We start from the raw sequence: 55979 nt of genomic DNA on the forward strand, positions 1-55979 counted from the left end.
TGCAGAAAAGCGAGATGACCCCGCGCCAGCTGGACTACCTGAGCACCATCGAAAAGTCTGCCGACAACCTGCTGGGCATCATCAACGAAATTCTCGATTTCTCCAAGATCGAGGCCGGCAAGCTGGTGCTGGACAGCATCCCGTTCAACCTGCGCGACCTGATCCAGGACACCCTCACCATTCTGGCCCCGGCCGCCCATGCCAAGCAGCTGGAGCTGCTCAGCCTGGTCTACCGCGACACGCCTACGTCGCTGGTCGGTGACCCGCTGCGGCTCAAGCAGATCCTCACCAACCTGGTCAGCAACGCCATCAAGTTCACCCGCGAGGGCACCATTGTCGTGCGCGCCATGCTCGACGATGAGCATGAGGATCATGCCCAACTGCGCATCAGCGTGCAGGATACCGGCATCGGCCTGTCACCGCAGGACGTGCGTACACTGTTCCAGGCTTTCAGCCAGGCCGATAACTCGCTGGCCCGGCAGCCAGGTGGTACCGGCCTGGGCCTGGTGATTTCCAAGCGCCTGATCGAGCAGATGGGTGGCGAAATCGGCGTCGACAGCACCCCGGGCGAGGGCTCGCAGTTCTGGATCAGCCTGAACCTGCCCAAGGCGCACGACGATATCGAGGAACTACCGCTGCAAGCGCTGCTGGGCCGCCGTGCCGCCATCGTCGATAACCATGAACTGGCCCGGCAGGCCCTGGAGCACCAACTGCAAGACTGTGGCCTGAGTGTCAGCCTGTTCGCCACCTACGACCAGTTGCTGCAAGCCGTGCAGGCCGCCAGCCAGGCCGGGCAGCCATTCGAGCTGGCGGTGCTGGGCGCCAACCTGGGCAACCTGTCGCCAGAACAACTGGGCCGCTACCATCAACAGCTCGAACGTTACCATTGCCAGTGCGTGGTGCTGTGCCCGACCACCGAGCAGGCGCTGTACCACCCCTTCCTGCCCAATGGCCATGGCCAGTTGCTGTCCAAGCCTACCTGCACACGCAAATTGCGCCGGCTGCTGCTGGAGCTGGTCCAGCCCCGCCACCTGCAGGGCGAGGTGAACAGCCGCAACGGCCCGCGGCGGCCGAAAATACTGTGTGTCGACGACAACCCTGCGAATTTGCTGCTGGTGCAGACGCTGCTCGAGGACCTGGGTGCCGAAGTACTGGCGGTCGACAATGGCTATGCGGCACTGCAGGCCGTGCAGCAGGAACCCTTCGACCTGGTGCTGATGGATGTGCAGATGCCCGGCATGGACGGCCGCGCCTGTACCGAACAGATTCGCCGCTGGGAAAACACCCAAAGTGGCACCCCATTGCCGATCGTCGCCCTCACCGCCCATGCCATGGCCAACGAGAAACGCGCATTGCTGCACGGTGGCATGGATGACTACCTGACCAAGCCGATCAGTGAACGGCAACTGGCACAGGTGGTGATGAAATGGACCGGTCTCAGCCTGGGCACGCCGCAGCAGGCGCCGGCTGAACCCACCGGCAACGGCGATGAACTCAAGGTGCTCGACCCGCAAGAAGGCCTACGCCTGGCAGCCGGGAAAGCGGACCTTGCCGCCGATATGCTGAACATGCTGCTGGCCTCGCTGGAGGCCGACCGCGAAGCCATCCGCGCCGCGCGCCTGGCCAATGACCATGAGGGCCTGATCGAACAGGTACACCGCCTGAACGGGGCTTCACGCTATTGCGGCGTGCCGCAGTTGCGCGCGGCGTGCCAGCGCAGTGAAACCTTGCTCAAGCAGGAAAGCCCGCAGGCCCAGCAGGCACTGGATGAACTGGATGCGGCGATCAGCCGCCTGGCAGCCCAGGCGCGGTCGAGCGCTTGAGCTCACTGCCAAAAGCTACCCCGGACACGCCCGACAGAGGAACCCTGACCATGCGCGCGCTAGTGTTCAGCAGCCAGCATTACGACCAGGAAAGCTTCACCCGAGCCGCCAGCGGTAACCCCCTGGACCTGCATTTCCAGCCTGCCCGCCTGAGCCTCGACACCGCAGCGCTGGCCGACGGCTACGAGGTTGTCTGCGCCTTCATCAATGACGAACTGGACGCCCCGGTGCTGCAGCGCCTGGCCGACGGCGGCACGCGCCTGATCGCCCTGCGTTCGGCCGGCTACAACCACGTCGACCTGGCCGCTGCGCAACGCCTGGGCCTGGCCGTGGTGCGCGTACCCGCCTACTCACCGCACGCGGTGGCGGAGCACGCCGTGGCGCTGATCCTGGCGCTCAACCGGCGCCTGCACCGGGCCTACAACCGCACCCGTGAAGGGGACTTTACCCTGCATGGCCTGACCGGCTTCGACCTGCATGGCAAAACGGTCGGGGTCGTGGGTACCGGCCAGATCGGCGCAGCCTTCGCCCGCATCATGGCCGGTTTCGGCTGCCAGTTGCTGGCCTACGACCCCCACCCCAACCCGGAACTGCTGGCCCTCGGCGCGCGCTACCTGCCACTGCCCGAACTGCTACGCGAAGCGCGTATCATCAGCCTGCACTGCCCGTTGACCGAACACACCCGGCACCTGATCAACGCCCGGAGCCTGGCCGAAGTCCAGCATGGCGCCATGCTGATCAACACCGGCCGCGGCGCACTGGTCGACACCCCGGCACTGATCGACGCGCTGAAAAGCGGCCAGCTCGGCTACCTGGGGCTGGATGTCTATGAAGAGGAAGCCCAGCTGTTCTTCGAGGACCGCTCCGACCTGCCGCTGCAAGACGATGTGCTGGCGCGCCTGCTGACCTTTCCCAATGTCATCATCACCGCACATCAGGCGTTCCTGACCCGCGAGGCGCTGGCTGCGATCGCCACTACCACGCTGGACAACATCAACTGCTGGGCGGCAGGCAATCCACAGAATCTGGTCATGGGTTAATGCTAGGATACGCGGCATTTCTGGAGGACCCATGGTCGAGCACGATTTCCGCTATACCCTTTTCAACCCGCAACACACCCTGATCGAGTGCCGCGCCCTGGTGCCAGGCCGCTATCAGGTCACTGGCAACGGCGGTTCGATGCACAAAGGCGATACCCTGCTGGTGACCCTCAAAGGCAGCAAGGACCTGGCCATGCGCCTGACCGTGGAGAGCGTGCGCCACCTGATCAACCCGCGCGGCCAGTGGGTTGCCGTGGCCAGTGGCCCGGTGTTCAACGAGCTGGAAATCCTCAACTGGAAGGTTGAGTGCGACAACTGTGACGCCGCCCTGGACTTCGAGTTCGCCGTAGACGCCAAGCTGGGCAAGCAAGCCCGCCAGCCTGCTGCCAGCGCACGTATCGCCGAGCTGGGCTGGGCCAGCCGTGGCGACAAGCATGTGTGCCCGCGTTGCCAGGAGAGCGCCGAGTGAAGAATCTGCTGACCGGCGCGCTGATTGCCACCGGCCTGCTCGGCTGCGCTGCGCAACCTTCGAAGTTGCAGCAGGAGCGCAGCTATGTGCTGGAGTGGATTGGTGAGCGCCCGTTGATCGACTACAGCCACCTGACCCTGACCTTGGCCAGTGATGGCCGTGCCTATGGCAATGCCGGGTGCAACCACTGGTTTGCGCCCTACACGCTGGACGGCGAGCACCTGAGCTTCGGCAAGGTCGGCAAGACCCGCAAGCTGTGTGCGCCGGCGCTGATGGAGCAGGAAAAACGCTTCCTGCAGGCGCTGGAAACGGTGCAGCGCTGGGATGTGTCGCCCATCGAGCAACTGCGTTTCTGGCCGGCCGAGGGCAAGCCGCTGCGCTTCTGGCCTGAAGAAGGCTGAGCGCAGCTGCAAGCTTCAAGCTTCAAGCTTCAAGAAAAAGCAGATCCTAGCACCGGCCTGCTTTTCTTGTAGCTTGTAGCTTGTAGCTTGTAGCTTGTAGCTTGTAGCTTGTAGCTTGCAGCTTGCAGCTTGCAGCTTGTCACCCCTGCTTCAGGGCCTTGATCCTGGCCTGCAGCCCTTCGAGGGTCTGTTCGCCCAGCAACTGCTCACGCACCTTGCCCTTGTCATCGATGATGTAGGTTACCGGCAACGCCTCGCTGCGCGGCAGGTCATAGCGCTCGGCCGGGTCCTGGGCCAGTACGGTGAACCCGATGCCCAGGGTTTCGGCGGCCTGCTTCAGGTCCTGGCCCTGCAAACCATCGAAATTCACCCCCACCACCTTGATACCCTCGGCCGCCCACTGCTTGGCCGCGGTATTGAGTTCCGGGATTTCAGTGCGGCACGGGCCGCACCATTCCGCCCAGTAATTGAGCACCAGCCAGTGCCCGTCGATCTGTTCGGCCTTAACCGTATTGCCGTGCTGGTCTACGCCATAATCGGCACCGCAACCACCGAGCATCAGGCTCGCGGTGATGGCCAGTACTGCTGCCAGACGCCTTGCCATGGGTCAATCCTTCTCGAGTTTTAAAGCAAACTGGTCAGTCGCTGCGGTTAGAATAGCCGCCACAACCAGCTGGATGCGACCCCACATGACTGACCTCACGCTCTATCATAACCCGCGCTGCTCAAAATCCCGCGGCGCGCTGGAACTGCTCGAAGCCCGTGGCCTAACCCCGGTCATCGTGCGCTACCTCGAGACCCCGCCAGACGCCGCCACCCTCAAGACCTTGCTCGGCAAGCTGGGCCTGGCCCCACGGCAGCTGCTGCGCACGGGTGAGGATGAATACAAGGCATTGAACCTGGCCGACCCTGCACTGACCGATGCACAGCTGATCGAGGCCATGGTCCAGCACCCCAAGCTGATCGAGCGGCCGATCCTGGTTGCCGGTGACAAGGCGGTGATCGGTCGCCCACCAGAGAAAGTGCTGGAGATCCTGCCGTGAGCCAACCCTACATCCTGGTGCTTTACTACAGCCGCCATGGTGCCACCAGCGAAATGGCCAGGCACATCGCCCGCGGCATCGAGCTGGCCGGCATGGAAGCGCGCCTGCGCACGGTGCCGGCGATTTCCACTGAATGCGAAGCCGTGGCCCCGGACATTCCGGCCAGCGGCGCGCTGTACGCCACCCTCGACGACCTGCGCCACTGCGCCGGCCTGGTGCTGGGTAGCCCGACCCGCTTCGGCAACATGGCGGCACCGCTCAAGTACTTCCTCGATGGCACCAGCAGTCTGTGGCTGGGCGGTGAACTGGTAGGCAAGCCCGCCGGTGTGTTCACGTCTACCGCCAGCCTGCACGGTGGCCAGGAAACCACGCTGCTGTCGATGATGCTGCCGCTGATGCACCACGGCATGCTGGTAATGGGCCTGCCCTACAGCGAATCGGCACTGCTGGAAACACGCGGTGGTGGCACCCCTTATGGCGCCAGCCACCATGCCGGGGCAGACGGCAAGCGTGAACTCGACCCGCACGAGATCGCCCTGTGCCGCGCCCTTGGCCAACGCCTGGCGAGCACCGCCAAGGCCCTGGAGGCCGCGCGTGGCTAGGAAGCCCAAGGTGTTGCCGCCGCTGGCTTGGCTGGCACCGCGCTTGCGCCTGACGCGGGCGCTTAGCCTGGCGTTTTTCTTTGGCCTGATTGCCCTGCTGGTGGTGAACAACCTGTGGTTCGCCAACCTGCATGGGGCTCGGGTCGAGGTGATTCTGGCGATCGAACTGGTGCCGCTGCTATTGCTGCTGCCGGGCATGCTGCTGGGCAGCGCCCGGGCGCATGCCTGGACCTGCTTCGTGGTGAATATCTACTTCATCAAGGGCGTGCTGGCAGCCTTCGACCCGGCGCGGGCGGTGTTTGGCTGGGTTGAAGTGCTGGTCAGCCTGGGGCTGTTCATTGCCGGGCTGCTGTATGTGCGCTGGAAATTCCAGCATGAGCGGCGCATGGCGGGCGAAGGCAGTTGAGTCAAGGGGCTGCCTTGCAGCCCAATCGCCGGCAAGCCAGCACAGGTCTGCACATGGCTTGAGGCTGATGCGGTCGAGGTGGGAGCTGGCTTGCCGGCGATTGGGCCGCACAGCGGCCCAGACATGCTCAGTGGTTGACGGTATGCGCCAGCATCACCGACAACTGGCACAGCGGCCGCCCGCTTTCGGCGTGCCACTGGTTGAACACCTGCTGCACCAGCGCCAGGTCGCGCTGGCTGGTCGGCTGCTTGTCGATCACTTTTTGGGCAATCAGCGCCGCCGCCATGTCCTCGGTCGGGACAAAGGTGTCCTTGCCAACCATGCGCAAGAACCGTGGCGCCGACAAACCGCCGAGCTGGTTGCCATGCTTGGCTAGGTACTTCCACAGCCCGACAATGTCGGTCACCGGCCAGTCGGCAACGAACGCGCCAAAACTGCCATGCACCTTGGCGATGTCCAGCACCATCTGTGCATTGCGCGGCACGCTCTTGAGTTTGCCCAGGTGGCGGATGATGCGCTGATCCTGCATCAGCCGCTCCAGGTGTTCGGCGCCCATCAACACCACTTTTTCCGGGTCGAAGCCGAAAAACACCTGCTCGAAGGCCGGCCACTTGGCATCCACCAGGCTGTGCTTGAGGCCAGCGCGAAATACACGCAGGGCCAAGGTCGACAAGTAGCGGTCGTCGCTGATCTGGCGCAGTTGCGCCGGCGTGCGCGGCTGCGGCAGGAAGGCTTCCAACGCCTGGGCAGAGCCGAAGCGGTTCAGGCAGTACTCATGCAGCCACTGATAATCGCGCATAGGCCTAGATGTTCACCACGTCCAGGAAGCGCGGCGCCGCGTTTTCGTCGATCTTCAGGCTGGTGAAGTCGAACAGGTTGCGGTCGGCCAGCTGCGACGGCGCCACGTTCTGCAATGCACGGAAAATGCTCTCGGTACGGCCCGGGTGCTTGCGCTCCCACTCCACCAGCATGTCCTTGACCACCTGGCGCTGCAGGTTTTCCTGCGAGCCGCACAGGTTGCACGGGATGATCGGGAAGGCCTTCATGTCCGAGTAGGCCTGGATATCCTTCTCGCTGCAGTAGGCCAACGGGCGGATCACCACGTTGCGGCCATCGTCGGCACGCAGCTTCGGCGGCATGCCCTTGAGCGCGCCGTTGAAGAACATGTTGAGGAAGAAGGTTTCGACGATGTCGTCGCGGTGGTGCCCCAGCGCCATCTTGGTCGCACCGATTTCGTCGGCGAAGGTGTACAGCGTGCCACGGCGCAGGCGCGAGCACAGCGAGCAGGTGGTCTTGCCCTCGGGCACCAGCTCCTTGACCACCGAGTAGGTGTCCTTCTCGACGATGTGGTACTCGACCCCCAGCGCCTTCAGGTACGCCGGCAGCACGTGCTCGGGGAACCCTGGTTGCTTCTGGTCCATGTTCACCGCAACGATCTCGAAGGTGATCGGCGCCACCTTCTGCAGGTGCAACAGAACATCGAGCATGGTGTAGCTGTCCTTGCCGCCGGACAGGCAGACCATGACCTTGTCGCCATCCTCGATCATGTTGTAGTCGGTGATAGCTTCGCCGGCGAGACGACGCAGGCGTTTTTGCAGTTTGTTCTGGTTGACCGAGAGGGTGCCCATAGCGCTTGAATCCGCGAGGTGTGACAAAAGGCGGCTATTTTACGCACAAACGCGCCCGCGCTGTAGGCATTCCGACAAAGACTTCAATGTAATCAACAGGGCGGGCGACAGCGCAATTTGCTCTAAAAAGCGCGGTTTGTGCGGGTAACCGCTTCCTATACTGCGACATAAGGCCACATTACCGCTTGCTTCGGTGTTCGGCCTCGGGCCGCTTGCGCTCCATTTGGGGGCGTTTGGCAACATTGAGAGGAGTGACGGCATGATTCATCACGTTGTGGGGCTGTTTACCCATCCCGACCAGGAATGGCGGGAAATCCGTGGCGAAGAAGAATCCATCAGCCACATGTACCTGACGCACACCCTGATCCTTGCGGCGATTCCCGCAGTGTCCGCATTCATCGGCACCACCCAGGTCGGCTGGGTGATCGGCGACCGGCCGGCTGTGATGCTGACCATGGAGAGTGCCCTGTGGATGAGCATCATGTCCTACCTGGCGATGCTGGCCGGGGTAGCGGTAATGGGCGCGTTCATCCACTGGATGGCCCGCACGTACGATGCCAACCCATCCATGGCCCAGTGCATAGCGTTCGCCACCTATACGGCCACCCCATTGTTCATCGGCGGCCTGGCGGCGCTTTACCCACACTTGTGGCTGGGCATGCTGATCGGCACTGCGGCGGTCTGTTACACGGTGTACCTGCTGTACGTCGGCTTGCCGACCTTCATGAACATACCCGCTGACGAAGGCTTCCTGTTCTCCAGCTCGGTGCTGGCGGTGGGCCTGGTAGTGCTGGTGGCGATCATGGCCGCCACGGTGATCATCTGGGGACTGGGCGTGGGGCCGGTCTACACCAACTAGAACAGACTCGACCAACACCGGGGCATCAACCAGGGGCCGCCGCAAGGCGGCCCTTGGCTGAGCGCTGACCGGTGGCTCGGCACATGGCCCGAGGTTGCGGCATAATGATCGGGTCAGGAGAACCACCCCGCCATGCCCGAGCTGCTCAAGCAACGCGTCGAAACCTGTTACCAGCAAGCCGAAACCTTCTTCAAACGCCAGTTCCCGCGCCCGGAAATCAGCTTCAAGCTGCGCGGGCAAAAAGCCGGCGTCGCCCACCTGCACGAGAACCTGCTGCGTTTCAACCTGCAGTTGTACCGTGACAATCAGGAGGACTTTCTGCGCCAGACGGTCGCGCACGAAGTGGCGCACCTGGTGGCCCACCAATTGTTCGGTGACCGCATCCAGGCCCATGGCGAGGAATGGCAACTGATCATGCGCGGCGTATACGAACTGCCGCCAAACCGCTGCCATAACTACGAGGTGCAACGGCGCGTGGTGACCCGTTACATCTACCGCTGCCCTTGCCCGCAGAGCGACTTCCCGTTTACCGCCCAGCGGCACAAGCTGGTGCGCCAGGGCCGCCGTTACCTGTGCAAGCGTTGCCGGGAGATTCTGGTGTACAGCGGCGAGACCCGGGTTGAATAGGCCGGAACAGCCAATGGATAAATGCCTGTCAGTTAAGTAATTTGGGGCCGCTTTGCGACCCTTCGCGGGCACGCCCGCTCCTACAGGGAATCGCGCAACTCTTGCGTTCAGCGCCAGACGTGTGGGAGCGGGCGTGCCCGCGAAGGGCTGCAAAGCAGCCCCAGTAACGCTTAACTGACAGGCATTAACCCGAGGGTCGCCTTCTTCGTACCTACCTGCGCCTTATTTCTCGACGAAGGCACGCTCGATCAGGTAGTCGCCCGGCTCGCGCATGCGCGGGGAGATCTTCAGGCCGAAGCTGTCCAGCACTTCGCTGGTCTCGTCGAGCATGCTCGGGCTACCGCAGATCATCGCACGGTCGTCCTGCGGGTTGATCGGCGGCAGGCCGATGTCGCTGAACAGCTTGCCGCTGCGCATCAGGTCGGTCAGGCGGCCCTGGTTCTCGAACGGCTCGCGAGTCACGGTCGGGTAGTAGATCAGTTTTTCGCGCACCGCCTCACCGAAGAACTCGTTCTGTGGCAGGTGCTCGGTGATGAATTCGCGGTAGGCCACTTCGTTCACGTAACGCACGCCGTGCACCAGGATCACTTTTTCGAAGCGCTCGTAGGTTTCCGGGTCCTGGATGACGCTCATGAACGGCGCCAGGCCAGTGCCGGTGCTCAGCAGGTACAAGTGCTTGCCTGGGTTCAGGTCGTCCAGTACCAGCGTGCCGGTAGGCTTCTTGCTGATGATGATCTCGTCGCCTTCCTTCAAGTGCTGCAACTGCGAAGTCAGCGGGCCGTCCGGCACCTTGATGCTGAAGAACTCCAGGTGCTCTTCCCAGTTCGGCGAGGCGATGGAGTAGGCACGCATGAGCGGGCGGCCGCTTTCCTGCTGCAGGCCGATCATCACGAACTGACCGTTCTCGAAGCGCAGCCCCGGGTCGCGGGTGCACTTGAAGCTGAACAGGGTGTCGTTCCAGTGGTGCACACTGAGGACACGTTCGTGGTTCATGTTGCTCATCGATGGGGCTCCTGAAGAAAAACGCAGCGCGTGCAGCACGCACAGTTGCGCGATAGTTTAGGGGCAGCGACAATATCTGTTAACTGGATTATCAAGATATGTGTTATCGGTTATATCGATATGCGATTTACACTTCGTCAACTGCAAGTCTTCGTCGCGGTAGCCCAGCACCAGAGCGTCTCTCGAGCCGCTAGCCTGCTGGCCTTGTCGCAATCGGCCGCCAGCACCTCCATCACCGAACTGGAGCGGCAATCGAGCTGCCAACTGTTCGACCGCGCCGGCAAACGCCTGGCCCTCAACGCCCTCGGCCACCAGTTGTTGCCGCAGGCGGTCGCGCTGCTCGACCAGGCCAAGGAAATCGAAGACCTGCTCAATGGCAAGTCCGGTTTCGGCTCACTGGCGGTCGGCGCCACGCTCACCATTGGCAACTACCTGGCCACCCTGTTGATCGGCAGCTACATGCAGACCCACCCTGAGAGCCAGGTAAAGCTGCATGTCCAGAACACCGTGCATATCGTGCAGCTGGTCGCTCATTACGAAATTGATCTGGGTCTGATCGAAGGTGACTGCAACCACCCCGACCTGGAGGTCCAGCCTTGGGTGGAGGACGAACTGGTGGTGTTCTGCGCGCCCCAGCACCCGCTGGCCAAGCTGGGCCGTGCCGATATCGACAGCCTGTCGCAGGAAGCGTGGATCCTGCGCGAACAAGGCTCGGGGACACGCCTGACCTTCGACCAGGCCATGCGCCACCACCGCGCCAACCTCAACATCCGCCTGGAACTGGAGCACACCGAGGCGATCAAGCGTGCAGTGGAATCGGGGTTGGGTATCGGCTGCATTTCACGCCTGGCCCTGCGGGACGCCTTTCGCCGTGGCAGCCTGGTACCGGTGGAAACCCCGGAGCTGGACCTGATGCGCCAGTTCTACTTCATCTGGCACAAGCAGAAGTACCAGACCTCGGCCATGCGCGAATTTCTGGAGCTCTGCCGCAACTTCACCGCGGGCTTCACCCGCAGCGACGAAATCGTGTTGCCGCCGATCGCTTAAAGCAGGATCACTCCCCACACCAGCGCCACCATGCTCAGCGCCACCAGCTGTGCGGCGCTGCCCATGTCCTTGGCGTTTTTCGACAGCGGGTGGCGCTCCAGCGAAATGCGATCGATAGCAGCCTCGATCGCAGAGTTGAACAGCTCGACAATCAACCCCAGCAGGCACACGGCGATCATGATCGCCCGCTCTGCACGGCTGACCGGCAGCCAGAACGCCACCGGGATCAGCAGCACGTTGAGCAGCACCAGTTGGCGGAATGCCGCCTCGCCCTTGAAGGCCGCGCGCAGGCCGTCCAGCGAATAGCCAGCGGCGTTGAAGATACGTTTGAGGCCGGTCTGGCCCTTGAATGGCGATGTCATGTGAGTCATTTCACAACAGAAGGCCGGCAGGCTAGACCGGCTCAGGTCAAAAAAGCGTGAAGCCGCACGCGTCAGTGGCTGGCAACTGATTCAAGTTGTTGCAACAGCAGCGCAGCCTGGGTGCGGGTGCGCACCCCCAGTTTACGGAAAATCGCCGTGACGTGGGCCTTGATGGTGGCTTCCGAGACATTCAGCTCATAGGCAATCTGCTTGTTCAGCAGGCCTTCGCAAACCATGGTCAGTACCCGGAACTGCTGCGGCGTGAGGCTCGCCAGGCCTTCACTGGCGGCCTTGGCCTCGGCCGAAACATCGACCTTCTCGAACGCCTGCGGCGGCCACCAGACTTCGCCGTCGAGCACTTTGCGCACCGCATCCTGGATCACTTCCAGCGGGCTGGACTTGGGAATGAAGCCACTGGCGCCAAACTCGCGGGACTTGACCACCACGGCGGCCTCCTCCTGCGCCGAAACCATCACCACGGGAATTTGCGGGTATTGCCCGCGCAGCAGCACCAGCCCGGAAAAACCGTAGGCACCCGGCATGTTCAGGTCGAGGAGCACGAGGTCCCAGTCGGCTTTTTCGCTCAACCGCACCTCCAGCTCGGCAATGCTCGCAACCTCGACCAGGCGAACGTCGGGGCCAAGGCCGAGGGTAACGGCCTGGCGCAGGGCGCCGCGAAACAGCGGGTGGTCATCGGCAATCAGGATTTCGTAAGTGGCCATCGATCTAAGGATCCTGTTCTGTCCCGGACACTGGGGGTTGCCAAGTGCCCGACGGGGAATCGGCGCCAAGCATGCCGAGCACGGTCAAGGGTGGTCAAGCCAACCGCCTTGCCGCCTCGCCCACCCTGGCTGCCAGCCTCGTCATTATGAACCAAAGCCGGGTGGGTGCCCCTTGGACTATAGGAAGGTATGCAAACGCTGATGGGTCTCGTCCTGCTCGTCCAGCGGCAGGCGCCGCTTGCCACTGAGGTAATGCAGGCTGAATACATCCAGGTAGGCATCCAGCGCCTGCGACGCCAGGCTATCGCCGGCCAGCTCCAGGCACATGGCTGCAACTTCTGCGGTGCAGAAGTGATCATCGCGCTTGGAGCGGCGCAGGCGGTAGCGTGACATCTGTTCGGCCTGCAGGCTCAACACCGGGAACCGGTCCAGGTAGGGGCTTTTGCGGAACATCTTGCGCGCCTCGGTCCAGGTGGCATCCAGCAGGATGAACAGCGGACGCTTGCCCGGCTCACGCACCACCTCGCTGACCACCCGCTGCGGGGCGACGAACTCACCTGGGAAAACGATGTAGGGCTGCCAGTGCGGGTCGTCGAGCAGGGCCAGCAGGCGCTCGTCAACCGAGGTGCGCAGCCAGCCGAATGCCGAGGTATCTTCGATCAGGTCGGCAATCAGCCAGCCGGTATTGGTGGGTTTCAGCGGCTCGGTGTCGTGCATCAGCAGGCACATGCCGGCGTCGGCCTGCACACGGGGCTTCCAGGCGCACAGGCAATGGCTGGCAATGACCCGGCAATCCGGGCAACGCTCGGCCCGCGACCCTCGGGCAATGAAAGGCTTGTTGCTGCGGGCCAGGCGCTCGGCACGCAGGCGCGCTACCGCATGGCTCATGCCGGCAGGCCTGTGGAAAGATGGGAAATGGGCACAAGGATGGCTCTGGGAAAACAAGGGCGCCAGTTTACCAGAATCCTTATAATCGGGCTTTCCCGTACCCTTGGGCTACCGCCAGCCCAGGGTTGACGGAACGCCGTCGACCCGCGCATGTCAAAGCGCCAGTCATCGAACCAGGAGATACCCATGCTGCGCCTTATCGCCCCCGCCCTGAGCCTGATGCTCGCCCTGCCCCTGGCAGCCCAGGCGGCTTCCAAACAGGACTACGACCTGAACAAGATGCTGGAAAAGGTCGCCAAAGAGAGCAGCGTCGGCACCCCACGTGCCATCAATGAAGACATCCTCGACCAGGGTTACACCGTGGAAGGCAAGGCGCTGGTCAACCACCTCAGCGTGCGCCAGAGCCACGCCGAGCGCATGCAGGCCAACCCTGCACAGGTGCGCAGCCAATTGGGCGACAGCGTGTGCCGCAATAACGGCTTCCGCAACCTGATGTCCAAGGGCGCGGTGATGGTTTACCGGTTCACCGTCTACAAAACCAACCAGCCGATCATGGACCAGGCCTTCGACAATGCCAGCTGCGTAGCCGGCAACAAGAAGAAGTAAACGCCGCGCCCAGGCTACACCTGGTTTTCCTCCCGTGCGCGCCAGTGCCCCTCGGCAGCTTCGGCGCGCATCTCGGCCAATAGCGCCTGCACGTAGCGCGACTGGCATTCCAAGCCTGCGAGCCGGCGCTGGCACTCGGCCTCCAGGCTCAGGTGATGTACCTGGGCGGCACGTTCCAGTTGCTGGTAGAGCTGCAGGTCCACTTCGATGAGCAAGCGATGCATACCGCCACCTCCCGCATCGATACGTTTCGCTTTACCAGTTAACCAAACCCCTGCCCCCACTGGCCACGTGCCGACGGGTGGCGCTGGCAATCCCCCCGGCACGATCGGCCGCCACGGTCTAGATTGAGGTTTAGAGGTATTGGTGCAGAAGGAGACGTTGCATGCCTTACCAATCGAACGAATCGCTGTTCAGCCACTTCCAGGACAACCATATCGACCTGAGCCACATCGACGCCCAATTGCAACTGGTTGCACCCGACAGCCCGAACCTGCCGCTGTACCGTGACATGATGCTGACCATCCTGCGCATGGCCCACGATGACAGTGATCGCTGGAGCGCCAAGATCACCCTGCAGGCCTTGCGCGAACTGGACCAGTCGTTCCGCACCCTGCAGCGCTACAAGGGCCGCCGCAAGGTGACCGTGTTCGGCTCGGCGCGTACGCCGCTGGAACACCCGATGTATGCACTGGCCCGTGAACTGGGCGCTACCCTGGCGCGCTCGGACCTGATGGTCATCACCGGGGCGGGGGGCGGCATCATGGCCGCAGCCCACGAAGGTGCCGGCAGCGCCCACAGCCTGGGCTTCAACATCACCCTGCCTTTCGAACAACATGCCAACCCTACGGTGGACGGCACCGACAAGCTGCTGCCTTTCCACTTCTTCTTCATCCGCAAACTGTTCTTCGTCAAGGAGGCCGATGCCCTGGTGCTGTGCCCGGGCGGCTTCGGCACCCTCGATGAGGCGCTGGAAGTGCTGACCCTGATCCAGACCGGCAAAAGCCCGCTGGTCCCCGTGGTATTGCTGGACTCACCGGGCGGCAGCTTCTGGCGTGATTGCCTGGGCTTCATCAGCCGCCAACTGGAGGACAACCATTACATTCTGCCCAGCGACCTGAAGCTGGTGCGCCTGGTGCACAGTGCCGAGGAGGCGGTGGAGGAAATCAACCAGTTCTACCGCAACTATCACTCCAGCCGCTGGTTGAACAGCCAGTTCGTGATCCGCATGCATCACGCCCTGAGCGAGGCGGCGCTGTCTGACATCGAGGAAGGCTTTGCTGACCTGCGCCTGAGCGGCAAGTACCACCAGCAAGCAGACAGCAGCGCCGAACATGAGTTGGGGGACTACAGCCACCTGACCCGTTTGTCGTTCGCCTTCAATGGCCGAAACCAGGGGCGCCTGCGCGAACTGGTGGACTTTATCAACCTGCCGGAGAACTGGGCCAAGCCACAGCCCATGCATACCACGCAGCGGGCCAGGGAGGCGTTGAAGGCCAGCTGATCAGGCACTAGGGGCAGCGCGCTGGAGAGTACCGGCGTTGCCGATGTTCCCGGCTGAGGCCGCTGCTACGGGGATTGTTGCGAGGTCTGCGGCGCCTAGTAATCGTCGAGGTCTCGCCCGCTGAGCAAGCGGCCGATCATGTCCATGGTGAAGCCCCGATAGGCGAGAAAGCGGGTTTGCTGGGCGCGGCTGCGCGGGTCCTGCGGGCGTTGCCCGGCGAACTTGCGCTGCCATACATCCCGCATACGTTCGGCCCAATCCACGCCGCTTTCACGCAGCGCCTGCTCAATGTCGGCGCGCAGCAAACCACGCTGCCCCAGCTCTTCACGAATACGTGCTGGGCCATAGCCAGAACCGGAACGGTAACGTATGAAGCTCTCGAGGTAACGGGCTTCACTCAGCAGCCCCTCTTCAGTGAGCCGGTCGAGCTCTGGCTCGATCAGCTCATCGGAGGCACCGCGCTGACGCAACTTGCGCGTCAGCTCGACGCGACCATGCTCACGTCGCGCAAGCAGGTCCATGGCTGTCCGCCGAATGGCGACGGGGGTGTCGAGTACGGCGGACATGTTCAGCTATAAACCACGCGATCAATAACCGGCTTCAGCGTCGGCCATGTCGTCGGCACCCGCTTCGACAGCGGCAGCTTTACCGGCTGCGGCTACAGCGCCAGCGTTCAGCAGCTTCTCACGGATCTGCCTCTCGATCTCGGTACCGATAGCCGGGTTTTCCGCCAGGTACTTGGCCGCGTTGGCTTTACCTTGGCCGATCTTGTTGCCCTGGTAGGCATACCAGGCACCGGACTTCTCGACCAGGCCTTGGGCAACGCCCAAGTCGATGATCTCACCGTTACGGTAGATACCCTTGCCGTAGAGGATCTGGAACTCGGCCTGACGGAACGGAGGCGAGACCTTGTTCTTGACGATCTTGACGCGGGTTTCGCTGCCGACCACCTCGTCGCCTTCCTTGACAGCGCCGGTGCGGCGGATGTCCAGACGCACAGAGGCGTAGAACTTCAGGGCGTTACCACCGGTGGTGGTTTCCGGGCTACCGAACATGACGCCGATCTTCATGCGGATCTGGTTGATGAAGATGACCAGGCAGTTGGCGTTCTTGATGTTACCGGTGATCTTGCGCAGCGCCTGGGACATCAGGCGAGCCTGCAGGCCCACGTGCATGTCGCCCATTTCGCCTTCGATCTCGGCCTTGGGTACCAGCGCGGCCACCGAGTCGACGATGATCACGTCAACTGCGTTGGAACGCACCAGCATGTCGGTGATTTCCAGGGCCTGCTCACCCGTGTCCGGCTGCGAGACCAGCAGGTCGTCGACATTGACGCCCAGCTTGCCGGCATATTCAGGGTCGAGTGCGTGCTCGGCGTCGACGAAGGCGCAGGTGGCGCCATTCTTCTGGGCTTCGGCGATAACCGACAGGGTCAGCGTGGTCTTACCCGACGATTCCGGACCGTAGATTTCGACGATACGGCCCTTTGGCAGACCACCAATGCCCAAGGCAATGTCCAGGCCCAGAGAGCCGGTAGAGATGGCCGGGATAGCCTGGCGCTCGTGGTCGCCCATGCGCATTACCGCGCCTTTACCGAATTGACGTTCGATCTGACCCAGGGCCGCAGCCAAGGCGCGCTTCTTGTTGTCGTCCATTGAAATCCTCACGTGTTCGACGGGCCCTGACGGCCGCAATACCTGTATAAGTAGCCAGTATTATTCCACAGGCTAGCGCTGGCGCAAACCCCTGTCTTCGATTTCCTCGCCAACAAGCTGTAACAAGCCGTCTAACGCGGCGCTCACCGTCTGTCGGCGCACCGCCTCACGGTCGCCGTCGAACTGCCGCCGCTGGCTGGTCACCCGACTGCCGTCGCCCCAGGCCAGCCACACGGTACCCACGGGTTTGGCCGGCGAGCCGCCATCCGGCCCCGCCACCCCGCTTACCGCCACGGCAAAGCGCGCGCCGCTGGCCGCCTGGGCGCCGCGGACCATGGCCTCGACCACCTCCTGGCTTACCGCCCCCACCTGCCCGAACAGCGCCTCGGGCACCCCCAGCTGGCGGGTTTTCTGGGCATTGGAATACGTCACGTAACCGGCCTCGAACCAGGCGGAGCTACCGGGGATGCGTGTGATGGCTTGCGCGATGCCGCCGCCCGTGCAGGACTCGGCAGTGGTCACTTGGGCATCCAAACGGCGCAGATGTTCACCCAAACGGGCGGCAAGCAGGGTGATCGGGTCCATGTCGGGCTCCTCCAGGGCGGCCCTCTACCCTACCACCCTGCTGGCAACCTGGCTCAGGAAACCTGCAGCACCGCAGCGGCCTGCAGCGGCTGCCGGCCAGTGTTCCGTGCGTGCCTGCATCTCGCGAAAAAAGCCTGTACCATTGCCGGTTTACCGCCAACCAGATCACCCGCTGTAAGGCCCTGAATGTCTGATCTCTCCGCACACACCCCGATGATGCAACAGTACTGGAAGCTGAAGAATCAGCACCCGGACCAGTTGATGTTCTACCGCATGGGCGACTTCTACGAGATCTTCTACGAAGATGCGAAAAAAGCCGCCAAACTGCTGGACATCACGCTGACCGCGCGCGGCCAGTCGGCCGGCCAGTCCATCCCCATGTGCGGGATTCCGTTCCATTCGCTGGAAGGTTACCTGGCCAAGCTGGTCAAACTGGGCGAATCGGTGGTGATCTGCGAGCAGATCGGCGACCCGGCGACCAGCAAGGGCCCGGTCGAGCGCCAGGTGGTGCGCATCATCACCCCCGGTACGGTCAGCGATGAAGCCCTGCTCGACGAACGCCGCGACAACCTGATTGCCGCGCTGCTCGGTGACGAGCGCCTGTTCGGCCTGGCCGTACTGGACATCACCAGCGGTAACTTCAGCGTGCAGGAGATCAAGGGCTGGGAAAACCTGCTGGCCGAACTCGAGCGCCTGAACCCGGTCGAGCTGCTGATCCCCGACGACTGGCCACGCGACCTGCCCGCCGAGAAGCGCCCGGGCGCGCGGCGCCGTGCACCGTGGGACTTCGACCGCGACTCAGCGCGCAAGGCCTTGTGCCAGCAGTTCGCAACCAAGGACCTGAAAGGCTTCGGCTGCGACAAGCTGACCCTGGCCATCGGTGCCGCTGGCTGCCTGCTGACCTACGCCAAGGAAACCCAGCGCACGGCGCTGCCGCACCTGCGCAGCCTGCGCCATGAGCGCCTGGACGATACGGTCATCCTCGATGGCGCCAGCCGGCGCAACCTGGAACTGGACATCAATCTGGCCGGCGGGCGCGACAATACCCTGCAATCGGTGGTCGACCGCTGCCAGACGGCAATGGCCAGCCGCCTGCTGAGCCGCTGGCTGAACCGCCCGCTGCGCGACCTCAAGGTGCTCCAGGCACGCCAGGACTCGATTCGCTGCCTGCTCGACGGCTACCGTTTCGAAAAGCTGCAGCCACAGCTGAAAGAAATTGGCGACATCGAGCGCATCCTGGCGCGTATCGGCCTGCGTAACGCCCGCCCGCGTGACCTGGCCCGGCTGCGCGACGCCCTGGGCGCGCTGCCCGAGCTGCAGAACGCCATGACCGAGCTCGAAGCGCCGCACCTGGCACGCCTGGCTGCGATCACCGATACCTACCCCGAGCTGGCCAGCCTGCTGGAACGGGCGATCATCGACAACCCGCCGGCGGTCATCCGCGATGGGGGCGTGCTCAAGGCCGGTTACGACAACGAACTGGACGACCTGCTGGCCATCAGCGAAAACGCCGGGCAGTTCCTGATCGACCTCGAAGCCCGCGAAAAGGCGCGCACCGGCCTGGCCAACCTGAAGGTCGGCTACAACCGGGTGCACGGCTACTTCATCGAGCTGCCGACCAAGCAGGCCGAACAGGCCCCCGGCGACTACATTCGTCGCCAGACCCTCAAAGGTGCCGAACGCTTCATCACGCCGGAGCTGAAGGCCTTCGAGGACAAGGCATTGTCGGCCAAGAGCCGCGCCCTGGCCCGCGAGAAGATGCTCTACGACGCCCTGCTGGAAACCCTGATCAGCCACCTGGCGCCGCTGCAGGACAGCGCTGCCGCCCTGGCCGAACTGGACGTACTCAGCAACCTGGCCGAGCGCGCGCTGAACCTCGACCTGAACTGCCCACGCTTTGTCGACGAGCCCTGCCTGCGGATCGAGCAAGGCCGTCACCCGGTCGTCGAGCAGGTACTGACCACGCCGTTCGTGGCCAACGACCTGGGCCTGGACAACAACACGCGCATGCTGATCATCACCGGCCCGAACATGGGCGGTAAGTCCACCTACATGCGCCAGACCGCCCTGATCGTGCTGCTGGCCCACATCGGTAGTTTCGTACCGGCCGCCAGCTGCGAGCTGTCGCTGGTCGACCGCATCTTCACCCGTATCGGCTCCAGTGACGACCTGGCCGGCGGGCGCTCGACATTCATGGTCGAGATGAGCGAAACCGCCAACATCCTGCACAATGCCACTGACCGCAGCCTGGTGCTGATGGACGAAGTGGGCCGGGGCACCAGCACCTTCGACGGCCTGTCGCTGGCCTGGGCCGCCGCCGAGCGGCTGGCCGAACTGCGCGCTTATACGCTGTTCGCCACCCACTATTTCGAGCTCACCGTGCTGCCGGAAAGCGAGCCACTGGTGGCCAACGTGCACCTGAACGCCACCGAGCACAACGAACGCATCGTGTTCCTGCACCACGTACTGCCTGGGCCTGCCAGCCAGAGCTACGGCCTGGCGGTAGCACAGCTGGCGGGCGTGCCGGCGGTGGTGATCCAGCGTGCCCGCGAACACCTTGGCCGGCTGGAAACCAGCAGCCTGCCCCATGAGCAGCCCGTGGCCCAAAAGGCCAAGGACGCGCCGCAGGTGCCGCACCAGAGCGACCTGTTCGCCAGCCTGCCACACCCGGCCATCGAAAAGCTGGGCAAACTGCAGCTGGACGACATGACCCCGCGTCAAGCTATCGAAATGCTATATCAACTAAAGAACCTGTTATAACGGCGCCCATTACAAGCTGGTAGAATCCGCCGCGGTTTGCTGGTGCTGCAGGTTATTAGCCTGGCCTGCAGCCACATGCCCGTAAACCGCGCGGCCCCGAGAGGAAGGGCCGCCGCCGTCGCCTGAGGAGAGAATTAAAAATGACCTTCGTTGTCACCGACAACTGCATCAAATGCAAATACACCGACTGCGTGGAAGTCTGTCCGGTGGACTGCTTCTACGAAGGCCCGAACTTCCTGGTTATCCACCCGGACGAGTGCATCGACTGCGCCCTGTGCGAGCCGGAGTGCCCAGCGCAAGCGATTTTCTCGGAAGACGAAGTGCCCGCGGGCATGGAGAACTTCATCGAGCTGAACGCCGAGTTGGCGGAAATCTGGCCGAACATTACCGAGCGTAAGGATGCCCTGCCAGACGCCGAAGAGTGGGATGGCAAGACTGGCAAGATTGCCGACCTGGAGCGCTGAAATGCCAAAAGGCCCTGCGGGGCCTTTTTTTGTGCCGGCAAAAACTGCGGACAAAAAAAGGGGCGGTTTGACCCGCCCACATTTTTTCCGTAGTCCCTGCTTGTCCCACACATCATCCTGATGAAATCGCGTCTTGCGATGTCCTTGGCCTTCATCCTGAAAGCCTGTGCATGTCCCTGTGCACAGTTCGTATACTAGCGGGTTCAGCAGCGCGGGCAAGCGCCGGAGTTTGCCGGATATTGCCGGGGAAACATTTACTCACCTGAAGATAAACCTTGTTTTCCAACAGGTTATGAAAAACCAGCATCTGAAAACGACATTGATTTACTGCCGCTCGCTAGAATGGCTTACAGCACGAGTAAGCAAAGGCTTACAGCAGGTGTTAGCAGGGTAGCGCATTACATATTCGACAGGTTTTTTGCCGGGCAGTTCTGGGGGCTTTTGCCGTGCTTCAACCCACAAACAAAAACGCCCCGACGGTATCGGGGCGTTCGTGAGCGACTGCCTTGGCTACTGGAACAAAGACTCGCTGGACAAGCCGTTCTTCTCCAGGATCTCGCGCAGGCGCTTCAGGCCTTCTACCTGAATCTGCCGCACCCGTTCGCGGGTCAGGCCAATCTCCAGCCCAACATCCTCCAGGGTGCTGCTTTCGTGCCCACGCAGCCCGAAGCGGCGTACCACCACCTCCCGCTGCTTGTCGGTCAACTCGCCCAGCCACTGGTCGATGCTCTGCGACAGGTCGTCATCCTGCAGCAGTTCGCAAGGGTCGGTGGGACGGTCGTCGGTCAAGGTATCGAGCAGGGTCTTGTCTGAATCCGGGCCGAGCGAAACGTCCACCGACGACACCCGCTCGTTCAGGCCGAGCATGCGCTTGACCTCGGCAACGGGCTTTTCCAGCAAGGTGGCGATTTCTTCCGGCGAGGGTTCGTGGTCCAGCTTCTGCGTCAACTCGCGCGCAGCGCGCAGGTAGACGTTGAGCTCCTTGACCACGTGGATCGGCAGGCGGATGGTACGGGTCTGGTTCATGATCGCCCGTTCGATGGTCTGGCGAATCCACCAGGTCGCATAGGTCGAGAAACGGAAACCGCGCTCCGGGTCGAACTTCTCCACCGCACGGATCAGACCCAGGTTGCCTTCCTCGATCAGGTCGAGCAACGACAGGCCACGGTTGACGTAACGACGGGCAATTTTCACAACCAGGCGAAGGTTGCTTTCAATCATGCGCTTGCGGCCGGCAGGATCACCTTTTTGCGACAGACGCGCAAAATAGACTTCCTCTTCCGGCGACAGCAGTGGCGAGAAACCGATCTCGTTGAGGTAAAGCTGGGTGGCATCTAGCGCCCGGGTGTAGTCGATATACTTGTGTTGCTTGAGCGAAGAGCCCGACTTGGCCCTCGTCCGAACCGAAGATACAGCAGGTTCGTCTGACACCACATCCGTTTCCAAAACGATGCCCGTCTCCATCAGGAGGACGTCATCGTCGATGTCAAACTCCGGCACTTCTTTACTGAGAGCCATTGTTATAGTCCTTTGCTGAGTTCGAACTCAGACTCGAGCGGCACCTTTATCCCTGGCAGCGCTTGAGCCTGTCCCCTCTACATCACAGGAACAGGCCGGGTACAACGGTCAACGACGTGGCAGGAACTGGAGCGGATCGACGGGTTTGCCCTGGCGGCGAATCTCGAAATGCAGCTTCACCCGATCAGTGCCCGTGGACCCCATTTCAGCAATCGACTGCCCTGCCTTGACCTGCTGCCCCTCCCGAACCAACAGCCTGCGGTTGTGACCGTAGGCACTGACGTAGGTATCGCTGTGCTTGATGATGATCAGCTCGCCGTAGCCCCTTAATCCACTCCCGGCGTAAACCACTGCACCATCAGACGCAGCAAAAACAGGCTGTCCCAAATCACCGGCGATATCAATGCCTTTATTCAAACTACCGTTTGAAGCAAATTTTCCAATCAGCACCCCATTGGCGGGCCAGGTCCACCCCCCTACCGCGCGCTCTGCGGCAGGCACAGTGGCGACCACCGGCGCGCTGGTGGTGCCAGCCGGGGTAGCGGGTTTGCTGGAACTGGCGGGCGCTGTGACAGGCCGCCGCGTGACCGTGGTGCGGCTTGAAGAGGACGGACCGGACACCACTGTGGTGCTGCTGCCGGAGCCGCTGCTGAAACGAATCGCCTGGCCCGGGCGGATGGTGTAGGGCGGCGCGATACCATTACGGGCCGCCAGCTCCTTGTAATCCCAGCCATAACGGAAGGCGATGGAGAACAGGGTATCGCCAGGCTTGACGACGTATTGCCCGGAGGTCACCGTCGGGCGCTTGGGCGCACTGCTGTTGCGGTCGACCACGCGCGCGCTGTTGCTGCCGGTGCTCGAGCAACCCACCAGTAGCGTGCCCATGGCCAATGCAATCACCAGAAGCTTGAAGCCCGAACCGTCCTTGCGCTGCCGAATGACTGTGTGACCCACCCGCGCTCCCCTCATGGTGCCGAAAAACGATATGAAGACAAGAAATGCAATATTGTTGCAATTATAACCAAGCGAGCCGGGATTGGCAGGCCGCCGCCAGGCTGTTGCGCAGCGTTACTGCAAGCGATGCGTTTACGCCACGCCCCGCCTGATAGACAGGGCGGCGCCGCGAGAATTCGCCGCCCACGCAAAAATACCCCGGCCGCGCACCGGTGCTGCTCAGGCCAGCGGCCCGTTCAGCAACGGGACAAAACGCACCGCACCGAGTACGCGACGCGAGAAGCCATGCTCTTCGCGGACGATCAGCATCAATTGCTGCGCTTCGCCCGCAGGCCCTACCGGTATGACCAGCCGGCCACCGGGAGCCAGTTGGTCAAGCAGCGCCTGGGGCACTTCCGGTGCCACGGCGGTGACGATGATGCCGTTGTACGGTGCCAGCGCCGGCCAGCCCTCACAACCGTCGCCCCAGCGGAACACCACGTTGCGCAGGTTCAGCTCCAGCAGGCGTTCCTTGGCACGGTCTTGCAGCACCTTGATGCGCTCCACCGAGAATACCCGCTCGACCAACTGCGCCAGCACCGCCGTCTGGTAGCCGGACCCGGTGCCGATCTCCAGCACCTTGTCCAGCGGCCCGGCTTCAAGCAGCAACTCGCTCATGTGGGCAACCATGAATGGCTGCGAGATGGTCTGGTTGTGGCCGATTGGCAGTGCGGTGTCTTCGTAGGCGCGGTGCGCCAGCGCTTCGTCGACGAACAGGTGGCGCGGGGTGCGGCGGATCACGTCGAGCACCTGGGTGTTCGAGACGCCCTCTTCGCACAGGCGCTGGATCAGCCGCTCCCGGGTCCGTTGGGAGGTCATGCCGATGCCCCGCCGCAGCATATCGTCCTCGCGCATCAGAGCAGGCCCTCCAGCCAACCATCGAGCTGCTCGAAGGCATCACTGAAGGTGCGGTCGAGTTGCAGCGGGGTGATCGACACGTAACCCTGCATCACCGCATGGAAGTCGGTGCCCGGGCCGCCGTCCTCGGCATCGCCGGCAACGGCGATCCAGTAGCCTTCCTTGCCGCGCGGGTTGACCACCTTCGTTGGCGCGGCAGCCCGCGCGCGGTGCCCCAGCCGGGTCAGCTGGATGCCGCGGATGTGCGCCAACGGCAGGTTGGGAATGTTGACGTTGAGCACGGTACGCGGGGGCAGTGCCAGGCGCGACTGCGCCTCGACCAGGCGCCGGGCGATATGCGCCGCGGTCGGCAGGTTGTCGGGCTGGCGCGAGAGCAGCGAGAACGCCAGCGACGTCCCCCCGAGGAAGCGCCCCTCCAGCGCCGCGGCGACCGTACCCGAATACAGTACGTCGTCCCCCAGGTTGGCACCCAAGTTGATCCCCGACACGACCATGTCCGGGGTGTACGGCAACAGCCCGTTGAGCCCCAGGTGCACGCAGTCGGTCGGCGTACCGTTGAGGCTGATGAAGCCGTTGGCCAAGGTCTGCGGGTGCAGGGGCCGGTCCAGCGTCAGCGAACTGCTGGCGCCGCTCTTGTCTTGCTCCGGGGCAATTACCGCGCACTCGGCGTAATCCGCCAGCGCAGCGTGCAGCGCGGCGATCCCGGGTGCGGTAACACCGTCGTCGTTCGAAATCAGAATACGCATGGGCTGTCCGTCTGCCCTGCCGACACCAGATCCACGACTTCACGCACCACCACGGTGGCGAAGCATCCGGCCGGCAGGAGGAATTCCAGTTGCAGGATATCAGGCTCGGGATAATGCCACGTAAGGCCGCCAATAGGGAGCCGCAGAATACGCCGTTCGTGATCCATGCCCGCCAGGGCCAGCCATTGGCACAGCGCCGGTTGCTGGTCGCCTACGGCATTTTCCAGCTGCGCCGGTGCGGCGGCGGCGGGCGAACCGCCCGCGCCCCACATCGGGCCAGTCGGGTGCAGGTCGAGAATGGCCAGGCGCGGGTCGGTACATTCCGCTTCACCTGCAGGGAAAAAACTGCGGCTGTCGGTGAACGCCAGCAGATCGCCGACCTGGGCCCGGTTCCAGCTGCCGTCGGCGACACGCGCCGCCAGCACCTGGTTGAACAGGTAGCTGCGCCCGGCCGACAGCAGCCGTGAGCGCGTGTTGCGTTGCTCGGGCAAGGCCTTGCGCGCCGCCCAGTCCAGGGCGTCATGCACATTGCCACCGCCGTGACCGAAGCGTTGGCTGCCGAAGTAGTTGGGCACGCCTTGTTGCTTGAGCAGTTGCAGCCGCGCATCCAGCGCCTGGTGATCGGCATTCAGCGCGGTCAGGCGCAAGGTGAAGCCGTTGGCCGAATGCGCACCACGCTGCAGCTTGCGCTGGTGGCGCACCTGCTTGAGCACGCGCAGGGTGGCATCTTCGGCGCGTGACAGGTCCGGGTCGGCCTTGCCTGGCAGGTGCAGGCTGAACCACTGGCGGGTCAGCGCCTGGCGGTCCTTCAGCCCGGCATAGCTGATGCTGCGCACCGGCACGCCTGCGGCGCGGGCCAGGCGGCGGGCGGCTTCTTCGGTATTGAGGTCACGCTTTTCGACCCACAACCACAGGTGCTCGCCCTGGCCCGACAACGGGATATCCAACACCTCGTCGACCTGGAAATCCTCGGCCACTGCCTTGAGCACAGCGGTGCCCAATACCTCGCCCGATGCACGCGGGCCCAGCAGTTGCAGTTCCGTCATGCTGGCAGCAGCAGGGCAACCGAATGCACGGCAATGCCCTCCTCGCGGCCGCAGAAACCGAGTTTTTCGGTGGTGGTGGCCTTGACGTTGACCTGGTCGAGTTCGACTTGCAGATCTTCGGCGATCAACTGCCGCATGGTTTCGATGTGCGGGGCCATTTTCGGCGCCTGGGCGACGATGGTGGCGTCGACGTTGCCGACCTTCCAGCCCTTGGCGTGGACGATGCCCACCACGTGCCGCAACAGCACGCGGCTGTCGGCACCCTTGAACTGGGGGTCGGTGTCGGGGAAGTGCTTGCCGATGTCACCCAGCGCTGCAGCGCCAAGCAAGGCATCGCTCAGGGCGTGCAGCAGCACGTCGCCGTCGGAATGGGCCAGCAGGCCGAATGTGTGCGGGATACGCACCCCGCCCAAGGTAATGAAATCACCGTCGCAGAAACGATGCACATCGTAGCCGTGGCCAATACGCATAAGAAAACGCCCTGAATGAGTCAGGGCGTGATTCTACCTGCTTTGGCTGCCATTGGGGCTGGAGGTGATCGCCTCAGAATTTTAGCGCCTATGCGATCAAGCGCCGCGCTGGCGGCGCTCGATCTCACAGACACCGAAAATGCAAAGCCCTACACCCGCCCCAGCGCCACCGCATGGTGGCGCAGGTGCTCTTCGATGAAGCTGGCAATGAAGTAGTAGCTGTGGTCATAGCCTGGCTGCAGGCGCAGGGTCAGCTCGTGGCCACCCTTGCGTGCTGCCTGCTCCAGCGCTTCAGGTTTGAGCTGCTTTTCGAGGAAGTCGTCACGGTCGCCCTGGTCCACCAGCAACGGTGGGCACTGGCCAGCGGCCGTCTCGGCCAGCAGTACGCTGGCATCCCACTCACGCCAGCGCGCGCGGTCGTCACCCAGGTAGCGGCTGAAGGCTTTCTCGCCCCACGGGCAATCCATGGGGTTGCTGATCGGCGAAAACGCCGACACCGAGCGATAACGCCCCGGGTTGCGCAAAGCGCACACCAGCGCACCGTGCCCACCCATGGAATGGCCGCTGATGCTGCGCTCGGCCGAGGCCGGGAAATGCGCCTCGATCAACGCCGGCAGCTCCTCTACCACATAGTCATGCATGCGGTAGTGCTTGGCCCAAGGCTGCTGGGTGGCATTGAGGTAGAAGCCGGCCCCCAGGCCAAAGTCCCAGGCGCCGTCCGGGTCGCCAGGCACCTGCTCGCCACGCGGGCTGGTGTCCGGCGCAACGATGATCAACCCCAGTTCGGCAGCCAGGCGCTGGGCGCCTGCCTTCTGCATGAAGTTTTCGTCGGTACAGGTCAGGCCGCTCAGCCAGTACAGCACCGGCAGCTTGGCACCCTGCTCGGCCTGTGGCGGCAGGTACACGGCGAACACCATGTCGCAACCCAGCACGCTGGAATGGTGCCGGTAGCGCTTGTGCCAGCCGCCGAAGCTTTTCTGGCAAGAGATGTTATCCAGGCTCATGGCGCACCTCAGAAGTGGATGACGCTGCGAATGCTCTTGCCTTCATGCATCAGGTCGAAGGCCTTGTTGATGTCTTCCAGGCCCATGGTGTGGGTGATGAACGTATCCAGCGGAATCTCGCCTTTCTCGGACATTTCCACGTAGCTCGGCAACTCGCTGCGGCCACGCACGCCACCGAACGCAGAGCCACGCCAGACCCGGCCGGTCACCAGCTGGAACGGCCGGGTGGCGATTTCCTGGCCGGCACCGGCCACGCCGATGATGACCGACTCGCCCCACCCTTTGTGGCAGCATTCCAGGGCAGCACGCATCAGTTGCACGTTACCGATACATTCGAAGGAGAAGTCCACGCCACCGTCGGTCAGATCGACAATCACTTCCTGGATCGGGCGGTCGTAGTCTTTCGGATTGACGCAGTCGGTGGCGCCCAGCTGACGGGCGATCTCGAACTTGGCCGGGTTGATGTCGATGGCGATGATGCGCGAGGCCTTGGCCTTCACCGCACCGATCACTGCCGACAGGCCGATGCCGCCGAGGCCGAAGATGGCCACGGTGTCACCCGGCTTGACCTTGGCGGTGTTGAGCACGGCACCGATACCGGTAGTCACGCCGCAGCCCAGTAGGCAGACCTTTTCCAGAGGGGCTTCTTTCTGGATCTTGGCCACCGAGATTTCCGGCAACACCGTGTACTCGGAGAAAGTCGAGGTGCCCATGTAGTGGAACAGTTGCTGGCCTTTGTAGGAGAAGCGCGTGGTGCCGTCCGGCATCAGGCCCTTGCCTTGGGTAGCACGGATCGCCTGGCACAGGTTGGTCTTGCCCGACAGGCAGAACTTGCACTTGCCGCATTCCGGGGTGTACAGCGGGATCACGTGGTCGCCCACGGCCAGCGAGGTCACGCCCTCGCCTACTGCTTCGACGATCGCACCGCCTTCATGGCCAAGAATGGATGGGAAGATGCCCTCCGGGTCGGCACCCGACAGGGTGTAGGCGTCGGTGTGGCAGACACCGCTGGCGACCACGCGCAGCAGCACTTCACCGGCCTTGGGCATGGCCACGTCGACTTCGACGATTTCCAGGGGTTTCTTGGCTTCGAAGGCTACAGCAGCACGGGACTTGATCATCGAGTGTCTCCAGACAGGGTGTCAGTTCAGACCACCAGTGTAATTCACTGACTTTTGATGAATAATCCAGGCAAAGACAAAACATTATTGCTGTGCAGGGATAATCATGAGCAACCGCTGGGAAGGCATCGATGAATTTGTGGCTGTCGCCGAATCGGGGCAGTTCACGGCTGCCGCCGAGCGCCTGGGGGTTTCGTCGTCACACATCAGCCGGCAGATCGCCCGGCTGGAAGAACGCTTGCAGACCCGCCTGCTGTACCGCAGTACCCGCCGCGTGACCTTGAGTGAAGCCGGGCAAACCTTTCTACAGCATTGCCAGCGCCTGCAGGATGGCCGTGAAGAAGCCCTGCGCGCCATGGGTGACCTGGCCAGCGAGCCCAAGGGCCTGCTGCGCATGACCTGCGCGGTGGCGTATGGCGAGCGCTTCATCGTGCCGTTGGTCACCCGCTTCATGGCGTTGTATCCCCAGTTGCGCGTGGATGTGGAGTTGAACAACCACACCCTTGACCTGCTGCATGAAGGCATGGACCTGGCCATCCGCCTGGGCAGGCTGGCCGATTCGCGACTGGTGGCGACCCGCCTGGCGCCGCGGCGCATGTACCTGTGCGCATCGCCAGCCTATCTGGAGCGCTATGGCCGGCCGCACAGCCTGTCGGAACTGGCGCGGCACAATTGCCTGATCGGCAGCTCGGATGCGTGGGCACTGCAGCAGGACGGCCGCGAGATCAGCCAGCGGGTGCAGGGCAACTGGCGTTGCAACAGTGGCCAGGCGGTTCTGGATGCAGCCTTGCAAGGCATGGGGCTGTGCCAGTTGCCGGACTATTACGTACTGGAGCACCTGCACAGCGGCGCGCTGGTGTCGTTGCTGGAGGGGCATCAACCGCCCAATACCGCGGTTTGGGCGCTGTACCCGCAACAGCGGCACCTGTCGCCGAAAGTGCGGCGGTTGGTGGACTATCTAAAGGAAGGGTTGGCGGGGTTGCCGGAGTATCGCGGGGCCTGATTGCAAAGGGGGCCTTGTGGGAGCGGGCGTGCCCGCGAAGAATCCAGCGCGGTGGCTGGCACCGGCTACGCCGGTGTTCGCGGGCACGCCGGCTCCCACAAAGATCCCGCTAGTTAATAAGTTATGTACTGTTCTATGAGAGTTGGCTTGCCTGCGATAGGGCCGCGCAGCGGACCCGGTGTTCTCAGCGTCTACCTGCCCAGCGCTGGCGCAACCACTCCAGGTCTTCCGGCCGGGTCACCTTGATGTTGTCGCTGCGCCCTTCGACCAGCCGCGGCGCCTGCCCGGACCACTCGATGGCAGAAGCTTCATCGGTCACGACGACATCCGACACCAGGCACTCGGCCAGCGCCCGGTGCAACGCCCCCAGGCGGAACATCTGCGGCGTGTAGGCCTGCCAGATGGTGCTGCGGTCAACGGTGGCGCTGACCCGGCCTTTGCCATCGGCACGTTTGAGCGTGTCGCGCGCCGGCACCGCCAGCAGGCCACCCACCGGGTCATCCGCCAACTCCGCCAGCAGCTTGTCCAGGTCGCTACGCGCCAGGTTGGGCCGCGCAGCATCGTGCACCAGCACCCAGTCGCTGTCCGCCGCCCCTTGGGCATGCAGCAGCAGCAAGGCATTGAGTACCGAATCGGCGCGCTCGCGCCCGCCCGCCGCGCGTTGGATACGCGGGTCGCTGGCACAGCCCAGGGCAGGCCAGTAAGGGTCGTGTTCGGCAATGCTGACCACCACGCCGTTAAGCGTCGGGTGGCCAAGAAAACAGTCGAGGCTGTGCTCGAGAAGGGTCTGCCCTGCCAGCTCCAGATACTGCTTGGGGCGGTCGGCAGCCATGCGGGCGCCTACGCCCGCCGCTGGAATCACGGCCCAGAAGGCCGGTAAGGTATCGATCATTTCTGTGGCAACTGGAAGAGGGTTTCACCCTCCTTGACCATCCCCAATTCATGGCGAGCCCGCTCTTCAACGGTCTCCATGCCTTTTTTCAGCTCCAGCACTTCAGCATCGAGCACGCGATTACGCTCCAGCAGGCGCTCGTTTTCGGCGTGCTGTTCAGCAATCTGCTGCTTCAGCTCGGTCACTTGCGCCAGGCTGCCATTGCCGACCCACAGACGATACTGCAGGCCACCCAACAGCAGGAGCAGAATAAGGAACACCCAATAGGGACTGCGCATCACGTTATCCAGGTCAAAAAGGCTGCCGCGCATTTTACGGGAGCTCGAATAGCACGAAGCCTGGCCGAGGCCAGGCTTCGTTGACAGAAACCCGTTGGGAAGAAGGAAAGTTCAGTAAGAACGTTCCTACAACTCCGGCTGCTGCCTTTTTACCATCTCTTGCTTAGCCGCGAAACTCGGCACGACCACGGTAAACCGCTTTGGCGCCCAGTTGCTCTTCGATACGCAGCAGTTGGTTGTACTTGGATACGCGGTCGGAACGGCACAGCGAACCGGTCTTGATCTGGCCCGCAGCGGTACCCACGGCCAGGTCGGCAATGGTCGAGTCTTCGGTTTCACCGGAACGGTGCGAAATCACCGCGGTGTAGCCGGCAGCCTTGGCCATCTGGATGGCTTCGAGGGTTTCGGTCAGCGAGCCGATCTGGTTGAACTTGATCAGGATCGAGTTGCCGATGCCCTTCTCGATGCCTTCCTTGAGAATCTTGGTGTTGGTCACGAACAGGTCGTCGCCAACCAGCTGAACCTTTTCACCGATCTTGTCAGTGAGGATTTTCCAGCCAGCCCAGTCCGACTCGTCCAGGCCATCTTCGATGGAGATGATCGGGAAACGCTCGGTCAGGCCTTTGAGGTAGTCTGCGAAGCCTTCGGCATCGAACGACTTGCCTTCGCCGGACAGGTTGTACTTACCGTCTTCGTAGAATTCGGAAGCGGCGCAGTCCAGTGCCAGGGTCACGTCGGTGCCCAGTTTGTAGCCGGCTTTTTCGACGGCTTCGGCGATTGCACCCAGGGCATCTTCGTTGGACGCCAGGTTAGGGGCGAAGCCACCTTCGTCACCCACGGCAGTATTCAGGCCACGGGCCTTGAGCACAGCCTTGAGGTGATGGAAGATTTCGGTGCCCATGCGCAGGCCGTCGGAGAAGGTCTTGGCGCCAACCGGCTGAACCATGAATTCCTGGATGTCGACGTTGTTGTCGGCGTGCTCGCCGCCGTTGATGATGTTCATCATCGGAACCGGCATGGAGTACTGGCCTGGGGTGCCGTTCAGGTTCGCGATGTGCGCGTACAGCGGCAGGTCCTGGTCCTGGGCAGCGGCCTTGGCGGCAGCCAGGGAAACAGCCAGGATGGCGTTGGCGCCCAGCTTGGCCTTGTTCTCGGTACCGTCCAGCTCGATCATGGCGCGGTCCAGGGCCTTCTGGTCAGCCGGGTCCTTGCCCAGCAGCAGGTCGCGGATAGGGCCGTTGATGTTGGCGACAGCCTTCAGCACGCCCTTGCCCAGGTAACGGCTCTTGTCGCCATCACGCAGCTCCAGCGCTTCGCGCGAGCCGGTGGAAGCACCGGACGGCGCGCAAGCGCTGCCGATGATGCCGTTGTCGAGCAGTACATCGGCTTCCACGGTGGGGTTGCCACGCGAGTCGAGAACTTCACGACCTTTGATGTCGACGATTTTTGCCATTGTTGTAAGCACTCCAGAATTGACGAAAACAACGCAGCTTTAGGGAATTCTTGCCTTTCACCAGGCAGGGACGCAGCAGGCAGGCCTGGCAAAAGCAACCCCTGACCGAGTGGTCAGGGGTAGATCGGGGCGTACTTTACCCGAGAAATGAGCCTCGCGCGGACTTAACCGTCGGAAAACTCACCAAAGACCCGAAAAAATCAGGCCTTGTTCTTCTGCGCCAGGGCCGCCTTGACGAAGCCGCTGAACAGCGGATGACCGTCACGCGGGGTGGAGGTGAACTCCGGGTGGAACTGGCAGGCAACGAACCATGGGTGGTCCTTGGACTCGACCACTTCGACCAGCGCGCCGTCTTCGGAACGACCGGAAACCACCAGGCCGGCGTCAACCAGCTGTGGCAGCAGGTTGTTGTTGACCTCGTAACGGTGGCGGTGGCGCTCGGTGATCACGTCCTTGCCATAGCAGTCGTGCACCTTGGAGCCGGCTGCCAGCTGGCAGTCCTGTGCACCCAGGCGCATGGTGCCGCCCAGGTCGGAGGCCTCGTCACGGGTTTCGACCGCGCCGGTGGCATCGGCCCACTCGGTGATCAGGCCGACGACCGGGTGGCCGCTGTTGCGGTCGAACTCGGTGGAGTTGGCGTCTTTCCAGCCCATGACGTTACGGGCGAATTCGATCACCGCGACCTGCATGCCCAGGCAGATGCCCAGGTACGGCACCTTGTTCTCACGGGCATATTGAACCGCAGTGATCTTGCCTTCCACGCCACGCAGGCCGAAACCGCCGGGGACCAGAATGGCATCGGCGCCCTCGAGCAGGCTGGTGCCCTGGTTCTCGATGTCTTCCGAGTCGATGTAGCGCAGGTTGACCTTGGTACGGTTGGTGATACCGGCGTGGCTCATCGCTTCGATCAGCGACTTGTACGCATCCAGCAGTTCCATGTACTTGCCGACCATGGCGATGGTCACTTCGTGCTCAGGGTTGAGCTTGGCATCGACCACCTTGTCCCACTCGGACAGGTCGGCGCCGTTGCACTGCAGGCCGAAGCGCTCGACGACGAAGTCGTCCAGGCCCTGTGCGTGCAGCACACCCGGGATCTTGTAGATGGTGTCGACGTCTTCCAGCGAAATCACCGCACGCTCTTCAACGTTGGTGAACAGCGCGATCTTGCGGCGCGAGGAAGCATCGACCGGGTGGTCGGAACGGCAGATCAGCACGTCTGGCTGCAGGCCGATGGAGCGCAGTTCCTTGACCGAGTGCTGGGTCGGCTTGGTCTTGGTTTCGCCAGCAGTGGCAATGTACGGGACCAGGGTCAGGTGCATCAGCATGGCGCGCTTGGAACCCACTTCGACGCGCAGCTGGCGAATGGCCTCGAGGAATGGCTGCGACTCGATGTCGCCCACGGTACCGCCGATTTCCACCAGGGCCACGTCGGCGTCGCCAGCACCCTTGATGATGCGGCGCTTGATTTCGTCGGTGATGTGCGGAATGACCTGGATGGTCGCGCCCAGGTAATCACCACGGCGCTCTTTGCGCAGCACGTGCTCGTAGATACGGCCGGTGGTGAAGTTGTTGTTCTGGGTCATGGTGGTGCGGATGAACCGCTCGTAGTGGCCCAGGTCGAGGTCGGTCTCGGCGCCATCGTGGGTGACGAACACTTCACCATGCTGGAACGGGCTCATCGTGCCCGGGTCGACGTTGATGTACGGATCCAGCTTGAGCATGGTGACCTTCAGGCCCCGCGCTTCCAGGATGGCCGCCAGGGAAGCCGAGGCAATGCCTTTCCCCAATGAAGAAACAACACCGCCCGTGACGAATATGTAGCGCGTCATGAAAAACCCTAGAAGTCTGCGTTAAGGCGGCCAGCGCCGCCGGAGAAAGCGAAGGAAGGCCGAAGCCCCCGATCACCTGCGTCAATCACAGTGCATCTCGAACAACTGCCGCGTCTGTACAGACCAGGGGTATCCCCGGCATGGAGCTCGCTCGTCATTTCAGAATCAGCCCAGCAAAAAACTGCTTGGTAATCGGCAACTCCTGTGTTTTCGCGGAACCCACAGAAGCTGTATCAAGAAGGGAGGGTAGTCTACCCGAATGTACCCTTCAGCTCAAACCTTGCGCGTTCGTCGGTAACTGCCAGTGCAACTGCCAACCCGCCTGCCCCAGCCCGGGCAAATTGGCCACTGCCAGCAGGCGCTCGCCCTGGTACAGCAAGGGCAGGCGCGCACGCAGGAAATGCGGCACCTGCTGCTCGTTGAGCAGGCGTTTGAGGTCGCGCCGGCCGCGCCCGGGCACCTCCAGTATTTCACCGCCCTGGCGGTAGCCAACCCGCAGCCCGCCAACCCCGGCTGCGCCAACAAGCCGCACGTTACCGTTGCCCGGCAGTGGCAACGGCACACCTGGATCCGGCCAGGCCAGCTGACCGGCGGCTGGCTGCAGCCAGTCGCCACTCAGCCACCAGATGCGCCCTTGGCTACGCTGCAACTGCCCGTCGGTCAGCCGCCACACCGGCTGGGCATCGGCGGCGGCATCGCGCAGGTCTGCCCAACCCGCCCAATGGCGGGTATCGGGCAGCCGCGTGCGTTGGCTCAGCCAGTACTGCAAGGCGTTGCGCTGGCGCGCCGGCGACAGCGCCACCAGGCTAGCCAGGTCGAGGGAGGCCAGCCCCGGCCAGGCGGCAGGCGCCCCCTGCTGCGCGGTCACCAGATCGCCCTGGGCCAGTTCGTCGAGCAGGCCCAGCGCCTCGCCCAGGTGCTCGGCGGCACGGGCGAAATTCTGGCCAACCTGTGGCCAGCGCTGCTGCAACTGCGGCATCACCTCCCGGCGCAGAAAGTTGCGGGCAAAACGGGTGTCAGCGTTGGAAGGGTCGTCGATCCAGGCGAGCCCGCGGGCCTGCGCATAGGCCTGCAACTGCTGCCGGGCACAGCCCAGCAACGGCCTGACCAGGCTGCCCTGCCCTAGCGGCCGTTGCCCCGGCATGGCCGCCAGGCCACGCAAACCGGCACCGCGCAGCAAGCGCAACAGCAGGGTTTCAGCCTGGTCGTCACGGTGCTGGCCGGTGAACAGAATGTCGCCCGGACCGAGGGTTTGCTGGAAAGCCGCATAACGGGCGTCGCGGGCCGCCTGCTCCAGGCTGGCGCCGGGGCTGACCTGAACGTGGATTACCTCAAGTGCGATGCCGAGGTTGGCGCAGACGGCCTGGCAACGGGCGGGCCAGGCGTCGGCGGCGGCTTGCAGGCCATGGTGGACATGAACCGCACGCAAGGGCGGCGCTGCGTGGCTGCGGGCGTAGTCGGCCAGCAGGTGCAGGAGGACGGTAGAGTCGAGGCCGCCGGAGAAGGCGATGTACCAGGTGGGGGCGTTGAGCCAGGGGGTGAGGTTGATCATGAAGGCCTCACATGGCTTGAGATCGCCGGGGGTGCTTTGCACCCCATTCGCCGGCAAGCCAGGTCCCACACCATGAGAGCGCGGGCCTGCCGGCGAATGGGGCGCAAAGCGGCCCCCGGATCACATCACGGAATCAGAGCCCGTAGCTCATCAGGCGCTCGTAACGACGCGCCAGCAGCGCGTCATTGTCGAACTTGCCGAGCATGTCCAGCTGCTGCACCAAGTCAGCGCGGATGCTTTCCGACATCGCAGCCGGGTCACGATGGGCGCCGCCCAGCGGCTCCTGGATGACCTTGTCGACGATGTTCAGGCTCTTCAGACGCTCGGCGGTAATGCCCATGGCTTCGGCAGCATCGGCAGCCTTGTCGGCGGTCTTCCACAGGATCGAAGCGCAACCTTCTGGCGAGATCACCGAGTAGGTGGAGTACTGCAGCATGTTGAGCTGGTCGCAGACACCAATGGCCAGTGCACCGCCCGACCCACCTTCACCGATCACGGTGGCGATGATCGGGGTTTTCAGGCGCGCCATCACCCGCAGGTTCCAGGCGATGGCTTCGCTCTGGTTGCGCTCTTCGGCGTCGATGCCCGGGTAGGCACCCGGGGTGTCGATGAAGGTCAGGATCGGCATCTTGAAGCGCTCGGCCATTTCCATCAGGCGGCAGGCCTTGCGGTAACCTTCAGGGCGCGGCATACCGAAGTTGCGGCGCACCTTTTCGCGCACTTCGCGACCTTTCTGATGGCCGATGACCATGACCGGCTTGCCATCCAGGCGCGCAGTGCCGCCGACGATGGCAGCGTCATCGGAGAAGTGGCGATCGCCGTGCAGCTCTTCGAACTCGGTGAAGATGTGCTCCAGGTAGTCCAGGGTGTAGGGACGACGTGGGTGACGCGCCAGGCGTGCAATCTGCCAGCTGGTCAGGTTGCCGAAGATGCTTTCGGTCAGGGTGTTGCTCTTGTCTTGCAGACGGGCAATTTCATCGCTGATGTTCAGCGAATTGTCGTTACCCACCAGGCGCAGGCCTTCGATCTTGGCTTGCAGGTCGGCAATCGGCTGTTCGAAATCGAGAAAATTCGGGTTCATAGTCATCCGTCTTGGGTCTACGGCCAGGCGGCCGGCCGGTTGATCCGTTTGGCGCCATACCTTAAGGGATCAGGCGCATTCAGGTCGAGATTAAATTTTTGTCGGTTCAACGATATTGCAGGAAGACGTTCTCACGTCCGAACTGGTCACGCAGTGCCTGAATCAGCCCATCGGCAGGGTCGATCGCCCACTGCTCGCCAAACTGCAACATGGCCTTGGCGTCACTGCCGGTGTACTCCAGCGTGATCGGGCAGGCACCGCGGTGGCGGGTGATCAGTTCGCCCAGCCATTTCAGCCGGTCGCCCTTCAAGGCTTCGTGCGCCACCTTCAGGCGCAGGCTTTCGGCCAGCTTGGTGCGCGCGTCTTCCATGGTCATGACCTGCTTGACCCGCAGGCGCAAGCCACCGGAGAAGTCGTCATTGCTGACCTCCCCTTCGACCACCACCATGGCGTCGGCCTGCAGCAACGACTGCGCCGCGATATAGGCGTCGGCGAACAGCGAGGCCTCGATCCGCCCGGAGCGGTCATCCAGGGTGACGAAGCCCATCTTGTCACCCTTCTTGTTCTTCATCACCCGCAGCGCAATGATCATGCCGGCGATGGTCTGGGTTTCACGCGACGGTTTGAGGTCGATGATGCGCTGGCGGGCGAAGCGGCGAATCTCGGTTTCGTACTCGTCGATCGGGTGGCCGGTCAGGTACAGCCCCAAGGTGTCCTTTTCGCCTTTCAGGCGTTCCTTCAGGGTCAGCTCGCGCACCTTGCGGTGGTTGGCGTAAACATCGACATCCGCCGCGTCGAACATGCCCCCGAACAAGTCGACATGGCCACTGTCCGCGGTATGCGCGGCCTGCTCGGCGGCCTTGATGGCCTCACCCAGTGCCGAAAGCAAGGTCGCCCGGTTGATGTCGATGTGGGCATGGTAGGCCTTGATTTCGTCATGGAAATGCGGGCCCAACCGGTCCAGCGCGCCACTGCGCACCAGCGCATCGAGGGTGCGCTTGTTGACCCGTTTGAGGTCGATGCGCTCACAGAAGTCGAACAGGTCCTTGAACGGCCCGCCCTGGGCACGGGCTTCGACGATGGCCTCTACCGGGCCTTCGCCGACGCCCTTGATGGCGCCCAGGCCGTAGACGATACGGCCGTCGTCGTTCACGGTGAACTTGAAATCGGAGAAGTTCACGTCCGGCGCATCCAGGCGCAGCTTCATGCTGCGCACCTCCTCCACCAGCACCACCACCTTGTCGGTGTTGTGCATGTCCGCCGACAGCACCGCCGCCATGAACGGTGCCGGGTAGTGGGTTTTCAGCCAGGCAGTCTGGTACGACACCAGGCCGTAGGCCGCGGAGTGGGATTTGTTGAAGCCGTAACCGGCGAACTTCTCTACCAGGTCGAAGATGTTGCCTGCCAGGTCCGCATCGATATTGTTGGCCACGCAACCTTCGATGAAACCACCGCGCTGCTTGGCCATTTCCTCGGGCTTTTTCTTGCCCATGGCCCGGCGCAGCATGTCGGCGCCGCCGAGGGTGTAGCCGGCCATCACCTGGGCAATCTGCATCACCTGTTCCTGGTACAGGATGATGCCGTAGGTGGGGGCCAGCACCGGCTTGAGGCCTTCGTACTGGTAGTCGGAGTGCGGGTAGGCCAGCTCGGCACGGCCGTGCTTGCGGTTGATGAAGTCGTCCACCATGCCCGACTGCAGCGGGCCGGGGCGGAACAGTGCCACCAGTGCGATGAGGTCTTCCAGGCAGTCGGGCTTGAGCTTCTTGATCAGCTCCTTCATGCCACGCGATTCAAGCTGGAATACCGCCGTGGTTTCTGCCTTCTGCAACAGCTCGTAGGTTTTGCGGTCGTCCAGCGGGATGAAGTCGATATTCACGTCGGGCAGGTTTTTCTTGGCCTGCTCGCGGTTGATGATCTCCATGGCCCACTTGATGATGGTCAGGGTACGCAGGCCGAGGAAGTCGAACTTCACCAGCCCCGCCGCCTCGACGTCATCCTTGTCGAACTGGGTTACCAGGCCGCCGCCTTCTTCGTCACAGGCGATCGGTGAGAAGTCGGTGAGCTTGGTCGGGGCGATCACCACGCCACCGGCGTGCTTGCCGGTACCCCGGGTCACACCTTCGAGCTTCAGCGCCATGTCCCAGATTTCGCGGGCGTCCTCGTCACCCTTGAGGAAGTCACGCAGGATCTCTTCCTGCTCGTAGGCCTTCTCCAGGGTCATGCCCACTTCGAACGGAATCATCTTCGACAGGCGGTCGGCCAGGCCGTAGGACTTGCCCTGAACCCGTGCCACGTCACGCACCACCGCCTTGGCAGCCATGGTGCCGAAGGTGATGATCTGGCTGACCGCGTTGCGGCCATAAGCCTCGGCCACATAGTCGATCACCCGGTCACGGCCATCCATGCAGAAGTCGACGTCGAAGTCGGGCATGGAAATACGTTCAGGGTTGAGGAAGCGCTCGAACAGCAGGTCATAGGCCAGCGGGTCGAGGTCGGTGATCTTCAGCACATAGGCCACCAGCGAACCTGCGCCCGAACCACGGCCAGGGCCTACCGGCACGTCGTTGTTCTTGGCCCACTTGATGAAGTCCATCACGATCAGGAAGTAACCGGGGAAGCCCATCTGGATGATGATGTCCAGTTCGAACTTCAACCGGTCGAGGTAAACCTGGCGCTTCTCTTCGTAATTGGGCGTGGTTTCCTTGGGCCACAGGACCGCCAGGCGCTCTTCCAGGCCTTCGTGGGACACGTGCCGCAGGTAGTCGTCGATGCCCATGCCGTTTGGCGTAGGGAAGTCGGGCAGGAAGTACTTGCCCAACTGCACCTGGATGTTGCAACGCTTGGCGATTTCGACGGTGTTGGCGATGGCATCGGGCAGGTCGCTGAACAGCTCGGCCATTTCCTCGGACGACTTGAGGTACTGCTGGTCGCTGTAGCAACGCGGCCGGCGGGGGTCGTCTAGGGTCCAGCCTTCACCGATGCAAACCCGGGTTTCATGGGCGTCGAAGTCGGACTGCTTGATGAAACGCACGTCGTTGGTGGCCACCAGCGGCGCGCCGAGCCTGTCGGCCAGGGCCACGGCAGCATGCACATATTCCTCGTCGCGGGCGCGGTTGGTGCGCTGCACTTCTACGTAGAAGCGCTCGGGGAACATGCCCATCCAGTCTTGCAGCAGGGCCTGGGCTTCGTCGTCACGGCCGGCCAGCAGGGCCATGCCGATGTCACCTTCCTTGCCGGCCGACAAGGCGATCAGGCCTTCGCTGGCCGGCGCGATCCATTCACGCTGCAGGATCACCAGGCCGTTGCGCTGGCCGTCGGTCCAGCCGCGCGAGATCAGCTCGGTGAGGTTGCGATAGCCTTTGGGGTTCATGGCCAGCAGGCAGATGCGCGACAGCGGCGCTTCCGGGTCGGCGCCGGCCAGCCACAGGTCTGCCCCACAGATCGGTTTGATGCCGGCGCCCATGGCCGTCTTGTAGAACTTCACCAGCGAGCACATGTTGCTCTGGTCGGTGATGGCCACTGCTGGCATGTTCATCCCGGCCAGCGCCTTGGCCAGCGGCTTGATCCGCACCAGGCCGTCAACCAGCGAGAATTCGGAGTGGACGCGCAGGTGAACGAAGGGAACCGACATGGGAGATCCTGTAGCAGTGCTGAACGACAAGGGCGGGATTGTAGCTTAATTGCGCGGGGGTTTTGGGGCTGCGTGTAGGAGCGGGTTTACCCGCGAACCAGGCGACGCGGTGGATGGCACCGGCTGTGCCGGTGTTCGCGGCTAAAGCCGCGCCTACAAGGGGCCCGCCCCATTTGGTCAGACCAGGGAACCGATGACGCCCTCACGCGCGTCCCAGGCGGCCCGCACCGGTGCGAACGAACGCCGATGAATGGGCGTAGGCCCAAGCCGGGCCAAGGCCTCCAGATGTACCGGCGTGGGGTAGCCCTTGTGCCCGCCGATACCGTAACCCGGGTAGATCAGCTCGAACGCGCTCATTTCACGGTCACGGCTGACCTTGGCCAGAATCGAGGCTGCCGCAATCGCCGGGACCTGGCTATCGCCCTTGACCACCGGCGCTGCCGGCACGGCCAGTTTCGGGCAGCGGTTGCCGTCGATCAGCGCAAGCTTCGGTGTAACGTGCAGGCCTTCGACCGCGCGCTGCATGGCCAGCATGGTGGCCTGCAGGATATTGAGCCGGTCGATTTCCTCGACCTCGGCACGGGCGATGCAAAAGCTCAGGGCCTTTTCGCAAATCTCGTCGAACAGGGCCTCGCGCTTGGCTTGCGTGAGTTTTTTCGAATCGTTCAGGCCGAGGATCGGCCGGGTTGGGTCGAGGATCACCGCTGCCGTTACTACCGCACCGCACAGCGGGCCACGGCCCACTTCGTCAACGCCGGCGACCAGGTCTTCGACCAGGTTGAAGTCCAGTCCAAATTGCATGTCAGCGGTCCTTGAGCAGGGCCAGCACCGCCTCGGCCGCCTGATTGGAGGCGTCGCGGCGCAGGGTGCGGTGAATTTCGTCGAAACGTTCGGTCTGCCGGCTCCCATCGCGCAACAACGGTACCAGGGTATTGGCCAACGCCTCGCTGGTGGCAGCGTCCTGCAGCAGTTCAGGTACCAGCTCACGCTGCGCCAACAGGTTGGGCAACGACACATAGGGGCTTTTCACCAGCCGCTTGAGAATCCAGTAGGTCAGCGGCGCCAGGCGGTAAGCCACCACCATCGGCCGCTTGTACAGCATGGCTTCGAGGGTGGCGGTACCCGAGGCGATCAACACCGCGTCGCAGGCGGCCAGGGCCTGGTGCGACTGGCCATCGAGCAGCATCAGCGGCAACTGCCGCCCTTCGAGCATCTGCTCGACCTGCGCGCGCCGCGCCGCGTTGGCACACGGCAGCACGAAGCGCACGCCCGGTACGTGGTGGCACAGGCGCTCGGCAGCATCGAGGAACAACGCCCCCAGGCGGCCAACCTCGCCGCCACGGCTGCCCGGCATCAGGGCCACCACCGGGCCCTCGCCCAGGCCCAGGGCGGCACGCGCAGCTGTGCGGTCGGCTTGCAGCGGGATGGTGTCGGCCAGCGGGTGGCCGACAAAGCGCACCGGCACGCCCTGCTCTTCATAGAACCGCGCCTCGAACGGCAGCAGGGTCAGCATCAGGTCGCAGCCTTCGCGGATCTTCAGCACCCGCTTCTGCCGCCAGGCCCAGACCGACGGGCTGACGTAGTGCACGGTCTTGATCCCGGCCTGCCGCAGTTTCAGCTCGATGTTAAGGGTAAAGTCAGGCGCATCGATACCGATGAACACATCCGGCTTTTCATCGATCAGTGTCTGGATCAGCAGTTTGCGCCGCTTGAGCAGCTCGCGCAGGCGCCCCAGCACCTCCACCAGGCCCATGACCGCCAGGCGTTCCATCGGGAAATAGGATTGCAGGCCTTCGGCTTCCATCAAGGGGCCGCCCACCCCGATAAAGCATATGTCGGGGTGGCGCTCCCTGAGGGCACGCATCAGGCCTGAACCCAGAATGTCGCCGCTGGCCTCACCGGCCACCAGCGCTACGCAAAGCCGGGCCATGTCAGCGGGTGATGCCGCGAGCGGAGTTCACGATCGACTGGCGGAACAGCTCGACCTCAGGGTGCAGCGCAGCAGGCTCGGCCAGTTCCTTGAGTGCGTCTTCGACGGTAAGGCCCTGACGATAGACAATTTTGTAGCAGCGGCGCAGCACGTGGATCACTTCGGCGCTGAACCCGCGCCGGCGCATGCCCTCGAAGTTCATGCTGCGGGCTTCGGCCGGGCTACCGAACACGGTCACGAAGGCCGGCACGTCCTTGCCGATCGCCGTACCCATGCCGGAAAACGCGTGGGCACCGATATGGCAGTACTGGTGCACCAGGGTGTAGCCGGACAGGATCGCCCAGTCGCCCACATGCACATGCCCGGCAAGGGCCGTGTTGTTGACCAGAATGCAGTGATTACCGATGACGCTGTCGTGGCCGATGTGGGCATAGGCCATGATCAGGTTGTGGTCACCCAGGGTGGTTTCGGCACGGTCCTGAATGGTCCCACGGTGAATGGTCACCCCTTCGCGGATCACGTTGTGGTCGCCAATCACCAGGCGCGTCGGCTCACCCTTGTACTTGAGGTCCGGGGTGTCTTCGCCAATCGACGAAAACTGAAAGATACGGTTGTGCTTGCCGATGCGGGTCGGCCCCTTCAACACAACATGCGGGCCGATAACGGTGCCCTCCCCGACCTCGACATCGGGGCCCACGATCGACCAAGGGCCCACCTCGACACCGTCGGCGAGCTTGGCCGAGGGATCGATGATGGCCCGAGGATCAATCGAATTCATAGGGAGCGTTCCGCGCAGGTGATTTCTGCCGAGCACACCGGCTTGCCGTCGACCAGGGCGCGGCATTCGAACTTCCAGATCATGCTCTTGCGGCTGAGGAACTTGGCTTCCAGCACCAACTGGTCACCCGGCAGCACCGGCTGGCGGAAACGCAGCTTGTCGGAGCCGACGAAGTAATACAGGGTGCCATCGGCAGGCTTGGCATCGAGCATCTTGAAACCCAGGATACCGGCCGCCTGGGCCATGGCTTCGATGATCAGGACGCCCGGCATGATCGGGTGCGCCGGGAAGTGGCCATTGAAGAACGGCTCGTTGATGCTGACATTCTTGTAGGCACGAATGCTCTGGGCCTCGTAGTCCAGCTCCGTCACGCGGTCCACCAGCAGGAACGGGTAACGGTGAGGCAGGTATTCGCGAATCTCGTTGATGTCCATCATTTCGGGGGGGAAGCCTGTAATAAGAATAGGGAGCGCAGGTGCTGACCGCACGCTCCTTTTGCAATCCAAAGAGGAGCCAGCTAGCGACTGTTCACTCTTGCTCAGGGAATGGTATCAGCCTTCTGATGCCGGCTGGCCACCTGAGGTCACGGTATCGACGCGTTTTTCCAGCTGCTGGAGGCGCTTGGCCATATCGTCCAGGTGGCGGATACGCGCGGCGCTCTTGCGCCAGTCAGCCAATGGCTGCATGGCAGTACCGGAAGAATAGGAGCCCGGCTCGGTGATCGAGCGGGTAACCATGGTCATTCCGGAAATGAATACGTTATCGCAAACATCAATGTGCCCCACCAGCCCCACGCCACCCGCCAGCATGCAGTGCTTGCCAATGCGCGTGCTGCCGGAAATACCGACACACGCAGCCATGGCGGTGTGGTCGCCGATCTGCACGTTGTGGGCGATCTGGATCTGGTTATCCAGCTTGACCCCATCGCCGATGCGCGTGTCCGACAGCGCGCCACGGTCGACCGCCGTGTTCACGCCGATTTCCACATCATCGCCGATGGTAACGCCGCCAATCTGGGCGATCTTGCGCCAGATGCCCTTCTCGTTGGCGAAGCCAAAGCCCTCGCCGCCGATCACCGCACCCGACTGAATGACCACGCGCTTGCCGATGGTGACGTCGTGATACAACGTGACCCTCGGTGCCAGCCAGCCGCCTTCACCCACCACGCAACGGGCACCAATGAAGCAATGTGCACCAATGCTCACGTTGGCGCCGATACGGGCGCCACTTTCGATGACCGCGAACGGCCCGATGCTGGCGCTGGCATCTACCTGGGCATCCTCGGCCACCACGGCGCTGGGATGGATTCCCGCCACAGCCTTGGGTTTCGGATCGAACAGGTGGGAAATCCGCGCATAAGCCAGGTACGGGTCGGCCACAACCAGGGCATTGCCGGCAAAGCTTTCGGCGTCCGCGGCCTTGAGCAGCACCGCGCCGGCCTGGCAGTTATCCAGGTACTTGCGGTACTGCGGGTTGGCCAGGAAAGTCAACTGCCCGGGGCCAGCCTCTTGCAAGGTGGCCAGCCCGGTAATCTGCAGCGCCTCGGGCCCCTTCAGGGTGGCACCGAGGGCCTCGGCCAGCTGGCCTAGCGTCATGGTCACACTCATATCAACGGGCTTGGTTCATGCGCTCGATGACCTGGCGGGTGATGTCGTACTGAGGTTTGACATCGATGACCGCGCCACGCTCGAGAACCAGGTCGTAACCGCCTTTCTTGATCACTTCCTCGACAGCGCCATCCAGCTTCGGCTTCAGCTGCTTGAGCATGTCACGGTCGGCAACGGCCTTGGCTTCGTTCAGCTCCTTGGACTGGAACTGGAAGTCGCGGGCTTTTTGCTTGAACTCGAGCTCCAGGCGCTCACGCTCCTGCTGCTGCATCTTGTCGCCGCCCTTGATCAAGCGGTCCTGGATACCCTTGGCGCTGCTTTCCAGGCTTTTCAGCTTGGTCAGTTGCGGGCCGAATTTCTTCTCGGCATCCACCGCGTACTTCTTGGCGGCGTCCGATTCCAGCAGGGCCATCTGATAGTTCAGCACGGCAACCTTCATTTCGGCGAAAGCCGGGGTGGCGACCAGCGCCGCGGCCACTACGGCCAGTTGAGCCAATTTACGCACGATGCACTCCTGGATAAACCGTTGTCGTTAAGCAAGGGCCGACCTTAGAAGGTCTGGCCCAGAGAGAATTGGAACACCTGGGTATCGGCATCGTCCGGCTTCTTGACCGGCATTGCCAGGCTGAAGCTCAGCGGGCCCAGTGCAGTAATCCAGGTCACGCCCAGGCCGACCGAACTGGCCATGCCCGAGAAACCGACCTTCTCGCAATCAGGCTTGTTGCCGCAATTGGTGTCGAACACGTTACCCACATCCCAGAATACGGAGGTGCGCAGCGAACGCTGGTCCTTGACGAACGGCAGTGGGAACAGGAGCTCGACGCCACCTTGTACGAGGACGTTACCGCCGAACGGTAGTGGATCCTTGTCCGGATCCTCAATAGTCCCCGGTTTACCGCCATTGTTCTCACCGCGGCTTGGGGTACTGCGTGGGCCCAGGCTGCTGTCTTTGAAGCCGCGGACGGAGTTGAAGCCACCCGCGAAGTAGTTCTCGTAGAATGGCAGGCCGGAGGTGCTGCCATAACCATCACCATAGCCCAGCTCGGTGTGCAGGCGCAGGGTGTAGTCGTTGGTGATCGGCTGGAACAGCTGGCCACGGTAGTCGAGCTTGAAGAACGACAGGTCGCTGCCCGGAATGGTCGATTCCAGGGTCAGGCTTTGCGAGTGACCACGGGTCGCCAGCACACCTTTGTTCAAGGTCGATTCGGACCAGCCGATCGATGCCTTGAAGTTGAGGAAGTTGTCGCCTTCCTGGTCGAGGAAGTCGAAGATCTCGTCAACGGTGTACTTGCCGGTCTTGATCTTGTCCTGCTGCACGCTCAGGCCGTAGGTCAGGCGCGAAGTTTCGCTGATCGGGTAGCCCAGGCTCACACCTGCACCGAGGCTGTCCACCGCATAGCTGGCCACGTCGACATCGAGGTCATCGTAGTTGGTGCTGCGGTAGAAGGCGTTGTAGCCCAGGCTCACGCCGTCGGCAGTGAAGTAGGGATCCACGAAGCCAAAGTTGTAGCGGGTCTGGTATTCCGAACGGGTCAAGCCGATGGACACCTTGTTACCGGTGCCGAGGAAGTTGCTCTGGCTGATCGAACCACCCAGGATCAGGCCCGCGCTCTGGGCGAAACCGACGCTGGCGGTGATCGAACCGGAGGCTTGCTCCTCTACGCTGTAGTTGACATCGACCTGGTCATCGGTGCCCGGCACCGGTGGGGTCTCGACGTTGACTTCCTTGAAGAAGCCCAGGCGCTCGAGGCGGGTCTTGGACTGGTCGATCAGGTAGGTCGACGCCCACCCGCCTTCCATCTGGCGCATTTCACGACGCAGCACTTCGTCTTCGGTCTTGGTGTTACCGCGGTAGTTGATGCGGTTGACGTAGGCACGCTTGCCCGGGTCGACCACGAACATGATGTCTACCGTGTGGTCCTGTTCGTTCGGCTGTGGCACGCCGTTGACGTTGGCGAAGGTGTAGCCCTCGTTGCCCAGGCGGCGGGTGATCAGCTCGGACGTGGTGGTCATCACCTTGCGCGAGAATACCTGGCCAGGCTGCACCAGCAGCAGCGACTTGACCTGGTCTTCCGGCACCTTGAGGTCACCGGACAGCTTCACGTCGCGAACGGTGTACTTCTCGCCTTCGTTGATGTTGACGGTGATGTAGACGTGCTTCTTGTCTGGCGTGATCGACACCTGGGTCGAGGCGATGTCCATGTTGATGTAGCCGCGGTCCAGGTAGTAGGAACGCAGGCGCTCAAGGTCACCGGACAGCTTTTCGCGGGCGTACTTGTCGTCGTTCTTGAAGAACGACAGCCAGTTGGTGGTTTTCAGCTCGAACAACTGGCCCAGGGTATCGTCGTCGAACACGTTGTTGCCGACGATGTTGATGTGCTGGATGGCCGCGACCGTGCCTTCGTTGATCTTGATCTTCAGTGCCACGCGGTTGCGCGGCTGCGGCACCACCTCGGCGTCGACCTCGGCCGAGTAGCGGCCCTGGGCCACGTACTGGCGCTGCAGTTCGTTACGCACGCCTTCAAGGGTGGCACGCTGGAAGATCTCGCCTTCGGCCAGGCCGGATTGCTTCAGGCCTTTCATCAGGTCATCGGTGCTGATCGCCTTGTTGCCTTCGATCTCGATGCTCGACACCGACGGGCGCTCGACCACGTTGATGATCAGCACATTGCCATCGCGGTTCAACTGGATGTCCTGGAAGAACCCGGTCTTGAACAGGGAACGGGTCGAGTCCACCAGGCGGCGGTCATCAGCCTGGTCACCGACGTTCAGCGGCAAGGCACCGAACACGCTGCCGGCGGATACCCGCTGCAGGCCGTTGACGCGAATATCGGAGATGGTGAAGGACTCGGCGTGAACTTCAGCGATCATCAGTGCGGACATGACCGCAGTTAGCAGCAGACGTTTCATGAAGTCCTTTTATTCCAACTGGCAATAAACAACCCGCCGTGAAAAAACGGCGGGTTCGCAATTGAGCGAAGCTTTATAGTCGACCCAGATCGTTGATCAGGGCGAGCAACATCACCCCTATGACCAAACTGATACCGATCTGGACCCCCCAACCTTGCACCCGATCCGACAGCGGACGACCGCGCGCCCACTCGACCAGATAAAACAGCAAATGCCCCCCATCGAGTACCGGGATGGGCAGCAGGTTAAGAACCCCCAGGCTTATGCTCAGATAGGCGAGGAAATTCAGGAAATCCCCGATGCCGGACTGGGCTGAAGCGCCCGCCACTTTAGCAATGGTTATCGGTCCACTCAAGTTTTTTACCGAGAGCTCCCCGAACAGCATTTTCTTCAGCGATTCGAGGGTAAGGACACTCATGTTCCAGGTGCGCGACAAGCCCTCGCCCACCGCCTCCAGCGGGCCATAGCTGACTTCGCGAAGCATGCTGGCAGGCCATTCGCCACCTTTGACCCCGGCGCCCAGGTACCCGGCAACGGCCTCGCCCTTGTGGGCCAGGACCACCGGCACGTCGAGGGCAGCACCGTCGCGCTCCACGCGGACCTGCACCTTGGCATCCGGCCGGGCACGTACACTGTCGACCACCTGCTGCCATTCGGTCACGGCAACGCCGTCGACCGCCAGCAGCTTGTCACCACTCTTGAGGCCCGCAGCGGCAGCCGGCCCTTTCGGGTCGATCTCGGCCAGCACCGGCGCAATCGCCGGGCGCCATGGGTGCAGCCCAAGGGACTGGATCGGGTCTGGCTCATCGGCGCCCTTCAACCAGCTGTCCAGCTTGACCTGCAACTGGCGCTCGGCACTGGCGCCATCGTCGCGCACGCCAACCTGCAAGGTGCCGCTCTCGCCCAGGCGCCGCACCAGCTGCAGGTTGACCGCCGCCCAACCGCTGGTCGGCTTGCCGTCCACAGAGACGATTTCCTGACCTGCGGCCAGCCCGGCGGACGCCGCCAGGCTACCGGCATCGACGCTACCAATGACCGGGCGAACCTGTTGGGTACCCAGCATCGCCAGCAGCCAGAAGAACACGATTGCCAGCAGGAAGTTGGCGATCGGGCCGGCCGCGACAATGGCGATACGCTGCACTACCGGCTTGCGGTTGAACGACTGGCCGAGCAGCGCCGGCGGCACATCACCTTCGCGCTCGTCGAGCATCTTCACGTAGCCGCCCAGTGGGATAGCCGCCACGACGAACTCGGTGCCATGGCGGTCATGCCAGCGCAGCAGCGGCGTGCCGAAGCCCACCGAAAAACGCAGCACCTTCACGCCACAGCGGCGCGCGACCCAGAAGTGGCCGAATTCATGAAAGGTCACCAGCACCCCCAGGGCCACGAGGGTGCCGATAATCATGTAGAGCGCTGTCATGTCCATCTCCGAATGATATTCAGCGGGGCGGGGCAATACCCTGCCCCCTCACGCACCGTAGCGAGCCTGCATCAGCGGCCGTGGCGGCGCAGCCACTCCCGGGAAAGCTCCCGGGCCCGCTGGTCGGCGGCGAACACCGCGTCCAGGGAAGGCAGGGGCACCACAGGTTCCTGCTCGAGTACCTGTTCGATCATACCCGCGATCTCCGGGAAGCGAATACGCCGTTCGAGAAATGCTTGCACCGCCACTTCGTTGGCGGCATTGAGCACGGCGGGGGCACTGTTGCCGGCTTCGGCAGCCTGCCGCGCGAGGCGCAGGCAAGGGAAGCGTTGTTCGTCGGGCGCCTGGAAATCCAGACGGGCGACGGCGAACAGGTCCAGCGGCGCCACCCCGGAGTCGATCCGCTCGGGCCAGGCCAGGGCGTTGGCGATCGGGGTGCGCATGTCCGGGTTGCCCAGCTGGGCAAGGACCGAGCCATCCACGTAGTCGACCAGCGAGTGGATCACGCTCTGCGGGTGCACCACCACTTCGACCTTGGCCGGCGCAGCATCGAACAGCCAACAGGCTTCGATCAGTTCCAGCCCTTTATTCATCATGCTGGCCGAATCCACGGAGATCTTGCGCCCCATCGACCAGTTAGGGTGCGCACAGGCTTGCTCCGGGGTCACCCCCATCAGCGCTTCGACGGGCGTTTCACGGAACGGGCCACCGGAAGCCGTCAGCAGGATCCGCCGCACCCCCACCGCACTCAGGCCACGGGCATAGTCGCCAGGCATGCACTGGAAGATAGCGTTGTGCTCGCTGTCGATCGGCAGCAGCACGGCGCCATGGCGCCGCACGGCGTCCATGAACAGGGCCCCCGACATCACCAGCGCTTCCTTGTTTGCCAGCAGGACCTTCTTGCCCGCCTCGACAGCTGCCAAGGTGGGCCGCAAGCCGGCAGCCCCGACGATGGCCGCCATCACGGCGTCCACTTCGCTTGCCGATGCCACCTGGCACAGCCCGGCGTCGCCTTCGAGCACCTCGGTTGCACAACCGGCCGCCGCCAGACCTGCACGCAACCGCATGGCCGCTTCACTGCTCGGCACCACGGCGAACGCCGGGCGGTGGCGCACGCACAGGGCCAGTAGTTCGTCCACACGCGAATAGCCACTGAGGGCGAACGCCTGGTAGCGATCAGGGTGCCGGGCAATCACGTCCAGGGTGCTCAGGCCGATGGAGCCGGTGGCACCGAGCACGGTGATACGTTGCGGGCGAGTCACATGACACCCCATTCGGCAGCCCACAACAACACGGCAAAGATCGGGATCGCCGCCGTCAGGCTGTCGATGCGGTCGAGCACACCGCCGTGGCCGGGAAGCAGGTTGCTGCTGTCCTTGATGCCGGAGCGGCGCTTGAACATGCTCTCGGTCAGGTCACCGACCACCGAGGCCATCACCAGCAGCGCAGCACCCAGCAGGCCGAGCAGCACCTGGCCAACGCCCCAGTCGCGGCTTATGCCCACACCGAGGGTGATCAGCAAGCTGACCGCCAGCCCGCCATACACGCCTTCCCAGCTCTTGCCGGGGCTGACCTGCGGGGCCAGCTTGCGCTTGCCGAATGCACGGCCAGAGAAGTACGCGCCGATGTCGGCAGCCCACACCAGCACCATGACAGAGAGAATCAGCCAGTTGCCCAGCGGCCAGTGCTTGAGCAGCACCAACCCCTGCCAGGCGGGCAGCAATACCAGCAGGCCTATCAGCATCCGGCAGGCAGCACTGGCCCACAACTCGCTGCTGCGTGGATAGGTCAGCACCAGCCAGGTCGCCAACCCCCACCAGATCACTGCGGCGCCGAGCACCCAGGGGGCCAGCTCCGGCAGGATGTACAGCAGCATCAGCGCCCCGGCCACCACCAGGGCGTAGGCAATGCGCAGCGGCTGGGCCATCAGGCCGGCCAGGCGCGCCCACTCCCAGGCACCGAGGGTCACTACGAAGCCGATGAACAGGGCAAAATCCCCACCGTTGAGCAGGAAGAAACCACCCAGCGCAATCGGCAGCAGGATCAGCGCGGTAATGATGCGTTGTTTAAGCATTAAGCACGAGCTCCAGCCTCGACCTGCTCGCTGGTCTTACCGAAGCGGCGCTGGCGCGAAGCGAAATCGGCCAGGGCTTTACGCATGGCCTCGTGTTTGAAGTCCGGCCAGTACAGGTCGGAGAAATACAGCTCGGCATATGCCAGCTGCCACAGCAGGAAATTGCTGATGCGATGCTCGCCACCGGTGCGGATACACAGGTCCGGCAACGGCAGCTCACCGGTTGCCAGGCACGTCTGCAGCAGGCCAGGGGTGATGTCGTCCGGGCGCAGGTGCCCGGCTTGCACTTCCCGCGCCAGCCGTTGCGCGGCCTGGGCAATGTCCCACTGGCCGCCGTAGTTGGCAGCGATTTGCAGGATGAAGCGGTTGTTGCCGGCGGTCAGCGCCTCGGCCTCGCGCATGGCAGCCTGCAGCTCCGGGTGGAACCGCGAGCGGTCACCGATGATGCGCAGGCTGATATTGTTTTCGTTGAGGCGCTTGGCCTCACGGCGCAGGGCCGAGAAGAACAGTTCCATCAGCGCACCGACTTCTTCGGCCGGGCGCTGCCAGTTTTCACTGGAGAAGGCGAACAGGGTCAGCACCTCGACCCCGGACTGGGCACAGACTTCGATGACCGCGCGAACGGCGTCGACACCCGCCTTGTGCCCGGCCACGCCGGGCAGCAGGCGTTTTTTTGCCCAGCGGTTGTTGCCGTCCATGATGATCGCGACATGACGCGGCACCGAGGACGGCACCGCTGGCTTGGTCTTTTCCATTAAAAAACCCCGGCCTCAGACGGCCATCAGGTCCTTTTCCTTGGCCTTGAAGGCAGCATCGACCTCGGCAACGAACTTGTCGGTCAGCTTCTGGATGTCATCAGCGGCGCGACGCTCTTCGTCTTCGCTGATTTCCTTGTCCTTGGTCAGCTTCTTCAGGTCGGCCAGGGCGTCGCGGCGCACGTTGCGCACGGCTACCTTGGCGTCTTCGGCAACAGCGCTGGCCTGCTTGGTATAGCCCTTGCGGGTTTCTTCGGTCAGGGCCGGCATCGGCACGCGAATGGTGGTACCGGCGCTGGACGGGTTCAGGCCCAGGTCAGAGGTGAGGATGGCTTTTTCGATAGCCGCGCTGAGGTTCTTGTCGTGGGCGACGATCTTCAGCGTGCGGGCATCTTCGACGGTGATTGCAGCCACCTGGTTCAGCGGCATCTCGCTGCCCCAGGCAGTAACCTTGACGGTATCCAGGATGCTTGGGTGAGCGCGACCCGTACGGATCGCCGCCAGGTTGCGAGCCAGGGCCTCGAGGGACTTGGTCATGCGCTCCTGCGCGTCTTTCTTGATGTCGTTGATCATTTCTGGACTTCCTCGATCAGGGTTCCTTCCGCGCCGCCATGCACGATGTTCAGCAAGGCGCCGGGCTTGTTCATGTTGAAGACGCGCAGCGGCATCTTGTGGTCGCGGCACAGGCAGATTGCCGTGAGATCCATTACCCCCAGCTTGCGATCCAGCACTTCATCGTAGGTCAGATGATCGAACTTCTCGGCATGCGGGTCTTTGAATGGATCTGCAGTGTATACACCATCGACCTTGGTTGCCTTCAATACCACGTCGGCATCGATTTCGATGGCGCGCAGGCAAGCGGCAGAGTCGGTGGTGAAGAACGGGTTGCCAGTACCGGCGGCGAAAATCACGACTTCCTTGGCGTTGAGGTGACGCATGGCTTTGCGACGGTCGTAATGATCGGTCACACCCACCATGGAGATCGCCGACATGACGATGGCAGTGATGTTCGCCCGCTCCAGCGCGTCGCGCATGGCCAGGGCATTCATCACGGTGGCCAGCATCCCCATGTGGTCGCCGGTAACACGGTCCATGCCGGCTGCACTGAGCGCCGCGCCACGGAACAGGTTGCCACCACCGATCACCAGGCCTACCTGAACACCGATACCGACCAGTTGGCCGACTTCCAGCGCCATGCGATCCAGGACCTTGGGGTCGATCCCGAACTCTTCCGAGCCCATCAGGGCCTCGCCGCTAAGTTTGAGTAGAATGCGTTTATAGCGAGCCTGATGACCACTGCCCTGCTGAGCCATTGCGAATCTCTCCTGCGGCGTTTGTAAAATTCTGGCGGGGTGCTTGAGCCTGCTTGTAACTGTAACGTGACGCAACGGTTGCGTCCGCGAGCAGCGGTTTCTGTAAACCGCTCCCGCTTTGACAAAGAGGCTGCGCGCGTGAGCGGGCAGCCTCTTTGGGGCGACAGACGGGGCTGTCTTACTGCTTGGCAGCAGCTACCTGAGCGGCAACTTCAGCAGCGAAGTCGTCGACTGGCTTCTCGATGCCCTCGCCTACTTTGAAGTAGGTGAAGGAAACGATTTCAGCACCGGCTTTCTTGGCCAGCTCGCCAACTTTGACTTCCGGGTTCATGACGAAAGCCTGCTCTTTCAGCGAGGCTTCAGCCTTGAACTTGGTGATACGGCCGTTGATCATGTTCTCAACGATGTTCTCTGGCTTGCCGGCGATCTTGTCAGCGTTCAGCTGCAGGAACACGCCCTTCTCACGCTCGATGGCCTCGGCGGAGATTTCCGACGAATCCAGGAACTCAGGGTTCGACGCAGCCACGTGCATGGCGATGTTCTTGGCCAGCTCGACGTCGCCGCCGTTCAGGACAACAACGGCACCGATCTTGTTGCCGTGCAGGTAGGCACCGACAACGTCACCCTCAACGCGCACCAGGCGGCGGATGTTGACGTTCTCGCCGCACTTGGCGACCAGGGCTTCACGAGCAGCTTCACGCGAAGCGATCAGCGGCGCAGCGTCGGTCAGCTTCTGGGCGAAGGCTTCTTCGAGGCTTTCAGCAACGAAGTTCTTGAAGTCGTCTTGCAGGGCCAGGAAGTCGGTCTGCGAGTTCACTTCCAGCAGAACGGCGGATTTACCGTCGGTCTTGACCGCGATAGCGCCTTCAGCAGCGACGTTGCCAGCCTTTTTGGCGGCCTTGATGGCGCCCGAGGCACGCATGTCGTCAATGGCTTTTTCGATGTCGCCGCCGGCCTTTTCCAGGGCCTTTTTGCAATCCATCATGCCTTCGCCGGTACGCTCGCGCAGTTCTTTGACCAGCGCTGCAGTAATTGCTGCCATTTCAAAATCCTCTTGGAAAGTTTTTCAACCATTCCACCCGTTGGTCACGGGCGTTAAATTCTGCAAATCCGCTGCTTGTATTCCAGCAGGCCCATGATGCGGGGCCGATGCTGACAGCAGGATTTCAAGGTGGCAAAAAGGGGGCAGAGCCCCCTTTTCGCGTGCCAAGTAGACGCTAGCGCCTATTACTCAGCAGCAGGTGCAGCCGCTTCTTCAGCGTAGACTTCAGTGCCGCCGGCAACGTTGTTGCGGCCGCGGATGACGGCGTCAGCCATCGAAGTCATGTACAGCTCGATAGCGCGAATGGCGTCATCGTTACCTGGGATGATGTAGTCAACACCTTCCGGGCTGCTGTTGGTATCGACAACGCCGATAACCGGGATACCCAGTTTGTTGGCTTCGGTGATCGCGATGCGCTCGTGATCAACGTCGATAACGAACAGAGCGTCTGGCAGACCACCCATGTCCTTGATGCCGCCCAGGCTGCGATCCAGTTTTTCCAGGTCGCGGGAGCGCATCAGGGCTTCTTTCTTGGTCAGCTTGGCGAAAGTGCCATCTTCGGCCTGGGTTTCCAGGTCGCGCAGACGCTTGATCGAGGCGCGGATGGTTTTGTAGTTGGTCAGCATGCCGCCCAACCAACGGTGGTCAACGTATGGCGAACCGCAACGAGCAGCTTGCTCGGCGACGATCTTGCCGGCGGAACGCTTGGTGCCGACGAACAGGATCTTGTTCTTGCCCTGGGCCAGGCGCTCTACGAACGACAGAGCGTCGTTGAACATTGGCAGGGTTTTTTCCAGGTTGACGATGTGGATCTTGTTACGCGCGCCGAAAATGTACTTGCCCATTTTCGGGTTCCAGTAACGGGTCTGGTGGCCGAAGTGCACACCGGCCTTCAGCATATCGCGCATGTTGACTTGGGACATGATAGTTCCTTGATAAGTCGGGTTGGGCCTCCACGTATCCCAATGACCAACCCGCGAATTCTGCAACTCGGGGCACCCAGGTCATCGTGTCGACACGTGTGTGGGTTAAATGCTGACGGGGTCGTGCCCGAAAGCGGCGCATGTTATACCACAGACCGCGGGCAAACGGAACCCGGTGAAAAAACAGCTGCAAGTGGCAAGCTTCAAGCAAAAGCAGCAGCCGACGCACAATCCGCTTCTTCTTGTAGCTTGCCACTTGCAGCTTGCACCCTGACGCTCTGATAGAATAAGCCCTTTCCCGTTTGTTCGCGCCGTGCACGGCGCCGTAGAGAGCCTGTAATGACCGTTACCATCAAGACCGCAGAAGACATCGAAAAGATGCGCATCGCTGGCCGCCTGGCCGCCGAAGTGCTGGAAATGATCGAGGAACACGTCAAGCCCGGCGTCACCACCGAAGCGCTGGACCGCCTGTGCCACGACTACATCGTCAATGTTCAGCAGGCCATCCCGGCGCCGCTCAACTACAAAGGCTACCCGAAGTCGATCTGCACCTCGATCAACCATGTGGTCTGCCACGGCATCCCCAACGACAAGCCGCTCAAGGACGGTGACACGCTGAACATCGACGTCACCGTGATCAAGGACGGCTACCACGGCGATACCAGCCGCATGTTCCATGTCGGCACCGTGCCGGCATGGGCCGAGCGCCTGTCCAAGGTGACCCAGGAATGCATGTACAAGGCCATTGAACTGGTCAAGCCGGGGTGCCGCCTGGGCGACATCGGTGAAGTGATCCAGAAGCACGCCGAAAAGAACGGCTTCTCGGTGGTGCGTGAATTCTGCGGCCACGGTATCGGCAAGGTGTTCCACGAAGAACCGCAGATCCTCCACTACGGCCGCGCAGGCACGGGCATGGAACTGAAGGAAGGCATGACCTTCACCATCGAACCCATGATCAACCAGGGCAAGGCCGACACCAAGGTGCTGGGCGACGGCTGGACCGCCATCACCAAGGACCGCAAGCTCTCGGCCCAGTGGGAGCACACCCTGGTGGTGACTGCGACCGGCTACGAGATCTTCACCCTGCGCAAGGACGATACGATCCCGCGCACCTCGGCCTGATCCCGGCCAACCCACGACAGGAACGTGACGCGATGCCCCAGGTGGACCCCGAACTGTTCGACCGCGGCCAGTTCCAGGCGGAACTGGCCCTCAAGGCGAGCCCTATCGCCGCTTTCAAGAAAGCCATCCGCCTGGCC

Annotated in this window: 58 protein-coding genes (1 of these 58 running past the window's edge); 17 read left to right on the plus strand and 41 right to left on the minus strand. The window is 62.8% G+C overall.

The features are described 5' to 3' along the window. From APH30_RS03460 to APH30_RS03475, 4 genes are all read left to right on the plus strand, one after another. On the plus strand, nt 1-1823 hold a 1823-nt coding region (locus APH30_RS03460; protein WP_054911698.1), incomplete at its 5' end, for a response regulator. A 50-nt stretch (nt 1824-1873) separates the two neighbouring features. Beyond that, nucleotides 1874-2863 carry a 2-hydroxyacid dehydrogenase gene (locus APH30_RS03465; RefSeq protein WP_054911699.1) on the plus strand — a complete coding sequence of 330 codons (990 nt, stop codon included), beginning with the start codon at nt 1874-1876 and terminating at the stop codon, nt 2861-2863. Between the two features lie 31 nt (nt 2864-2894). Further along, entirely contained in the window at nt 2895-3332 is a 438-nt protein-coding gene (locus APH30_RS03470; protein WP_054911700.1) for a hypothetical protein, read from the plus strand. Further along, the gene (locus tag APH30_RS03475) at nt 3329-3733 is read left to right on the plus strand and encodes an META domain-containing protein (protein ID WP_054890454.1); all 405 of its coding nucleotides are present in this window, start codon (nt 3329-3331) and stop codon (nt 3731-3733) included. The genes APH30_RS03470 and APH30_RS03475 overlap by 4 nt, the downstream gene beginning before the upstream one ends. Nucleotides 3734-3872: 139 nt before the next feature. Here the strand turns inward: APH30_RS03475 and APH30_RS03480 are convergent, their stop codons facing one another. Continuing rightward, nucleotides 3873-4337 (minus strand): TlpA disulfide reductase family protein, encoded by a 465-nt coding sequence (locus tag APH30_RS03480; protein ID WP_009684283.1) that lies wholly within the window; start codon nt 4335-4337, stop codon nt 3873-3875. A gap of 85 nt (nt 4338-4422) precedes the next feature. Here APH30_RS03480 and arsC point away from each other — a divergent pair, with 85 nt between their 5' ends. The 3 genes from arsC to APH30_RS03495 are packed head-to-tail and all read left to right on the plus strand — an operon-like array spanning nt 4423 to nt 5784. After that, the gene (gene arsC, locus APH30_RS03485) at nt 4423-4776 is read left to right on the plus strand and encodes an arsenate reductase (glutaredoxin) (protein WP_009684282.1); all 354 of its coding nucleotides are present in this window, start codon (nt 4423-4425) and stop codon (nt 4774-4776) included. Next, nucleotides 4773-5378, plus strand: a complete 606-nt coding sequence (gene wrbA, locus APH30_RS03490) for an NAD(P)H:quinone oxidoreductase (protein ID WP_029887453.1) — start codon at nt 4773-4775, stop codon at nt 5376-5378. The genes arsC and wrbA overlap by 4 nt, the downstream gene beginning before the upstream one ends. Next, complete coding sequence (locus tag APH30_RS03495) at nt 5371-5784, plus strand: DUF2069 domain-containing protein (RefSeq protein WP_029887454.1); 414 nt, start codon at nt 5371-5373, stop codon at nt 5782-5784. The genes wrbA and APH30_RS03495 overlap by 8 nt, the downstream gene beginning before the upstream one ends. A gap of 127 nt (nt 5785-5911) precedes the next feature. On the opposite strand, the gene APH30_RS03500 is transcribed toward APH30_RS03495, so the two are convergent. Beyond that, nucleotides 5912-6583 (minus strand): DNA-3-methyladenine glycosylase I, encoded by a 672-nt coding sequence (locus APH30_RS03500; RefSeq protein WP_009686033.1) that lies wholly within the window; start codon nt 6581-6583, stop codon nt 5912-5914. A gap of 4 nt (nt 6584-6587) precedes the next feature. Continuing rightward, nucleotides 6588-7412 (minus strand): tRNA 2-thiocytidine(32) synthetase TtcA, encoded by an 825-nt coding sequence (ttcA, locus tag APH30_RS03505; protein WP_009686034.1) that lies wholly within the window; start codon nt 7410-7412, stop codon nt 6588-6590. A 259-nt stretch (nt 7413-7671) separates the two neighbouring features. Between ttcA and APH30_RS03510 the strand changes: the two genes are divergently transcribed. Together APH30_RS03510 and APH30_RS03515 are read left to right on the plus strand one after the other, a co-directional pair. Then, nucleotides 7672-8271, plus strand: a complete 600-nt coding sequence (locus tag APH30_RS03510; protein ID WP_009686035.1) for a Yip1 family protein — start codon at nt 7672-7674, stop codon at nt 8269-8271. Between the two features lie 132 nt (nt 8272-8403). Next, nucleotides 8404-8898, plus strand: a complete 495-nt coding sequence (locus APH30_RS03515; protein ID WP_009686036.1) for a SprT family zinc-dependent metalloprotease — start codon at nt 8404-8406, stop codon at nt 8896-8898. 222 nt (nt 8899-9120) lie between these two features. Here the strand turns inward: APH30_RS03515 and fpr are convergent, their stop codons facing one another. Then, a complete protein-coding gene (gene fpr, locus APH30_RS03520) occupies nt 9121-9900 on the minus strand; it encodes a ferredoxin-NADP reductase (RefSeq protein ID WP_054890398.1) in 780 nt (259 codons plus the stop codon). Between the two features lie 120 nt (nt 9901-10020). On the opposite strand from fpr, the gene finR reads away from it, so the two are divergent. Continuing rightward, nucleotides 10021-10947, plus strand: a complete 927-nt coding sequence (gene finR / locus APH30_RS03525; protein WP_054911701.1) for a LysR family transcriptional regulator FinR — start codon at nt 10021-10023, stop codon at nt 10945-10947. On the opposite strand, the gene APH30_RS03530 is transcribed toward finR, so the two are convergent. The 3 genes from APH30_RS03530 to APH30_RS03540 form a co-directional block, all read right to left on the minus strand. Beyond that, entirely contained in the window at nt 10944-11309 is a 366-nt protein-coding gene (locus APH30_RS03530) for a diacylglycerol kinase (protein WP_009686040.1), read from the minus strand. The two genes, finR and APH30_RS03530, sit on opposite strands and share 4 nt — an antisense overlap. Nucleotides 11310-11380: 71 nt before the next feature. Beyond that, nucleotides 11381-12031 (minus strand): response regulator transcription factor ErdR, encoded by a 651-nt coding sequence (erdR, locus tag APH30_RS03535; protein ID WP_009686041.1) that lies wholly within the window; start codon nt 12029-12031, stop codon nt 11381-11383. 177 nt (nt 12032-12208) lie between these two features. After that, on the minus strand, nt 12209-12919 hold the full coding sequence (locus APH30_RS03540; protein WP_009686042.1) for a tRNA-uridine aminocarboxypropyltransferase: 711 nt from the start codon (nt 12917-12919) through the stop codon (nt 12209-12211). Between the two features lie 186 nt (nt 12920-13105). Here APH30_RS03540 and APH30_RS03545 point away from each other — a divergent pair, with 186 nt between their 5' ends. Next, nucleotides 13106-13525 carry a quorum-sensing-regulated virulence factor family protein gene (locus tag APH30_RS03545; RefSeq protein WP_009686043.1) on the plus strand — a complete coding sequence of 140 codons (420 nt, stop codon included), beginning with the start codon at nt 13106-13108 and terminating at the stop codon, nt 13523-13525. 14 nt (nt 13526-13539) lie between these two features. On the opposite strand, the gene APH30_RS03550 is transcribed toward APH30_RS03545, so the two are convergent. Beyond that, on the minus strand, nt 13540-13749 hold the full coding sequence (locus APH30_RS03550) for a hypothetical protein (RefSeq protein ID WP_054911702.1): 210 nt from the start codon (nt 13747-13749) through the stop codon (nt 13540-13542). 161 nt (nt 13750-13910) lie between these two features. Between APH30_RS03550 and APH30_RS03555 the strand changes: the two genes are divergently transcribed. Beyond that, on the plus strand, nt 13911-15029 hold the full coding sequence (locus tag APH30_RS03555) for an LOG family protein (RefSeq protein WP_029887663.1): 1119 nt from the start codon (nt 13911-13913) through the stop codon (nt 15027-15029). 95 nt (nt 15030-15124) lie between these two features. Here the strand turns inward: APH30_RS03555 and recX are convergent, their stop codons facing one another. The 3 genes from recX to APH30_RS03570 all read right to left on the minus strand — a co-directional run bounded on the left by recX (nt 15125) and on the right by APH30_RS03570 (nt 17269). Further along, nucleotides 15125-15595 carry a recombination regulator RecX gene (recX, locus tag APH30_RS03560; protein WP_009686046.1) on the minus strand — a complete coding sequence of 157 codons (471 nt, stop codon included), beginning with the start codon at nt 15593-15595 and terminating at the stop codon, nt 15125-15127. Nucleotides 15596-15616: 21 nt separating this feature from the next. Further along, nucleotides 15617-16684, minus strand: coding sequence for a recombinase RecA (gene recA / locus APH30_RS03565; RefSeq protein WP_009686047.1), 1068 nt, complete (start codon nt 16682-16684; stop codon nt 15617-15619). A 72-nt stretch (nt 16685-16756) separates the two neighbouring features. After that, nucleotides 16757-17269, minus strand: a complete 513-nt coding sequence (locus tag APH30_RS03570; protein ID WP_054911703.1) for a CinA family protein — start codon at nt 17267-17269, stop codon at nt 16757-16759. 186 nt (nt 17270-17455) lie between these two features. Here APH30_RS03570 and mutS point away from each other — a divergent pair, with 186 nt between their 5' ends. Next, the gene (gene mutS / locus APH30_RS03575; protein ID WP_054911704.1) at nt 17456-20029 is read left to right on the plus strand and encodes a DNA mismatch repair protein MutS; all 2574 of its coding nucleotides are present in this window, start codon (nt 17456-17458) and stop codon (nt 20027-20029) included. A 140-nt stretch (nt 20030-20169) separates the two neighbouring features. After that, the gene (fdxA, locus tag APH30_RS03580; RefSeq protein WP_004375459.1) at nt 20170-20493 is read left to right on the plus strand and encodes a ferredoxin FdxA; all 324 of its coding nucleotides are present in this window, start codon (nt 20170-20172) and stop codon (nt 20491-20493) included. A 510-nt stretch (nt 20494-21003) separates the two neighbouring features. On the opposite strand, the gene rpoS is transcribed toward fdxA, so the two are convergent. The 8 genes from rpoS to APH30_RS03620 all read right to left on the minus strand — a co-directional run bounded on the left by rpoS (nt 21004) and on the right by APH30_RS03620 (nt 28249). Then, nucleotides 21004-22011: an RNA polymerase sigma factor RpoS gene (gene rpoS, locus APH30_RS03585; protein ID WP_054911705.1), complete on the minus strand. Its 1008-nt coding sequence runs from the start codon at nt 22009-22011 to the stop codon at nt 21004-21006. A 108-nt stretch (nt 22012-22119) separates the two neighbouring features. Continuing rightward, a complete protein-coding gene (locus APH30_RS03590) occupies nt 22120-22965 on the minus strand; it encodes a peptidoglycan DD-metalloendopeptidase family protein (RefSeq protein WP_054881999.1) in 846 nt (281 codons plus the stop codon). A 219-nt stretch (nt 22966-23184) separates the two neighbouring features. Then, nucleotides 23185-23823, minus strand: coding sequence for a protein-L-isoaspartate(D-aspartate) O-methyltransferase (locus APH30_RS03595; RefSeq protein ID WP_009686062.1), 639 nt, complete (start codon nt 23821-23823; stop codon nt 23185-23187). A 35-nt stretch (nt 23824-23858) separates the two neighbouring features. Beyond that, entirely contained in the window at nt 23859-24608 is a 750-nt protein-coding gene (gene surE, locus APH30_RS03600) for a 5'/3'-nucleotidase SurE (protein ID WP_009686063.1), read from the minus strand. Then, nucleotides 24596-25654, minus strand: coding sequence for a tRNA pseudouridine(13) synthase TruD (gene truD / locus APH30_RS03605; RefSeq protein ID WP_054911706.1), 1059 nt, complete (start codon nt 25652-25654; stop codon nt 24596-24598). The genes surE and truD overlap by 13 nt, the downstream gene beginning before the upstream one ends. Next, nucleotides 25651-26124 carry a 2-C-methyl-D-erythritol 2,4-cyclodiphosphate synthase gene (gene ispF / locus APH30_RS03610; protein ID WP_054911707.1) on the minus strand — a complete coding sequence of 158 codons (474 nt, stop codon included), beginning with the start codon at nt 26122-26124 and terminating at the stop codon, nt 25651-25653. The genes truD and ispF overlap by 4 nt, the downstream gene beginning before the upstream one ends. Nucleotides 26125-26273: 149 nt before the next feature. Next, entirely contained in the window at nt 26274-27128 is an 855-nt protein-coding gene (fghA, locus tag APH30_RS03615) for an S-formylglutathione hydrolase (protein WP_009686066.1), read from the minus strand. Between the two features lie 8 nt (nt 27129-27136). Further along, nucleotides 27137-28249 carry an S-(hydroxymethyl)glutathione dehydrogenase/class III alcohol dehydrogenase gene (locus APH30_RS03620; protein ID WP_054911708.1) on the minus strand — a complete coding sequence of 371 codons (1113 nt, stop codon included), beginning with the start codon at nt 28247-28249 and terminating at the stop codon, nt 27137-27139. A 106-nt stretch (nt 28250-28355) separates the two neighbouring features. Between APH30_RS03620 and APH30_RS03625 the strand changes: the two genes are divergently transcribed. Next, the gene (locus APH30_RS03625; RefSeq protein WP_047150206.1) at nt 28356-29252 is read left to right on the plus strand and encodes a LysR substrate-binding domain-containing protein; all 897 of its coding nucleotides are present in this window, start codon (nt 28356-28358) and stop codon (nt 29250-29252) included. Between the two features lie 184 nt (nt 29253-29436). On the opposite strand, the gene ispD is transcribed toward APH30_RS03625, so the two are convergent. The 22 genes from ispD to rpsB form a co-directional block, all read right to left on the minus strand. Next, on the minus strand, nt 29437-30144 hold the full coding sequence (gene ispD, locus APH30_RS03630) for a 2-C-methyl-D-erythritol 4-phosphate cytidylyltransferase (protein WP_009686931.1): 708 nt from the start codon (nt 30142-30144) through the stop codon (nt 29437-29439). Next, on the minus strand, nt 30141-30422 hold the full coding sequence (gene ftsB, locus APH30_RS03635) for a cell division protein FtsB (protein ID WP_009686932.1): 282 nt from the start codon (nt 30420-30422) through the stop codon (nt 30141-30143). Before ftsB ends, ispD begins: the two co-directional genes overlap by 4 nt. A 163-nt stretch (nt 30423-30585) precedes the next feature. Beyond that, nucleotides 30586-31875, minus strand: a complete 1290-nt coding sequence (gene eno / locus APH30_RS03640; protein ID WP_054890065.1) for a phosphopyruvate hydratase — start codon at nt 31873-31875, stop codon at nt 30586-30588. Nucleotides 31876-32075: 200 nt separating this feature from the next. Further along, a complete protein-coding gene (locus APH30_RS03645; RefSeq protein ID WP_012270851.1) occupies nt 32076-33704 on the minus strand; it encodes a CTP synthase in 1629 nt (542 codons plus the stop codon). 268 nt (nt 33705-33972) lie between these two features. Continuing rightward, nucleotides 33973-35256, minus strand: coding sequence for a tRNA lysidine(34) synthetase TilS (gene tilS / locus APH30_RS03650; RefSeq protein ID WP_054911709.1), 1284 nt, complete (start codon nt 35254-35256; stop codon nt 33973-33975). Nucleotides 35257-35389: 133 nt separating this feature from the next. Further along, nucleotides 35390-36337: an acetyl-CoA carboxylase carboxyltransferase subunit alpha gene (locus APH30_RS03655; RefSeq protein WP_009686937.1), complete on the minus strand. Its 948-nt coding sequence runs from the start codon at nt 36335-36337 to the stop codon at nt 35390-35392. A 106-nt stretch (nt 36338-36443) separates the two neighbouring features. After that, nucleotides 36444-39968 (minus strand): DNA polymerase III subunit alpha, encoded by a 3525-nt coding sequence (gene dnaE, locus APH30_RS03660; RefSeq protein ID WP_009686938.1) that lies wholly within the window; start codon nt 39966-39968, stop codon nt 36444-36446. Between the two features lie 177 nt (nt 39969-40145). Continuing rightward, entirely contained in the window at nt 40146-40769 is a 624-nt protein-coding gene (gene rnhB / locus APH30_RS03665; protein WP_029886977.1) for a ribonuclease HII, read from the minus strand. Between the two features lies 1 nt (nt 40770). Next, on the minus strand, nt 40771-41898 hold the full coding sequence (gene lpxB / locus APH30_RS03670; RefSeq protein ID WP_054911710.1) for a lipid-A-disaccharide synthase: 1128 nt from the start codon (nt 41896-41898) through the stop codon (nt 40771-40773). Between the two features lies 1 nt (nt 41899). Further along, the gene (gene lpxA, locus APH30_RS03675; protein ID WP_009686941.1) at nt 41900-42676 is read right to left on the minus strand and encodes an acyl-ACP--UDP-N-acetylglucosamine O-acyltransferase; all 777 of its coding nucleotides are present in this window, start codon (nt 42674-42676) and stop codon (nt 41900-41902) included. Beyond that, entirely contained in the window at nt 42673-43113 is a 441-nt protein-coding gene (gene fabZ, locus APH30_RS03680) for a 3-hydroxyacyl-ACP dehydratase FabZ (RefSeq protein WP_004375427.1), read from the minus strand. The genes lpxA and fabZ overlap by 4 nt, the downstream gene beginning before the upstream one ends. A gap of 114 nt (nt 43114-43227) precedes the next feature. Further along, nucleotides 43228-44283 carry a UDP-3-O-(3-hydroxymyristoyl)glucosamine N-acyltransferase gene (gene lpxD, locus APH30_RS03685; protein ID WP_029886979.1) on the minus strand — a complete coding sequence of 352 codons (1056 nt, stop codon included), beginning with the start codon at nt 44281-44283 and terminating at the stop codon, nt 43228-43230. A 1-nt stretch (nt 44284) separates the two neighbouring features. Further along, nucleotides 44285-44788, minus strand: coding sequence for an OmpH family outer membrane protein (locus APH30_RS03690; protein WP_003252311.1), 504 nt, complete (start codon nt 44786-44788; stop codon nt 44285-44287). Between the two features lie 44 nt (nt 44789-44832). Next, nucleotides 44833-47193 carry an outer membrane protein assembly factor BamA gene (bamA, locus tag APH30_RS03695; protein WP_054911711.1) on the minus strand — a complete coding sequence of 787 codons (2361 nt, stop codon included), beginning with the start codon at nt 47191-47193 and terminating at the stop codon, nt 44833-44835. Between the two features lie 73 nt (nt 47194-47266). Beyond that, a complete protein-coding gene (gene rseP / locus APH30_RS03700) occupies nt 47267-48613 on the minus strand; it encodes an RIP metalloprotease RseP (protein ID WP_054911712.1) in 1347 nt (448 codons plus the stop codon). Between the two features lie 71 nt (nt 48614-48684). Next, nucleotides 48685-49875 carry a 1-deoxy-D-xylulose-5-phosphate reductoisomerase gene (gene ispC, locus APH30_RS03705; protein ID WP_029886982.1) on the minus strand — a complete coding sequence of 397 codons (1191 nt, stop codon included), beginning with the start codon at nt 49873-49875 and terminating at the stop codon, nt 48685-48687. After that, nucleotides 49872-50687: a phosphatidate cytidylyltransferase gene (locus APH30_RS03710; protein WP_054911713.1), complete on the minus strand. Its 816-nt coding sequence runs from the start codon at nt 50685-50687 to the stop codon at nt 49872-49874. Before APH30_RS03710 ends, ispC begins: the two co-directional genes overlap by 4 nt. Beyond that, the gene (gene uppS / locus APH30_RS03715) at nt 50687-51442 is read right to left on the minus strand and encodes a polyprenyl diphosphate synthase (protein WP_009686947.1); all 756 of its coding nucleotides are present in this window, start codon (nt 51440-51442) and stop codon (nt 50687-50689) included. The genes APH30_RS03710 and uppS overlap by 1 nt, the downstream gene beginning before the upstream one ends. Nucleotides 51443-51457: 15 nt before the next feature. Next, nucleotides 51458-52015: a ribosome recycling factor gene (frr, locus tag APH30_RS03720; RefSeq protein ID WP_054911714.1), complete on the minus strand. Its 558-nt coding sequence runs from the start codon at nt 52013-52015 to the stop codon at nt 51458-51460. Then, entirely contained in the window at nt 52012-52755 is a 744-nt protein-coding gene (gene pyrH / locus APH30_RS03725) for a UMP kinase (protein WP_009686950.1), read from the minus strand. Before pyrH ends, frr begins: the two co-directional genes overlap by 4 nt. A gap of 178 nt (nt 52756-52933) precedes the next feature. Next, the gene (gene tsf / locus APH30_RS03730; protein ID WP_009686951.1) at nt 52934-53797 is read right to left on the minus strand and encodes a translation elongation factor Ts; all 864 of its coding nucleotides are present in this window, start codon (nt 53795-53797) and stop codon (nt 52934-52936) included. 185 nt (nt 53798-53982) lie between these two features. Then, complete coding sequence (gene rpsB / locus APH30_RS03735; RefSeq protein WP_003252287.1) at nt 53983-54720, minus strand: 30S ribosomal protein S2; 738 nt, start codon at nt 54718-54720, stop codon at nt 53983-53985. A gap of 339 nt (nt 54721-55059) precedes the next feature. Between rpsB and map the strand changes: the two genes are divergently transcribed. Both map and APH30_RS03745 read left to right on the plus strand, forming a co-directional pair. Next, nucleotides 55060-55842 (plus strand): type I methionyl aminopeptidase, encoded by a 783-nt coding sequence (gene map, locus APH30_RS03740; RefSeq protein ID WP_009686955.1) that lies wholly within the window; start codon nt 55060-55062, stop codon nt 55840-55842. Between the two features lie 32 nt (nt 55843-55874). Then, nucleotides 55875-55979: the start of a [protein-PII] uridylyltransferase gene (locus APH30_RS03745; RefSeq protein WP_009686956.1), read on the plus strand. The gene runs 2598 nt beyond the window's last position; 105 of the gene's 2703 nt are visible here — the first part of the coding sequence; the start codon lies at nt 55875-55877; its stop codon lies beyond the right edge, outside the window.

The sequence above is a fragment of the Pseudomonas sp. NBRC 111127 genome (assembly GCF_001320345.1).
GTDB lineage: Bacteria > Pseudomonadota > Gammaproteobacteria > Pseudomonadales > Pseudomonadaceae > Aquipseudomonas > Aquipseudomonas juntendi.

What these genes read in the sequence shown, in the direction of transcription:
- APH30_RS03465 (WP_054911699.1), top strand. Translation starts at nt 1,874, where the DNA reads ATGCGCGCGCTAGTGTTCAGCAGCCAGCATTACGACCAGGAAAGCTTC.
- APH30_RS03470 (WP_054911700.1), top strand. Translation starts at nt 2,895, where the DNA reads ATGGTCGAGCACGATTTCCGCTATACCCTTTTCAACCCGCAACACACC.
- APH30_RS03480 (WP_009684283.1), bottom strand. Translation starts at nt 4,337, where the DNA reads ATGGCAAGGCGTCTGGCAGCAGTACTGGCCATCACCGCGAGCCTGATG.
- arsC (WP_009684282.1), top strand. Translation starts at nt 4,423, where the DNA reads ATGACTGACCTCACGCTCTATCATAACCCGCGCTGCTCAAAATCCCGC.
- APH30_RS03500 (WP_009686033.1), bottom strand. Translation starts at nt 6,583, where the DNA reads ATGCGCGATTATCAGTGGCTGCATGAGTACTGCCTGAACCGCTTCGGC.
- ttcA (WP_009686034.1), bottom strand. Translation starts at nt 7,412, where the DNA reads ATGGGCACCCTCTCGGTCAACCAGAACAAACTGCAAAAACGCCTGCGT.
- APH30_RS03510 (WP_009686035.1), top strand. Translation starts at nt 7,672, where the DNA reads ATGATTCATCACGTTGTGGGGCTGTTTACCCATCCCGACCAGGAATGG.
- APH30_RS03515 (WP_009686036.1), top strand. Translation starts at nt 8,404, where the DNA reads ATGCCCGAGCTGCTCAAGCAACGCGTCGAAACCTGTTACCAGCAAGCC.
- fpr (WP_054890398.1), bottom strand. Translation starts at nt 9,900, where the DNA reads ATGAGCAACATGAACCACGAACGTGTCCTCAGTGTGCACCACTGGAAC.
- finR (WP_054911701.1), top strand. Translation starts at nt 10,021, where the DNA reads ATGCGATTTACACTTCGTCAACTGCAAGTCTTCGTCGCGGTAGCCCAG.
- APH30_RS03530 (WP_009686040.1), bottom strand. Translation starts at nt 11,309, where the DNA reads ATGACATCGCCATTCAAGGGCCAGACCGGCCTCAAACGTATCTTCAAC.
- erdR (WP_009686041.1), bottom strand. Translation starts at nt 12,031, where the DNA reads ATGGCCACTTACGAAATCCTGATTGCCGATGACCACCCGCTGTTTCGC.
- APH30_RS03540 (WP_009686042.1), bottom strand. Translation starts at nt 12,919, where the DNA reads ATGAGCCATGCGGTAGCGCGCCTGCGTGCCGAGCGCCTGGCCCGCAGC.
- APH30_RS03545 (WP_009686043.1), top strand. Translation starts at nt 13,106, where the DNA reads ATGCTGCGCCTTATCGCCCCCGCCCTGAGCCTGATGCTCGCCCTGCCC.
- APH30_RS03550 (WP_054911702.1), bottom strand. Translation starts at nt 13,749, where the DNA reads ATGCATCGCTTGCTCATCGAAGTGGACCTGCAGCTCTACCAGCAACTG.
- APH30_RS03555 (WP_029887663.1), top strand. Translation starts at nt 13,911, where the DNA reads ATGCCTTACCAATCGAACGAATCGCTGTTCAGCCACTTCCAGGACAAC.
- recX (WP_009686046.1), bottom strand. Translation starts at nt 15,595, where the DNA reads ATGTCCGCCGTACTCGACACCCCCGTCGCCATTCGGCGGACAGCCATG.
- recA (WP_009686047.1), bottom strand. Translation starts at nt 16,684, where the DNA reads ATGGACGACAACAAGAAGCGCGCCTTGGCTGCGGCCCTGGGTCAGATC.
- APH30_RS03570 (WP_054911703.1), bottom strand. Translation starts at nt 17,269, where the DNA reads ATGGACCCGATCACCCTGCTTGCCGCCCGTTTGGGTGAACATCTGCGC.
- mutS (WP_054911704.1), top strand. Translation starts at nt 17,456, where the DNA reads ATGTCTGATCTCTCCGCACACACCCCGATGATGCAACAGTACTGGAAG.
- fdxA (WP_004375459.1), top strand. Translation starts at nt 20,170, where the DNA reads ATGACCTTCGTTGTCACCGACAACTGCATCAAATGCAAATACACCGAC.
- rpoS (WP_054911705.1), bottom strand. Translation starts at nt 22,011, where the DNA reads ATGGCTCTCAGTAAAGAAGTGCCGGAGTTTGACATCGACGATGACGTC.
- APH30_RS03595 (WP_009686062.1), bottom strand. Translation starts at nt 23,823, where the DNA reads ATGACCTCCCAACGGACCCGGGAGCGGCTGATCCAGCGCCTGTGCGAA.
- surE (WP_009686063.1), bottom strand. Translation starts at nt 24,608, where the DNA reads ATGCGTATTCTGATTTCGAACGACGACGGTGTTACCGCACCCGGGATC.
- truD (WP_054911706.1), bottom strand. Translation starts at nt 25,654, where the DNA reads ATGACGGAACTGCAACTGCTGGGCCCGCGTGCATCGGGCGAGGTATTG.
- ispF (WP_054911707.1), bottom strand. Translation starts at nt 26,124, where the DNA reads ATGCGTATTGGCCACGGCTACGATGTGCATCGTTTCTGCGACGGTGAT.
- fghA (WP_009686066.1), bottom strand. Translation starts at nt 27,128, where the DNA reads ATGAGCCTGGATAACATCTCTTGCCAGAAAAGCTTCGGCGGCTGGCAC.
- APH30_RS03620 (WP_054911708.1), bottom strand. Translation starts at nt 28,249, where the DNA reads ATGATCAAGTCCCGTGCTGCTGTAGCCTTCGAAGCCAAGAAACCCCTG.
- APH30_RS03625 (WP_047150206.1), top strand. Translation starts at nt 28,356, where the DNA reads ATGAGCAACCGCTGGGAAGGCATCGATGAATTTGTGGCTGTCGCCGAA.
- ispD (WP_009686931.1), bottom strand. Translation starts at nt 30,144, where the DNA reads ATGATCGATACCTTACCGGCCTTCTGGGCCGTGATTCCAGCGGCGGGC.
- ftsB (WP_009686932.1), bottom strand. Translation starts at nt 30,422, where the DNA reads ATGCGCAGTCCCTATTGGGTGTTCCTTATTCTGCTCCTGCTGTTGGGT.
- eno (WP_054890065.1), bottom strand. Translation starts at nt 31,875, where the DNA reads ATGGCAAAAATCGTCGACATCAAAGGTCGTGAAGTTCTCGACTCGCGT.
- APH30_RS03645 (WP_012270851.1), bottom strand. Translation starts at nt 33,704, where the DNA reads ATGACGCGCTACATATTCGTCACGGGCGGTGTTGTTTCTTCATTGGGG.
- tilS (WP_054911709.1), bottom strand. Translation starts at nt 35,256, where the DNA reads ATGATCAACCTCACCCCCTGGCTCAACGCCCCCACCTGGTACATCGCC.
- APH30_RS03655 (WP_009686937.1), bottom strand. Translation starts at nt 36,337, where the DNA reads ATGAACCCGAATTTTCTCGATTTCGAACAGCCGATTGCCGACCTGCAA.
- dnaE (WP_009686938.1), bottom strand. Translation starts at nt 39,968, where the DNA reads ATGTCGGTTCCCTTCGTTCACCTGCGCGTCCACTCCGAATTCTCGCTG.
- rnhB (WP_029886977.1), bottom strand. Translation starts at nt 40,769, where the DNA reads ATGCAATTTGGACTGGACTTCAACCTGGTCGAAGACCTGGTCGCCGGC.
- lpxB (WP_054911710.1), bottom strand. Translation starts at nt 41,898, where the DNA reads ATGGCCCGGCTTTGCGTAGCGCTGGTGGCCGGTGAGGCCAGCGGCGAC.
- lpxA (WP_009686941.1), bottom strand. Translation starts at nt 42,676, where the DNA reads ATGAATTCGATTGATCCTCGGGCCATCATCGATCCCTCGGCCAAGCTC.
- fabZ (WP_004375427.1), bottom strand. Translation starts at nt 43,113, where the DNA reads ATGATGGACATCAACGAGATTCGCGAATACCTGCCTCACCGTTACCCG.
- lpxD (WP_029886979.1), bottom strand. Translation starts at nt 44,283, where the DNA reads ATGAGTGTGACCATGACGCTAGGCCAGCTGGCCGAGGCCCTCGGTGCC.
- bamA (WP_054911711.1), bottom strand. Translation starts at nt 47,193, where the DNA reads ATGAAACGTCTGCTGCTAACTGCGGTCATGTCCGCACTGATGATCGCT.
- rseP (WP_054911712.1), bottom strand. Translation starts at nt 48,613, where the DNA reads ATGACAGCGCTCTACATGATTATCGGCACCCTCGTGGCCCTGGGGGTG.
- APH30_RS03710 (WP_054911713.1), bottom strand. Translation starts at nt 50,687, where the DNA reads ATGCTTAAACAACGCATCATTACCGCGCTGATCCTGCTGCCGATTGCG.
- uppS (WP_009686947.1), bottom strand. Translation starts at nt 51,442, where the DNA reads ATGGAAAAGACCAAGCCAGCGGTGCCGTCCTCGGTGCCGCGTCATGTC.
- frr (WP_054911714.1), bottom strand. Translation starts at nt 52,015, where the DNA reads ATGATCAACGACATCAAGAAAGACGCGCAGGAGCGCATGACCAAGTCC.
- pyrH (WP_009686950.1), bottom strand. Translation starts at nt 52,755, where the DNA reads ATGGCTCAGCAGGGCAGTGGTCATCAGGCTCGCTATAAACGCATTCTA.
- tsf (WP_009686951.1), bottom strand. Translation starts at nt 53,797, where the DNA reads ATGGCAGCAATTACTGCAGCGCTGGTCAAAGAACTGCGCGAGCGTACC.
- rpsB (WP_003252287.1), bottom strand. Translation starts at nt 54,720, where the DNA reads ATGTCCCAAGTCAACATGCGCGATATGCTGAAGGCCGGTGTGCACTTC.
- map (WP_009686955.1), top strand. Translation starts at nt 55,060, where the DNA reads ATGACCGTTACCATCAAGACCGCAGAAGACATCGAAAAGATGCGCATC.